Source organism: Burkholderia sp. SJZ089 (assembly GCF_007828315.1).
Lineage (GTDB): Bacteria > Pseudomonadota > Gammaproteobacteria > Burkholderiales > Burkholderiaceae > Burkholderia > Burkholderia gladioli.
Window position 1 is genome coordinate 399,211 of the sequence record NZ_VIUM01000002.1, and the last position, 48,342, is coordinate 447,552.

At 67.1% G+C, this 48,342-nt stretch carries 46 protein-coding genes, 1 pseudogene and 1 other annotated feature (1 of these 48 only partly in view); of the genes and pseudogenes, 31 read left to right on the forward strand and 16 right to left on the reverse strand.

Going from position 1 to position 48,342, the window contains the following annotated elements:
- The 3 genes in view from arsB to arsH are tightly spaced (at most 18 nt apart) and all read left to right on the forward strand, a layout consistent with a single transcriptional unit that may run on beyond the window.
- Positions 1–1,049 carry the 3' portion of an ACR3 family arsenite efflux transporter gene (gene arsB / locus FB600_RS04825; protein ID WP_046581819.1) on the forward strand. Its footprint begins 19 nt before the window's first position, so 1,049 of the gene's 1,068 nt are visible here — the last part of the coding sequence; its start codon lies beyond the left edge, outside the window; the stop codon is at positions 1,047–1,049.
- 18 nt (positions 1,050–1,067) lie between these two features.
- Positions 1,068–1,499: an arsenate reductase (glutaredoxin) gene (gene arsC / locus FB600_RS04830; protein ID WP_105821493.1), complete on the forward strand. Its 432-nt coding sequence runs from the start codon at positions 1,068–1,070 to the stop codon at positions 1,497–1,499.
- Positions 1,468–2,208: an arsenical resistance protein ArsH gene (arsH, locus tag FB600_RS04835; protein WP_227743867.1), complete on the forward strand. Its 741-nt coding sequence runs from the start codon at positions 1,468–1,470 to the stop codon at positions 2,206–2,208. Before arsC ends, arsH begins: the two co-directional genes overlap by 32 nt.
- Before the next feature lie 85 nt (positions 2,209–2,293).
- Here arsH and FB600_RS04840 read toward each other — a convergent pair whose 3' ends face one another.
- Positions 2,294–3,313: a sulfate ABC transporter substrate-binding protein gene (locus tag FB600_RS04840; RefSeq protein WP_145756318.1), complete on the reverse strand. Its 1,020-nt coding sequence runs from the start codon at positions 3,311–3,313 to the stop codon at positions 2,294–2,296.
- A gap of 462 nt (positions 3,314–3,775) precedes the next feature.
- On the opposite strand from FB600_RS04840, the gene dapA reads away from it, so the two are divergent.
- Both dapA and FB600_RS37630 read left to right on the forward strand, forming a co-directional pair.
- Positions 3,776–4,666, forward strand: a complete 891-nt coding sequence (dapA, locus tag FB600_RS04845) for a 4-hydroxy-tetrahydrodipicolinate synthase (protein ID WP_145756319.1) — start codon at positions 3,776–3,778, stop codon at positions 4,664–4,666.
- A 101-nt stretch (positions 4,667–4,767) separates the two neighbouring features.
- Positions 4,768–5,160: a hypothetical protein gene (locus FB600_RS37630; RefSeq protein WP_098153548.1), complete on the forward strand. Its 393-nt coding sequence runs from the start codon at positions 4,768–4,770 to the stop codon at positions 5,158–5,160.
- A 61-nt stretch (positions 5,161–5,221) separates the two neighbouring features.
- On the opposite strand, the gene FB600_RS04855 is transcribed toward FB600_RS37630, so the two are convergent.
- Positions 5,222–5,860, reverse strand: coding sequence for an RBBP9/YdeN family alpha/beta hydrolase (locus tag FB600_RS04855; protein WP_098181512.1), 639 nt, complete (start codon positions 5,858–5,860; stop codon positions 5,222–5,224).
- A 294-nt stretch (positions 5,861–6,154) separates the two neighbouring features.
- On the opposite strand from FB600_RS04855, the gene FB600_RS04860 reads away from it, so the two are divergent.
- The 4 genes from FB600_RS04860 to FB600_RS04875 all read left to right on the forward strand — a co-directional run bounded on the left by FB600_RS04860 (position 6,155) and on the right by FB600_RS04875 (position 8,901).
- Positions 6,155–7,111: a 2-hydroxyacid dehydrogenase gene (locus FB600_RS04860; protein WP_013699566.1), complete on the forward strand. Its 957-nt coding sequence runs from the start codon at positions 6,155–6,157 to the stop codon at positions 7,109–7,111.
- 100 nt (positions 7,112–7,211) lie between these two features.
- Positions 7,212–8,138, forward strand: a complete 927-nt coding sequence (locus FB600_RS04865; protein ID WP_060002768.1) for a hydroxymethylglutaryl-CoA lyase — start codon at positions 7,212–7,214, stop codon at positions 8,136–8,138.
- 35 nt (positions 8,139–8,173) lie between these two features.
- Entirely contained in the window at positions 8,174–8,680 is a 507-nt protein-coding gene (locus tag FB600_RS04870) for a YbaK/EbsC family protein (RefSeq protein ID WP_036037702.1), read from the forward strand.
- Positions 8,677–8,901, forward strand: a complete 225-nt coding sequence (locus tag FB600_RS04875) for a DUF1289 domain-containing protein (RefSeq protein WP_145756320.1) — start codon at positions 8,677–8,679, stop codon at positions 8,899–8,901. The genes FB600_RS04870 and FB600_RS04875 overlap by 4 nt, the downstream gene beginning before the upstream one ends.
- Before the next feature lie 117 nt (positions 8,902–9,018).
- Here FB600_RS04875 and FB600_RS04880 read toward each other — a convergent pair whose 3' ends face one another.
- Positions 9,019–9,951, reverse strand: a complete 933-nt coding sequence (locus tag FB600_RS04880; RefSeq protein ID WP_145756321.1) for a LysR family transcriptional regulator — start codon at positions 9,949–9,951, stop codon at positions 9,019–9,021.
- A gap of 160 nt (positions 9,952–10,111) precedes the next feature.
- On the opposite strand from FB600_RS04880, the gene FB600_RS04885 reads away from it, so the two are divergent.
- On the forward strand, positions 10,112–10,852 hold the full coding sequence (locus FB600_RS04885; RefSeq protein WP_046581829.1) for an SDR family oxidoreductase: 741 nt from the start codon (positions 10,112–10,114) through the stop codon (positions 10,850–10,852).
- Positions 10,853–10,905: 53 nt separating this feature from the next.
- Positions 10,906–11,805, forward strand: coding sequence for an SDR family oxidoreductase (locus tag FB600_RS04890; protein WP_096750101.1), 900 nt, complete (start codon positions 10,906–10,908; stop codon positions 11,803–11,805).
- Positions 11,806–12,058: 253 nt separating this feature from the next.
- Here FB600_RS04890 and FB600_RS04895 read toward each other — a convergent pair whose 3' ends face one another.
- Complete coding sequence (locus tag FB600_RS04895) at positions 12,059–12,958, reverse strand: alpha/beta fold hydrolase (RefSeq protein ID WP_013699573.1); 900 nt, start codon at positions 12,956–12,958, stop codon at positions 12,059–12,061.
- 275 nt (positions 12,959–13,233) lie between these two features.
- Here FB600_RS04895 and FB600_RS04900 point away from each other — a divergent pair, with 275 nt between their 5' ends.
- Positions 13,234–14,193 carry an NAD(P)H-dependent flavin oxidoreductase gene (locus FB600_RS04900; protein ID WP_098153545.1) on the forward strand — a complete coding sequence of 320 codons (960 nt, stop codon included), beginning with the start codon at positions 13,234–13,236 and terminating at the stop codon, positions 14,191–14,193.
- Between the two features lie 107 nt (positions 14,194–14,300).
- Here the strand turns inward: FB600_RS04900 and FB600_RS04905 are convergent, their stop codons facing one another.
- From FB600_RS04905 to FB600_RS04915, 3 genes are all read right to left on the reverse strand, one after another.
- Positions 14,301–15,257, reverse strand: a complete 957-nt coding sequence (locus tag FB600_RS04905) for a LysR family transcriptional regulator (protein ID WP_013699575.1) — start codon at positions 15,255–15,257, stop codon at positions 14,301–14,303.
- Between the two features lie 189 nt (positions 15,258–15,446).
- Positions 15,447–16,523, reverse strand: coding sequence for a porin (locus FB600_RS04910; RefSeq protein WP_145756322.1), 1,077 nt, complete (start codon positions 16,521–16,523; stop codon positions 15,447–15,449).
- A 471-nt stretch (positions 16,524–16,994) separates the two neighbouring features.
- A complete protein-coding gene (locus FB600_RS04915; RefSeq protein WP_025098670.1) occupies positions 16,995–17,486 on the reverse strand; it encodes a hypothetical protein in 492 nt (163 codons plus the stop codon).
- Positions 17,487–17,963: 477 nt separating this feature from the next.
- Here FB600_RS04915 and FB600_RS04920 point away from each other — a divergent pair, with 477 nt between their 5' ends.
- The 6 genes from FB600_RS04920 to FB600_RS04945 all read left to right on the forward strand — a co-directional run bounded on the left by FB600_RS04920 (position 17,964) and on the right by FB600_RS04945 (position 25,252).
- Positions 17,964–18,989, forward strand: coding sequence for a bile acid:sodium symporter family protein (locus FB600_RS04920; protein ID WP_105821501.1), 1,026 nt, complete (start codon positions 17,964–17,966; stop codon positions 18,987–18,989).
- Positions 18,990–19,216: 227 nt separating this feature from the next.
- Entirely contained in the window at positions 19,217–21,079 is a 1,863-nt protein-coding gene (locus FB600_RS04925; protein WP_145756323.1) for an EAL domain-containing protein, read from the forward strand.
- 315 nt (positions 21,080–21,394) lie between these two features.
- Positions 21,395–22,414 (forward strand): LacI family DNA-binding transcriptional regulator, encoded by a 1,020-nt coding sequence (locus FB600_RS04930; RefSeq protein ID WP_096750097.1) that lies wholly within the window; start codon positions 21,395–21,397, stop codon positions 22,412–22,414.
- On the forward strand, positions 22,411–23,697 hold the full coding sequence (locus tag FB600_RS04935) for an AGE family epimerase/isomerase (RefSeq protein WP_098153543.1): 1,287 nt from the start codon (positions 22,411–22,413) through the stop codon (positions 23,695–23,697). Before FB600_RS04930 ends, FB600_RS04935 begins: the two co-directional genes overlap by 4 nt.
- Entirely contained in the window at positions 23,694–24,605 is a 912-nt protein-coding gene (locus tag FB600_RS04940; RefSeq protein WP_047836599.1) for a carbohydrate kinase family protein, read from the forward strand. The genes FB600_RS04935 and FB600_RS04940 overlap by 4 nt, the downstream gene beginning before the upstream one ends.
- A 425-nt stretch (positions 24,606–25,030) precedes the next feature.
- Entirely contained in the window at positions 25,031–25,252 is a 222-nt protein-coding gene (locus FB600_RS04945; protein WP_013699583.1) for a hypothetical protein, read from the forward strand.
- A gap of 63 nt (positions 25,253–25,315) precedes the next feature.
- On the opposite strand, the gene FB600_RS04950 is transcribed toward FB600_RS04945, so the two are convergent.
- Both FB600_RS04950 and FB600_RS04955 read right to left on the reverse strand, forming a co-directional pair.
- Positions 25,316–25,510 carry a DUF2905 domain-containing protein gene (locus tag FB600_RS04950; protein ID WP_047836597.1) on the reverse strand — a complete coding sequence of 65 codons (195 nt, stop codon included), beginning with the start codon at positions 25,508–25,510 and terminating at the stop codon, positions 25,316–25,318.
- Between the two features lie 14 nt (positions 25,511–25,524).
- Positions 25,525–26,736, reverse strand: a complete 1,212-nt coding sequence (locus tag FB600_RS04955; protein ID WP_145756324.1) for a class I SAM-dependent methyltransferase — start codon at positions 26,734–26,736, stop codon at positions 25,525–25,527.
- A 13-nt stretch (positions 26,737–26,749) separates the two neighbouring features.
- Between FB600_RS04955 and FB600_RS04960 the strand changes: the two genes are divergently transcribed.
- From FB600_RS04960 to FB600_RS05010, 11 genes are all read left to right on the forward strand, one after another.
- Positions 26,750–27,514 (forward strand): SDR family NAD(P)-dependent oxidoreductase, encoded by a 765-nt coding sequence (locus tag FB600_RS04960; RefSeq protein WP_145756325.1) that lies wholly within the window; start codon positions 26,750–26,752, stop codon positions 27,512–27,514.
- A gap of 60 nt (positions 27,515–27,574) precedes the next feature.
- On the forward strand, positions 27,575–27,979 hold the full coding sequence (locus FB600_RS04965) for a dihydroneopterin aldolase (RefSeq protein WP_145756326.1): 405 nt from the start codon (positions 27,575–27,577) through the stop codon (positions 27,977–27,979).
- Entirely contained in the window at positions 27,976–28,965 is a 990-nt protein-coding gene (ttcA, locus tag FB600_RS04970; protein WP_013699588.1) for a tRNA 2-thiocytidine(32) synthetase TtcA, read from the forward strand. Before FB600_RS04965 ends, ttcA begins: the two co-directional genes overlap by 4 nt.
- A 133-nt stretch (positions 28,966–29,098) precedes the next feature.
- A complete protein-coding gene (gene glmU / locus FB600_RS04975; RefSeq protein WP_096750093.1) occupies positions 29,099–30,460 on the forward strand; it encodes a bifunctional UDP-N-acetylglucosamine diphosphorylase/glucosamine-1-phosphate N-acetyltransferase GlmU in 1,362 nt (453 codons plus the stop codon).
- A gap of 101 nt (positions 30,461–30,561) precedes the next feature.
- Positions 30,562–32,379 carry a glutamine--fructose-6-phosphate transaminase (isomerizing) gene (gene glmS, locus FB600_RS04980; protein ID WP_096750092.1) on the forward strand — a complete coding sequence of 606 codons (1,818 nt, stop codon included), beginning with the start codon at positions 30,562–30,564 and terminating at the stop codon, positions 32,377–32,379.
- Between the two features lie 376 nt (positions 32,380–32,755).
- Positions 32,756–33,259, forward strand: a complete 504-nt coding sequence (locus tag FB600_RS04985) for a hypothetical protein (RefSeq protein WP_145756327.1) — start codon at positions 32,756–32,758, stop codon at positions 33,257–33,259.
- Between the two features lie 388 nt (positions 33,260–33,647).
- Entirely contained in the window at positions 33,648–37,106 is a 3,459-nt protein-coding gene (locus FB600_RS04990) for a type VI secretion system Vgr family protein (protein WP_315898283.1), read from the forward strand.
- A complete protein-coding gene (locus FB600_RS04995; protein ID WP_145756328.1) occupies positions 37,042–37,521 on the forward strand; it encodes a hypothetical protein in 480 nt (159 codons plus the stop codon). The genes FB600_RS04990 and FB600_RS04995 overlap by 65 nt, the downstream gene beginning before the upstream one ends.
- 47 nt (positions 37,522–37,568) lie before the next feature.
- Complete coding sequence (locus FB600_RS05000; RefSeq protein WP_145756329.1) at positions 37,569–38,972, forward strand: N-acetylmuramidase domain-containing protein; 1,404 nt, start codon at positions 37,569–37,571, stop codon at positions 38,970–38,972.
- On the forward strand, positions 38,969–39,607 hold the full coding sequence (locus FB600_RS05005) for a hypothetical protein (protein ID WP_127841002.1): 639 nt from the start codon (positions 38,969–38,971) through the stop codon (positions 39,605–39,607). The genes FB600_RS05000 and FB600_RS05005 overlap by 4 nt, the downstream gene beginning before the upstream one ends.
- Positions 39,608–39,724: 117 nt before the next feature.
- Positions 39,725–39,840: a sequence feature (AL1L pseudoknot), on the forward strand.
- A 363-nt stretch (positions 39,841–40,203) separates the two neighbouring features.
- Positions 40,204–41,040 carry an alpha/beta fold hydrolase gene (locus FB600_RS05010; RefSeq protein WP_017919115.1) on the forward strand — a complete coding sequence of 279 codons (837 nt, stop codon included), beginning with the start codon at positions 40,204–40,206 and terminating at the stop codon, positions 41,038–41,040.
- 88 nt (positions 41,041–41,128) lie between these two features.
- On the opposite strand, the gene FB600_RS05015 is transcribed toward FB600_RS05010, so the two are convergent.
- Positions 41,129–41,695 (reverse strand): GNAT family N-acetyltransferase, encoded by a 567-nt coding sequence (locus tag FB600_RS05015; RefSeq protein WP_013699595.1) that lies wholly within the window; start codon positions 41,693–41,695, stop codon positions 41,129–41,131.
- Positions 41,696–41,753: 58 nt separating this feature from the next.
- Between FB600_RS05015 and FB600_RS05020 the strand changes: the two genes are divergently transcribed.
- On the forward strand, positions 41,754–42,197 hold the full coding sequence (locus FB600_RS05020; RefSeq protein ID WP_145756330.1) for a hypothetical protein: 444 nt from the start codon (positions 41,754–41,756) through the stop codon (positions 42,195–42,197).
- 4 nt (positions 42,198–42,201) lie between these two features.
- Here FB600_RS05020 and FB600_RS05025 read toward each other — a convergent pair whose 3' ends face one another.
- A complete protein-coding gene (locus FB600_RS05025; RefSeq protein WP_145756331.1) occupies positions 42,202–42,714 on the reverse strand; it encodes an IclR family transcriptional regulator C-terminal domain-containing protein in 513 nt (170 codons plus the stop codon).
- 65 nt (positions 42,715–42,779) lie between these two features.
- On the opposite strand from FB600_RS05025, the gene FB600_RS05030 reads away from it, so the two are divergent.
- Positions 42,780–43,265, forward strand: coding sequence for a GNAT family N-acetyltransferase (locus FB600_RS05030; protein WP_046581947.1), 486 nt, complete (start codon positions 42,780–42,782; stop codon positions 43,263–43,265).
- Positions 43,266–43,354: 89 nt separating this feature from the next.
- Here the strand turns inward: FB600_RS05030 and FB600_RS05035 are convergent, their stop codons facing one another.
- The 5 genes and pseudogenes from FB600_RS05035 to FB600_RS37480 form a co-directional block, all read right to left on the reverse strand.
- The gene (locus FB600_RS05035) at positions 43,355–45,358 is read right to left on the reverse strand and encodes a hypothetical protein (protein WP_127841000.1); all 2,004 of its coding nucleotides are present in this window, start codon (positions 45,356–45,358) and stop codon (positions 43,355–43,357) included.
- A gap of 189 nt (positions 45,359–45,547) precedes the next feature.
- Positions 45,548–45,883, reverse strand: a complete 336-nt coding sequence (locus FB600_RS05040; protein ID WP_013699603.1) for a ribbon-helix-helix domain-containing protein — start codon at positions 45,881–45,883, stop codon at positions 45,548–45,550.
- A 33-nt stretch (positions 45,884–45,916) separates the two neighbouring features.
- Positions 45,917–47,503: a GMC family oxidoreductase gene (locus FB600_RS05045; RefSeq protein ID WP_013699604.1), complete on the reverse strand. Its 1,587-nt coding sequence runs from the start codon at positions 47,501–47,503 to the stop codon at positions 45,917–45,919.
- Positions 47,504–47,520: 17 nt separating this feature from the next.
- Positions 47,521–48,132, reverse strand: coding sequence for a twin-arginine translocation signal domain-containing protein (locus FB600_RS05050; RefSeq protein ID WP_046581859.1), 612 nt, complete (start codon positions 48,130–48,132; stop codon positions 47,521–47,523).
- A pseudogene (locus tag FB600_RS37480) lies at positions 48,129–48,342 on the reverse strand (hypothetical protein); the annotation flags it as partial. The pseudogene FB600_RS37480 and the gene FB600_RS05050, both read right to left, overlap by 4 nt.

Sequence of the window (48,342 nt, forward strand, 5' to 3'; positions counted from 1 at the left end):
CGGGGCGCGGCCCCGCCGCCGCGCCCGCCATCGGCCGCTTCGAACGCTACCTGAGCCTCTGGGTCGTGCTCTGCATCCTGGCCGGCATCGCGCTCGGCCGCCTGCTGCCCGGGCTGTTCGGGGCCGTTGGCGGCATGGAGCTGGCCCACGTCAACCTGCCGGTCGGCCTGCTGATCTGGGTGATGATCGTGCCGATGCTGATCAAGGTCGATTTCGGCGCCTTGTCGGGGCTGCGGCGCCACGCGCGCGGCATCGGCGTCACGCTGGCGGTCAACTGGCTGGTCAAGCCGTTCTCGATGGCCCTGCTGGGCTGGCTGTTCCTGCGGCAGTGCTTCGCCGCCTGGCTGCCCGCCGGGCAGCTCGACAGCTACCTGGCCGGCCTGATCCTGCTGGCCGCCGCGCCCTGCACCGCGATGGTGTTCGTGTGGAGCCGGCTGACCGGCGGCGACCCGCTGTTCACGCTGTCCCAGGTCGCGCTCAACGACGCGATCATGGTGTTCGCCTTCGCGCCGCTGGTGGGCCTGCTGCTCGGCGCGAGCGCGATCGCGGTGCCCTGGGCGACGCTGGGCGCCTCGGTGCTGCTCTACATCGTGCTGCCGGTGCTGCTGGCCCAGTTCGCCAGGAAGCGGCTGCTGGCGCGCGGCCCGGCGCGCTTCGAGGCGGCCCTGGCCGCGCTGGGGCCCTGGTCGATCGCCGCCCTGCTGGCCACCCTGGTGCTGCTGTTCGGCTTCCAGGGCGAGGCGATCCTGCGCCAGCCGCTGGTGATCGCGCTGCTCGCCGTGCCGATCCTGGTGCAGGTGCTGTTCAACGCGGGCCTCGCCTACTGGCTGAACCGCGCGCTCGGCGAGCGGCACGAGATCGCCGGCCCCTCGGCGCTGATCGGCGCCTCCAATTTCTTCGAACTGGCGGTCGCCACCGCCATCGGCCTGTTCGGCCTGCAATCGGGCGCCGCGCTCGCCACCGTGGTGGGCGTGCTGATCGAGGTGCCGGTGATGCTGCTGGTGGTGCGCGTCGTCAACCGCTCGCGCGCCTGGTACGAGCGCGCCTGACTTCCCAAGGAGAGCCTCATGAGCGAGGTCACCATCTATCACAACCCCGATTGCGGGACCTCGCGCAACACGCTCGCGATGATCCGCCACGCCGGCATCGAGCCGCGTATCGTCCACTACCTGCTCACGCCGCCCGATCGCGACACGCTGCTCGGGTTGATCGCGGCGATGGGCATCGCCCCTCGCGAATTGCTCCGCCGCAAGGACACGCCCTACGAGGCGCTCGGGCTCGATGATCCGGCCTGGCGCGACGAGCAGTTGATCGACTTCATGCTCGCGCATCCGATCCTGATCAACCGGCCGATCGTGGTCACGCCGCGCGGCACGCGGCTCTGCCGTCCTTCCGAGACGGTGCTCGAGCTGTTGCCGGCGGGCCCGCGAGGACCGTTCGCGAAGGAGGACGGCGAAGTGGTGATCGATGCGGAGGGCCGACGTGTCCGCCCCGCTTGATACCCTGCTGCCGCAATTGGACGCCGCCGCGTTTCGCGTGCCGGCGCTCGCCGAGCTGCTCGGCAAACCCGCGCCCGATCACGCGCCGCGTTTCCTGCTGCTGCACGGCTCATTGCGCGAACGCTCCTACAGCCGCCTGCTCGCGCAGGAAGCGGCGCGCCTGCTGAGCGCGATGGGCGGCGAGGTGCGGCTCTACGATCCGCATGGCCTGCCGCTGCCCGACGACGCGCCGGAAACGCATCCGAAGGTGGTCGAGCTGCGCGAGCTCGCGCAATGGTCGGAAGGCATGGTGTGGTGCTCGCCCGAGCGTCACGGCGCGATGACCGGCATCATGAAATCGCAGATCGACTGGATCCCCCTCGCGAGCGGCGCGATCCGCCCGACCCAGGGCAAGACGCTGGCGCTGATGCAGGTCAGCGGCGGCTCGCAGTCGTTCAATGCGCTCAATCAGATGCGCGTGCTCGGCCGCTGGATGCGCATGCTGACGATCCCGAACCAGTCCTCGGTGGCCAAGGCCTATCAGGAGTTCGACGAGGACGGCCGGATGAAGCCGTCTGCCTATTTCGACCGGGTGGTCGACGTGATGGAGGAGCTGATGAAGTTCACCCTGCTCACGCGCGGCGCCGGCAGCTATCTGGTGGATCGCTACAGCGAACGGCGCGAGCAGGCCGAGGCGCTGTCCAGGCGCATGAACCAGGCCAGCCTCTGAGCGATATTCCGGTCTGCCAACGAAAAAAGCGGGAACGCCTTCGCGTTCCCGCTTTTCCTTCGCGCGCCAGTCGCGAGCGCTGCGCTTACTTCCGGTCGACCACGATCCGGTCGAAGGTGCCGCCGTCGGCGAAATGCGTCTTCTGCACCTGGTCCCAGCTGCCGAACACCTGCTCGACGCTGAAGGTCTTGAGCGGCTTGAACTCGGCCGCGTGCTGCTTGAGCACGGCCGGATCGCGCGGGCGCAGGTGGTGCTGCGCGATGATCTCCTGCCCGGCCGGCGAATACAGGTAGTCGAGATAGGCCTGCGCCACCTTGCGCGTGCCCTTCTTGTCGACCACCTTGTCGACCAGCGCCACGGGCGGCTCGGCCAGGATGCTGCTGGACGGATAGACCGCGTCGAACTGCTGGCCCGAGCTGCCGCTGTCCATCAGCGCGACCTCGTTCTCGAAGGTCACCAGCACGTCGCCGATCTCGCGCTGCGTGAAGGTGGTGGTGGCGCCGCGCCCGCCCGCGTCGAGCACCGGCACGTTGCGGAAGATCGCCTTCTCGAACGCGAGCGCCTGCTCGTCGCTGGCGCCCTTGAGCTTCTGGTAGCCCCAGGCGGCCAGGTAGGCGTAGCGGCCGTTGCCCGAGGTCTTCGGGTTGGCGATCACCACCTGCACGCCGGACTTGGCCAGGTCGCTCCAATCGCGGATCTGCTTGGGATTGCCGTGGCGCACCAGGAACACCATGGTGGTCGAGTAGGGCGAGCTGTTGTCGGGCAGGCGCTTGCGCCAGTCCTTGGGCAGCAGCTGGCCACGCTCGGCGAGCAGGTCGATGTCGTTGGGCTGGTTCATGGTGACCACGTCGGCCTGCAGGCCTTGCAGCACCGACAGCGCCTGCGCGCTGGAGGCGCCGTGCGACTGGCGGATCGAGACGGTCTCGCCGGTCTTCTGCTTCCAGGCGGCGGCGAAACCGGCGTCGATATCCTTGTAGAGCTCGCGCGTCACGTCGTAGGACACGTTCAGCAACGCGGTGTCCGCGTGCGCGGCCGGCGCCGCAGCGACGATCGCCGCCGCCGCGCTCGCGATCAGCCAGCGGCCGATCCCTTGCTTCTGGTTCATCGAAACCCCTGTGTGGTTGGTCTGGTCGGCCTGTCAGCCGTTGGTAAACCTGATCGGCGATTGTAGCGAGGCGCATCGCGCGGCCCTAAGATTCAATCGTCCTTAGGTCACAACCAAAAGTCATTTGAAGGCGCGCTCGCCGCCGCGCGGGGCTGGCCGCCGGGCGCGGCGCGATGCTAAGATGGCCGCTCGTTTCCTCACGGTCCCGCCATGTCGCCCTTCGCGATTTCGCTCCTGTCGCCCTGCCAGCTTCGCGCCGCCTCGTCCGGGTCGGCCGCCGTGGCCGCGCGCGCAGCCGTGCTGAAACTGAAAAAACGACTTCTCGACTGACGGGGAGTCGCGTCCCGTCAGGCGTGAAGCCGGACGGGAATCCACCTGGGTCGCTCGACCCTGCCACTCCCCGGTCCGGCGCCCGCCGGCGGAACGTTCCCTCCATCACCACGTTCCCGACCGAGGTTTTGCATGTCCATCGATTTTTCCGGTATCTGGCTGCCGATCGTCACGCCCTTCGCGGGCGAGGCCGTCGATCACGACGCGCTCGCGCGGCTCGCCCGGCATTACGGCCAGGCCGGCATCGCCGGCTTCGTCGCCTGCGCGACCACCGGCGAGGGCGCCCTGCTCGACGCCGACGAGCAGGGCGCCGTGTTCGCCACGCTGCGCGCCGCCGTGCCGGCCGCGCCGATCGTGCTGGGGCTCTCGCACAGCGCGACGCGCGGCGCGGTGCAACGCGCGCGCGAGCTGGCCGCGCTCGCGCCCGACGGCCTGCTGGTCACGCCGCCCACCTATGTGCGGCCGACCCAGGACGGCATCCGCCGCCACTTCGAGGCGCTCGCGCAAGCCGCCGACCTGCCGCTGCTGGTCTACAACATCCCGTATCGCACCGGGGTGAACGTCGAGCTCGATACCTTGAAGGCACTGGCCGAGGACGCGCGGATCGCCGGCATCAAGGAATGCGGCGGCTCGATCGACCGGATGATGCGGCTCGTGCACGAGACGCCGCTGCGCGTGTTCTCCGGCGACGACAACCAGAACTTCGCGGCGCATTGCGTGGGCGCGCACGGCGCGATCGCGAGCTCGGCGCACCTGTTCCCGGCCCTGCACGTACGGGTGCGCGAGCGGATCCTGGCCGGCGAGCTGGCCGAGGCGCGGCGGCTCGCGGTGGCGCTGCAGCCGCTGGTGCAGGTGCTGTTCGAGGAACCGAACCCGGCGCCGGTGAAGGCCGCGCTGGCCGACGAGGGCTGGTGCGCGAACGCCTTGCGGCTGCCCTTCGTGCCGGCCGGCGAGGCGCGGGTGGAGAAGATGCGGCGCGTGATCGAGACGGTTCGGCGGACCGAGGCGGCGTTGACGGCCTGAGCCAGGCGGCGCGGCACGCTCGCGCCGGGCTTCACGCGCGCGTCGCACCGGCGGGCGATACTATGGCCCGCCCTCAACCGCCCGCGCCAAGGAGATCCGAGATGTTCCGAGCGGCTGCCCTGTCCGTCCTGTCGATCACGCTGATGCTGGCCGCCTGCAGCGACGATTCGCACCCGGCCCCGCCCGCCGATGCGGCCTCGTCGCCCTCGGCGAGCGGCGGCGAGGCCAGCGCGTTCAACGGCGGCGCCGCCTCCTCCGCGCCGGTACCGGCCTCGGGGCAACCGCCGCTGGCGCCGCCGGTGGTCCACTACCCGCCCGCGCAAGGCGCCTCGGAGGCCGAACCGCCACCCGGCGGCCCCGGCAACCCAGGCTCGGCGGTGCCGCCCGGCGGCGCGCCGAACGGCGATGCAAACGGCGACGCCGGCCCGCCCTCGGGCATCCCGCCCAGCCGCCTGCCCGATTCGGGCGCGGGCAATACGCGCTCGCGCGGCTGAAGCGCGCGAGGCACTTCGGGAATCGGCGGAACCGGCGTGTGACGGGCGGCGCGCGCGCCGCTCAGATCGCGAAGGCCGGCGCGCGCTGCGGCAGGCTCGGCGCGCGACGCTCGAGCCGCCCGCCTTCCTCGTCCTCGCGAAAGCGCTGCGGCGCCGCGCAATGGACCAGCGTATCGATGAAGTACTTGGCACGCGGCCAGGGCCCGAAGCCCGCCGCGGTATTGATATGGCCCGCGTCGCCGAGATTGACGAAGGCGCTGCCCAGATGGCGCGCCAGCTCGCGCGCGTCGGCCAGCGCCATCCAGGGATCGGTCTCGCTGCCGATCAGGATCGAGGGCACCGACAGGCGGCGCGCCTCGAAGCTGCCGGCGAAGGCGAACTTGGCCGGGCTGGCGGGCGCCACGAACAGCACGCCGGCCACGTCCGCGGCCAGGTCGCCGCGCAGCAGCGCGTGGGCCGCGGCCAGGCAGCCGAAGCTGTGCGCGGCCAGCACGAAGGGCCCGCGTTCGCGCGCCAGCGTATCGCGCACCGCATTGGCCCAGCGCGCCAGATGCGGTGCCTCCCAGTCGTCCTGCTCGATGCGCAGCGTGCGCGCGAACTGACGCTCCAGCCAGGACTGCCAGTGGGCGCCCTCGCTGCCATGCAGGCCGGGCACGGTCACGACACGCGGCGGCCACGCCGATTTGCTGCAGTTGGACATCGCATCTCCCTCGCTAGCGGTCGAACCCGGATCGATTGTCGGCCGCGTGCCGGGCCCGGCGAACCAATTTTTCCTGCTTAGCAATTTCGACGCTGCGGCGCCAGATCGCACGACGCCGTAGAATGGCCGTTTCCGCGCGACGGGGCCGGATTCCGATGTGGAATCCGATGTCGATTCCCGGCCACATGTGCGCGCGACACAAGACCGGGACGATCCCGGCGCCAGCCAGACAGCAGCCCCTTACCGTTTCGCGCGCCCGCCGCACCGGCGCGCCACGCAAGCCCGACGACGATCATGCAGATCCTGTTCCACTACATCAACGGTGATTTCGACGAATGGCAGCGCGAGCTGCGCGCGCGGCTGCCCGAAGCGACGCTGCGCGCCTGGCAGCCCGGCGACACGGCGCGCGCCGACTACGCGCTGGTGTGGCGCCCGCCCGCCGAGATGCTGGCGCCGCGCGAGGGCCTGAAGGCGGTGTTCAACCTCGGCGCCGGCGTCGACGCGCTGCTGGCCCTGGAGCGCGAGCGCCCCGGCACGCTGCCGGCCGGCGTGCCGCTGGTGCGGCTCGAGGACAGCGGCATGGCGCAGCAGATGATCGAGTACATCGCCTATGGCGCGCTGCGCTACCTGCGCCGCTTCGACGACTACGCCGCGCTGCAGCGCGAGCATCGCTGGCAGCGGCTCGACGCGCATGCGCGCCGCGACTTCGCGGTCGGCGTGCTCGGGCTCGGCGCGCTCGGCACCCCGGTGGCGCGCGCGCTGGCCGGGCTGGGCCTGACGGTGCGCGGCTTCAGCCGCGGCGCGAAATCGATCGAGGGCATCGCCTGCTTCCACGGCACGCCGCGCGCCGGCGATGCCGGCTTCGAGGCCTTCGCCGACGGCCTCAAGCTGCTGGTCAACCTGCTGCCGAGCACGCCCGATACCGAGGGCGTGCTCAACGCCGAGACCTTCCGGCGCCTCGCCCCGCACGCCTACCTGATCAACGTGGCGCGCGGCGCGCACCTGGTCGAGGCCGACCTGCTGGAGGCGCTCGCCGCCGGCCGCATCGAGGCGGCCCTGCTCGACGTGCTGCGCGAGGAACCGCTGCCGGCCGGCCATCCGTTCTGGAGCCATCCGCGCATCAGCATCACGCCGCACATCTCGGCCGATACCGAACGCGACAGCGCGCTCGCGCAGATCGCCGCGAAGATCCGCGCCTTCGAGCGCGGCGAACCGGTCGGCGGCATCGTCGACCTGGCGCGCGGCTACTGAGGGCCCGCCGAGCGCCCCGCATCACGATCCCCTGGTGCGCCACCGCCACCACCCCGCAACAAGGCGCCTACCCGCGCGCCGATGAACGATGGAGACAGCCATGACCTACCCCGCAGCCGTGAAGATCGTCGAGGTCGGACCGCGCGACGGCCTGCAGAACGAAAAGAGCTTCGTGCCGACCGAGACCAAGATCGCCCTGGTCGACCGGCTCTCGAAGGCCGGCTTCCGCAACGTCGAGGCGGCGTCCTTCGTCTCGCCGAAATGGGTGCCGCAGATGGCCGACGGCGCCGAGCTGATGGCCGGCATCGCGCGCCGCCCCGGCACGATCTACTCGGTGCTCACGCCCAACCTGAAGGGCCTGGAGAACGCGCTGGCCGCGCGCGCCGACGAGGTGGTGATCTTCGGCGCGGCCAGCGAGGCCTTCTCGCAGAAGAACATCAACTGCAGCATCGCCGAGAGCATCGCGCGCTTCGAGCCGGTGGCGCGCGCCGCCAAGGATGCCGGCGTGCGGCTGCGCGGCAGCATCTCCTGCTCGCTGGGCTGCCCCTACCAGGGCGAGGTGCCGGTGGCGGCGGTGATCGACGTGGTGGAGCGCTTCGCCGCGCTCGGCTGCGACGAGATCGACATCGCCGACACCATCGGTGTGGGCACCGCCGCGCGGACGCGCGCGCTGATGGCCGAGGTGGCGCGGGTGTTCCCGCGCGAGCGCCTGTCGGGCCACTTCCACGACACCTACGGGCAGGCGCTGGCCAACATCCACGCGGCCCTGCTCGAAGGCATCGAGATCTTCCACGCCTCGGTGGCGGGGCTCGGCGGCTGCCCCTATGCCAAGGGCGCGACCGGCAACGTCGCCACCGAGGACGTGCTGTACCTGATGCAGGGGCTCGGCATCGAGACCGGCATCGACCTGGGCGAGGTGGTCGAGGCGGGCGATTTCATCTCGCGCGCGATCGGCCGCGAGAACGCCTCGCGCGCGGGCCGCGCCCTGCTCGTCAAGCGCCGCGACGCGCAAGCGGCCTGCGCCTGAGCGCCGGCCATCCCATCCATTCACGCCGAACCGACATGCCTACCCCGACTCCGATCGACCAGCTTCCCGATTCCGCGCGCCGCGTCGCGCTGCTGCTGCGCGAGCGCGGCCACGAACACGGCGTGGTGATCCTCGACGAGACCGGCCGCACCTCGGCCGAAGCCGCCGCCGGCCTGGGCTGCCAAGTCGCGCAGATCGCCAAGTCGATCCTGTTTCGCCGCGCGAGCGACGGCGCGCCGGTGCTGGTGATCGCCAGCGGCGCGAACCGCGTCGACGAACGCAAGGTGGCCGCGCACGTGGGCGAGATCGGCCGCGCCGACGCCAAGTTCGTGCGCGACCACACCGGCTACGCGATCGGCGGCGTCTGCCCGATCGGCCATCTGGTCGAGCCGGTGACGCTGATCGACAAGGACCTGCTGGCCTTCGACAGCCTGTGGGCCGCGGCCGGTCATCCGCATGCGGTGTTCGAGCTGTCGCCGGAGGAGCTGGTGTCGCTCACGCGCGCGCCGGTGGTCGACGTCGCGCAACGCGGCGCCGCGTGAGCCTGCCTGCCGGGGCGACGGGCACGGCGGCGGCCGGCGTCGCCTCGCCCTGCACCGCGATCTGCCGGATCGAGCCCGCCACCGGCTGGTGCGCGGGCTGCGGGCGCACGCTGGAGGAGATCGCCGCCTGGCGCGATCTGGACGACGCGGGCAGGCGTGCGATCCTGGCGCGCATCGCGGCGAGCGGATTCGAGGGGCCGCCGGCCGACGCGCAGGGCTGAACGCCGCCTGGGTTCGCCGGCTGGCATCGCGTCCGAACCGCGTTTGAATTCCACCTGAATGTCGAGCGAACCCGCCCGGGTTCGCGGGGGCGCCCGTCACACTGCGCCCCGCCCCCCTCACATCCCCGGATCGCCGTCGAGCGCCGCCGCATCGCGCTGGCGGCGCGTGAACTCGTTCGCGGCCCAGTCGAGGAAGGCACGCACGCGCGGCGACAACTGCCGCCGATGCGGATAGAGCAGCCAGACCGGCATCGACGGCGGCGGCGTGCTCTCCAGCAGGGTGACGAGGCGGCCGCTGGCGAGATCGGCCTCGATATGGAAGCGCGGCATCTGCGAGATGCCGAGCCCGAGCAGGGTGCTGTCGAGATAGCTCTCGGGGCCCGTCACCGACAGCGTGTCGGGCAGCACCACGTGCCGCAGGTCCCCCTCGCTGACGAACTCCAGCGGCGTGATGCGCCCGGTCGACAAGGTGCGGATCCCCACCATCCGATGCGTGCCGGTCTCCAGCGCCTCGATGCTGTCGGGCCGCCCATGCGCCTCCAGGTAAGCCGGCGCGGCCACCGTCAGCCGCTCCAGCGTGGCGACCTTGCGCGCCACCAGTTCGGTGTCCTGCACGACGCCGTAGCGCAGCACGCAATCCACGCCCTCCTCGACCAGGTTGATGAAGCGGTCGCTCTCGCTCATCGTGATCTGCAGCTCGGGGAAACGCCTGAAGAATTCCGGCAGCGCCGGCAGCAGGAAGTGGCGCGCCAGCGTGCCCTGCACGTCGACCCTCAGCATGCCGCGCGGCTGCTTGCCGCCGAGCGCGGCCTCGGCCTCGTGCAGGTCGTCGAGGATCGACATGCAGCTGCGGTAATAGGCTTCGCCGTCCAGCGTGGGCGTGACGGTGCGCGTGGTTCGCTGCAGCAGCCGCACGCCGAGCCGGTCCTCCATCTGGCGGATCACCTGGGTCGCCGTCGAACGCGGGATGTCGGTGTCGTTGGCGGCGGCCGTGAAGCTGCGCCGCTCGACGATCCGCACGAAGAGCCGCATGGCATCGATGCTGTCCAAATCTGTCCCCGCTTGTCCGGTTCGATAGGTCGATCGCGCCGATCGATTGTTCGTGTTGATGGAATGGTGCGAGCGATTCTAACCGGATGATCAACGCGGCGCCGACGTCCATCATTCACTCAACGCCAGACACGGCGCAAACCCAACCAGGAGAAGGATCATGAGTGAATCGAACCGCAAAGTGGCCATCGTGACGGGCGCCTCGCGCGGCATCGGCGCGGCCATCGCCGAACGCCTCGCCCGCGACGGCGTCACCGTGCTCGTCAACTACCAGGGCAACGTCTCGGCCGCCGAGGCGCTGGTGCAGAAGATCACCCAGGCCGGCGGCCACGCCGTCACCGCGCAGGCCGACGTCAGCAACGCGGCGGCCGTCGCGCAGATGTTCCAGGCCGCCGAGACCGCCTTCGGCGGCGTCGACATCGTGGTCAACAACGCCGGGATCATGAAGCTCGCCAGCTTCGCCGACGCCGACGACGCGCTGTTCGACCAGACCATCGCGATCAACCTCAAGGGCGCCTTCAACACGCTGCGCGAGGCCGCGCGCCGGCTGCGCGACGGCGGGCGGATCGTCAACCTGTCGTCGAGCGTGGTCGGCCTGTACCAGCCGAACTACGGCGTCTACGCGGCCAGCAAGGCCGGCGTCGAGGCGATGACCCACGTGCTGGTCAAGGAACTGCGCGGGCGCAACATCACCGTCAACACCGTCGCGCCGGGGCCGACCGCCACCCGGTTGTTCCTCGACGGCAAGCCGCAGGAGCTGGTCGACCGGATCGCCGCGGCGGCTCCCCTCGAACGCCTGGGCACGCCGGAGGACATCGCCAACGCGGTGGCCATGCTGACCGGCCAGGACGGCGCCTGGATCAACGGTCAGACCATCCGCGTCAACGGCGGGATCATCTGAGCCCCCGCGCCTTCCATCGACGACGAACCCTCTCGCACGAACAGGACATCATCATGAACAAGACCATCCTCATCACCGGCGCCTCCAGCGGTTTCGGGCGCCTCGCCGCCGAGGCGATGGCCGCCTCGGGCCACACCGTCTATGCCTCGATGCGCGACATCGCCGGGCGCAACGCGCCGCAGGTGGCCAGCCTCGCCGAGCATGCGAAACGGCACGGCGTCGACCTGCGCAGCGTCGAGCTCGACGTGCAGTCGCAGGAATCGGTGGATCGCGCCGTCGAGCAGGTGATCGCCGAGACGGGCCGCATCGACGTGATCGTGCACAACGCCGGCCACATGGCCTTCGGCCCCGCCGAGGCCTTCACGCCGGAGCAGTACGCGCACCTGTACGACGTCAACGTGCTGAGCACGCAGCGCGTGAACCGGGCGGTGCTGCCGCATCTGCGCCGCCAGCGCGAGGGCCTGGTGATGTGGGTGTCGAGCAGCAGCGTGACGGGCGGCACGCCGCCCTACCTGTCGCCCTACTTCGCCGCCAAGGCCGCGATGGACACGGTGGCGGTGCTCTATGCGCGCGAGCTGAGCCGCTGGGGCATCGAGACCTCGATCATCGTGCCGGGCGCCTTCACCGCCGGCACCAACCACTTCGCGCATTCGGGGGTGCCGGCCGACAAGGCGGTCGAGGCCGAATACGAGGCCGGCCCCTATGCCGGCTACGGCGAGAAGATCCAGCAGGCCTTCGCCGCGATCGTGCCGGCCGACGCCGACGCGGGCCTGGTCGCCCGCGCGATGGCCGAGGTGGTCGACCTGCCCTTCGGCAAGCGCCCGTTCCGCGTGCATATCGACCCGAGCGAGGACGGCGCGGATGTCGGCTTCGCGGTGATCGACCGGCTGCGCAACGAGATGCTGCATCGGGTCGGGATGGGCGACCTGCTGGTGCCGCGGGCGCGTGCGTGAGGACGCATCGCGGACAAAATCGCGAACAAAAAAAAGCCGTTCAACCAAGAGTGTTGAACGGCGCTCAGAGTGGAATCCCGTTGACGTGATCAACGTTAAGCGCATCATACGAGCGCGCATTTTGCGTCGCATCGGGAGTTTCCCTACAGATCGAAATCTGCGCGGAAAACCCCGTTCGAGCATCGCCTTCCCGGCTTTTCGAAACGGCCGACACGTCACGAAAAGTCACGAAAACGACATCTCGCGAGCCGCCTCAGGCCGCCATCTCCCCCGCCTCGAAGAACGACAGGATCTCGTCGAGCAGCGCCTCGGGCGCCTCCTCCGGAATATAGTGCCCGCAGTCGAGCGCGCGGCCGCTGACGTCGCGCGCCACCGCCCGCCATTCCTCCAGCGGATCGAAGCAGCGCGCCACCACGCCCTCGGCGCCCCACAGCACGCGCAGCGGGCAGGCCAGCTTGGTGCCGCGCTCGAGATCGGCGCGGTCGTGCTCGAGATCGATGGTGGCCGAGGCGCGGTAGTCCTCGCACATCGCGTGCACCGCGCCGGGCTGGCGCAGCGCATGGCGATAGGCCTCGAGCGCCTCGGGCGCGAACGGCGCGAGGCCCGCCGAGCGGCCGCCCATCACGCGCTCGACATAGACGTCGGGATTCGCGCCGATCAGCGTCTCGGGCAGCGGCGCCGGCTGGATCAGGAAGAACCAGTGGAAGTAGGCGGTGGCGAAGGCGCGGTCGGTCTTCTCGTACATCGCCAGGGTGGGGGCGATGTCGAGCAGCATCATGCGCTCGACCGCGTCGCCGTGATCGAGCGCCAGCCGATGCGCGACGCGCGCGCCGCGATCGTGCGCGCAGACGCAGAAGCGCTCGTGGCCGAAGTGGCGCATCACGGCCAACTGGTCGGCGGCCATCGCGCGTTTCGAATAATTGGCGTGATCGGGCTCGCCCGGCGGCTTGGCCGAGGCGCCGTAGCCGCGCAGGTCGGTGGCGATCACGCTGAAGTGCCGCGCCAAGGCGCCTGCCACGCGATGCCAGATGCGGTGGGTCTGGGGATGGCCGTGCAGCAGCAGCAGCGGCGGTCCCGCGCCTCCCTTGACGCCGAAGATCTCGACGTCCTGCGCTGTCGTCACGGAGAACGGCACGAACTCGTCTAGCGACATGGCGATGTCTCACTGGTGGAATAGTTGTAGCCGCCATTGTAGGAGCCGGCCCCGCGCCGCCAAGCCGTGACGGGGCGCAAACCCTAGAAGCGAGGATTCATTCGATACGAACGTTCGGCTCGTGGTTCTACAATCGCACGACCGTTCGTATTAATATGCGACGACTGGCCCGCGCCGTCCCGGCCGGTCCGCGACGCGCGCGGCGCGCCGCCTCGCTACACTCATGTGGCCGCCCGCGCCTCGCGCGGGCCCAGACAGATCCAGGAGACTTCGCCATGGCCTTGCCCGCCGTCCTTCAGCGCCTGTCGCTGCCCGTCATCGCCTCGCCGATGTTCATCGTCAGTTACCCCGAGCTGGTGCTCGCGCAGTGCAAGGCGGGCATCGTCGGCTCGTTCCCGGCGCTCAACGCGCGCCCCGCCGAGCTGCTCGACAGTTGGCTCACGCAGATCGAGGACGAGCTGGCCGCGCATCGCGAACGGCATCCGGAGGCGGTGGTCGGCCCGATCGCGGTAAACCAGATCGTCCACCAGTCGAACGTGCGGCTCGAGCACGACGTGCGCGTGTGCGTCGAGCACAAGGTGCCGATCTTCATCACCAGCCTGCGCGCGCCGGCGCCCGAGATCGTGCAGGCGGTGCACGGCTACGGCGGCATCGTGCTGCACGACGTGATCAACCTGCGCCATGCCGAGAAGGCCCTGGAGGCCGGCGTGGACGGCCTGATCCTGGTGGCGGCCGGCGCCGGCGGCCATGCCGGCACCACCTCGCCGTTCGCGCTGGTGGGCGAGGTGCGCAAGCGTTTCGACGGCCCGATCGTGCTGTCGGGCTCGATCGCCAACGGCGGCTCGATCCTGGCCGCGCAGGCGATGGGCGCCGACCTGGCCTACATGGGCACGCGCTTCATCGCCACCCGCGAGGCGCACGCGGTGGAGAGCTACAAGCAGGCGATCGTCAACGCGAAATCGGCCGACATCATCTACACCAACCTGTTTACCGGCGTGCACGGCAACTACATCCGCGAGAGCATCGTCAACGCGGGGCTCGACCCGGACGCGCTGCCCGAGGCCGACAAGTCGAAGATGAACTTCGGCTCCGACAAGGCCAAGGCCTGGAAGGACATCTGGGGCGCGGGCCAGGGCGTAGGCCTGATGGACGACGTGCCGAGCGTGGCCGAGCTGGTGGCACGCCTCACGCGTGAATACGACGAGGCGCGCGCGCGGCTCGGGATCCGCGCCTGAGCGTGCGAGCATCGCGGCGCGCCGCATCGCGCGGCGCGGCCCTGCAGGCACCCAACGAAAACGCCGACGCGAGGTCGGCGTTTTTCATGGTCGAGCGCAAACGCGCTTCAGCGCATCGCGAGGCGCTTCACCTTCGGCGCGGCCGCCTCCTTCACCCAGGCGTCGATCGAAGGACACAGCGCCTGGCCGGAGAAGCGGTCGGCGAGGAAGTCGACGAACGAGCGCACCTTGGCCGAGACGTGGCGGCGGCTCGCGTAGACGGCATAGATCGGCAGTTCGCGCGGCGGCATCACGTCGAGCAGCAGCGGCACCAGGCGGCCGGCCTCGATGTCGTCGCCCACCACCTCGGTGCCGAGCATGGCGATGCCGCTGCCGCTCAGCACGGCCACGCGCAGCGCCTCCAGATGGTTGACGATCAGGTTGCCCGACAGCGTCACGCGCGAATCGAAGGCCTGCGCGTCGATCGAGCTCGAGCCCGCGTCGCGGCGCAGGTAGTTGTGCTGCTCGAGATCGGCCAGCGTGGCCGGCGTGCCGTGTTCCTCGAGGTAGGCGGGCGAGGCGACCAGCAGGATATGCGCGGTCGCGATCTGGCGCGCCACCAGCGAGGAGGACTTCAGCCCGAACGGCGCGGCGCGCACCGCCACGTCGTAACCCTCGTCGATCAGCTCGACCACGCGGTCCGACAGCGTGATCTCGACGGTCACGTCGGCGTAGCGCGCCGCGTAGTCGGTGACGGCGTTCATCACGTGCCGCAGCCCGAAGGCCGACAGCGAGGTGACCCGCAGGCGCCCCTGCGGCACGATGCTGGCCGCGCCGACGGCCTGGCCCGCCTCGTCGAGTTCGGTCAGCGCCTGCACCAGGCGCTCGTAGTATTCGCGTCCCGCCTCGGTGGGCGCGACCCGACGCGTGGTCCGATGCAGCAGCCGCGCGCCGAGCGTCTGCTCGAGGTGCATCACATGCTTGCTCGCCATCGCCGCGGACATCTGCATGCGCTCCGCCGCGCCGACGAAGCTGCCGACTTCGACGACATAGCGGAACACATTCATGCTGACGAGGGTATCCATGCCAAACGCTCGCGTTTCAGTTTCAGTTGATCAGTCGATTGCACAATTGCAAAGAACTGTAACAAAGGCTGCGAAACCAAAACGTCAACAAAGGCAAAACGTCGGTTTTTCATCGATATTCGGCGCGGATCAGCCGGTAAACAACATGCATTTCAAGATGCGTGTTGCGTACGCTCATATGACATGCGATCAGAATTTCACGCGCATGCCACCGCCTGCCGTGTAGCCGCTCGATTGGTTCGACAGGTGATCGTACATGTAGGCGACGTAGAGATCGGTGCGCTTGGACAGCGGATAGTCGTAGCCGAGCGCCCAGGTCTGATGCGTCTGGTCGAGGCCGCCGGCATCGCGCGAATAGGCGTAGGAGGCCATCGCGCTGCCCGCGCCGAGCGGCACCGACATGCCGCCCTGGGCGGTGTTGATGTGCCAGCTGCCGCTTTGCGCGTCGTTCCTCGTGTACATGTACTGGCCGTAGAGCTTCAGGAAACGCAGGTCGTAGCTGATGCCGAACTGCGCCACGCCCTGGCTCTTCATGCCGGCCACCAGGCTGCCGAGATCGCCCGGATCGTTGTTGAAGTTCACGTATTGATAGACGGCGGTGGCGGCCAGCGGGCCGTGGAAATACTGCATCTGGCCACTCCACTTCTTCGCGCCGTTGCCGCCCGACTGGTTGCCGAGCGCGTACATCGCGCTGGCGCTGAAGCCGTTGAAATCGGGCGTGGTATACGACACCGCGTTGTTCCAGCCCGAATCGCCCACCACGCCCTGGTCCGTCGTGTAGGTGGGGAAGGTGCCCAGGCCGAGGAACACGTGATAGACCATCGGCGAGAATTCATACGAGTCGATCAGCGGATTGAACAGGATCGTCGAGATGAACAGATGCGTGGTCAGGCGCCCCGCCAGCACCGTGCCGTAGGGCGTCTCGAGCCCGACGTAGGAATTGCGCGCGAAGAAGGTGTCGCCGTCGAAGCGGCCGAACTTGCCGCTTTGCGGACGGAAGAAGTCCTCGACCGTGAACAGCGCGCGGTAGCCGCCGCCCAGGTCCTCGGTGCCGCGCAAGCCCCAGTACGAGGTCGACATGCCGCCGCCCTGCACGCCGACCGCGGTCTGGTTGCCGGGGAATTTCTGCGCGCCGATCCAGGCGTCGACCTGGCCGTAGAGCTGCAGGCTCGATTGCGCGTGAACGGGCGTCGTGGCGACGGCGCAGGCCGCGAACGCGGCGCAGGCGAAAGCACCGGAGCTGGCCCGGCGAGCAAAAGACTTCATGAGATCTCCGAATCAATTCGTTGGGAATCGACGCGCTTGTGGTTGTTCGGGCTGCGCGCGCACGAGTGGGACCCGTCCATCTTCATGGACCGATAAGCTGGTCAAAATTGGGAGCACTTATGTTCGGTATAGCGGCGCCGTGATTCGAGGGCCGCGGGCCCGGGGCCCGGCCGGCGCGCGGCATGGCTTGCCGCCGCGCGCCGGGCACGGCGCCGGTACTGGCGCCGGCCCGCCCCCCCGAGCGAGCCGGCACGCCGGCGAGGCGCGAAAGATAGCGCAAGCGTCGTGGCGATAAAAGCGGGCCGGGATAAAAAGGCGGGGACTGTGGCAAATCCGCGTCACAGGATGCGAGGGGAAGCGTCGCAGGATACCTGGAACGGGTGATGTCGCGAGGCGCGCGCGCTCATGCGCCGGATGGACGAACGGCGCCGCGGGCGGTGAAGCCGGCGGCGCCGAAGCAGCGAACGGAAATCAGTTGTTGCGGTAGAACGAGGAGAAGAAGGTACTGCGTCCGCCGCCGTTGTCCTGCATGCGCGGCTGCGGTTGCGGGCGGCCACCGCCGCGTTCCTCGTTGTAGCGCGCCACGTCGGCGCGAATCGAGCCGCTGCGCACCGCGCCGTCCGACTGGCCCGGGCGTTGCATGCCGCCCGAGTTCGCGCTGATCGAGCGATACGGGCTGTTGCCGGGATAACGGCCGTATTGCCCGCCGCCGTATTGCGGCGTGCCGGCATATTGGGGATGGCCGCTGTAAGGCGTGCCATAGGTCGGCGTCGACATCGGCCGCAAGCCCCAGCGCGGGCCGCCGCCGTTCATGCCGCGATTGACGCCGCCGAAGCGCGGCTGCGCCGCGCGCGCCTCGCCGTGCCAGCCGGAACCGGGGCCGGGACGGCCGCCGAAGCCGCCGCCGTGCGGCGGATGGGCGAACGCGAGCGAGGCCAGCAGCGCAGCAGCCGCGCCCACCATGCATCGTCCGATTATCCGTTTTGCCCGTTCCACTTTGATCACCCGGTTTGCCGCTCGCCGATCGCCCGGGGGTCGCCTTGTCGACCCCGATTCGGGACGCGAGCTTTCAGCAGTAATTTATGGGCGCGGCCATTTGATGTCGAGCCGAAAAGTGTTAGACCGTCGGCACCGATGTAACACCGTGTTACTCCAGGGCTTTTCAGGATTTTCCATAAGTTTTTAAACGAATTTGAAGCCGCTTTCGGCGATGTTTAGCGATGGTTTTTCGTCGCTGATTTTGTGCTGGGAAAGGGGGACGCAGCGGGAAAAGCATATCGCCCAGGCTGATGTTCCATACAAAGCTTTCATCAATCGATGCGTGAAATGAATTTGCCTCTTGAATGGGCTTGACCGGACAATACGCGCTGACTCGCGGCGGCCGGCCGTGTTCCGCCGTCGCCGCCTTCCCGCCTCCCGACCCGCAAGCCCGAGATTCCGATGGCCCGACCCCGTTTCCTTCCCGACAATTTCACGCTGGCCCTGGTCGGCACCGTGGTGCTGGCCAGCCTGCTGCCCGCGCGCGGCGAGTTCGCCGTGGGCGCCAACTGGGCCACCGATATCGCGATCGGCCTGCTGTTCTTCCTGCACGGCGCGAAACTCTCGCGCGAGGCCGTGATCGCAGGCGCCACCCACTGGCGCCTGCACATCGTGGTGCTGCTGAGCACCTTCGCGCTGTTCCCGCTGCTGGGCCTGGCGCTCAAGCCGCTGCTCACGCCGCTGGTCACGCCGGCGCTCTACACCGGCGTGCTGTTCCTCTGCACCCTGCCGTCCACCGTGCAGTCCTCGATCGCCTTCACCTCGATCGCCAAGGGCAACGTGCCGGCCGCGGTCTGCGCGGCCTCGGCCTCGAGCCTGCTGGGCATCTTCATCACGCCTGCCCTGGTGGGCGTGATGCTGAGCGCGAGCGCCAGCTCGGGCGCCTCGGGCTGGAGCACGGTGGGCAGCATCGTGATGCAGCTGCTGGTGCCCTTCCTGGCCGGCCAGTTGCTGCGCCCGCTGATCGGCAAGTGGATCGAGCGCAACCGCGGCGTGCTGAAGTTCGTCGACCAGGGCTCGATCCTGCTGGTGGTCTATGTGGCCTTCAGCGAGGCGGTCAACCAGGGCCTCTGGCACCAGATCCCGCCGCTCGCGCTGGGCGGCCTGCTGGTGGTCTGCGTGGTGCTGCTGGCGCTGGCGCTCGGCGTGACGGCCCTGGTGGGCAAGCGGCTCGGCTTCAATCGCGCGGACTGCATCACCATCATCTTCTGCGGCTCGAAGAAGAGCCTCGCCTCCGGCATCCCGATGGCCAAGGTGATCTTCGCCGCGCACGCGGTGGGCGCGATCGTGCTGCCGCTGATGCTGTTCCACCAGATCCAGCTGATGGTCTGCGCCGCGCTCGCGCAGCGCTGGGGCGCCCGCGATCTCAGCCTGGACGACGCCCGCGAAGCGCAGGGCAAGCCCGCCCTGAACGCCGGCAAGCGCTGACGCGGCGGGCCGCGCCAAGCGGCCCGCAATCCTCCTACGATCCACTGCTCTTCATAGTCAAAATATGACTAAAAATAAAATGACCATGAAGAATTTGATGCCCGCGCGTCGATCGCACTGAAGCCGGCGGCCGGCAGCCCGGCGCTTCGTGACCGTCACAAAAAATTCACTGCCGTGACGCGGCGGCCGGTGGTTACATTGGCCGTTCCGTCGCCCGCTCGCACTACATGCCTCCGCCCGTTCCCGTCGCCGCCGCAGCGCTCGTGCGCGTCGCCGATCTGCTCGCCGCCGGCGCGCTGAGCGCGCAATTCCAGCCGATCGTGGCGATCGCGGGCGGCGCGATCATCGGGTACGAGGGGCTGGTGCGCGGCCCGGCCGGCTCGGCCGTCGAGATGCCCGGCCCGCTGTTCGCGCAGGCCGCCCGCGAAGGCTGCTCGCTCGACCTGGAACTAGCCGCCGCCGCCACCTGCGAGAAGGCCTTCGCCGCCTCGGGCGCCGACGGCCAGCTATTCGTGAACTTCAGCGCGCACGCCATCGTGCAACTGGCGCGGCAGCGCGAGCGCGTGCTCGCGGCGCTGCCGGCCAGCCGCATCGTGATCGAGCTGACCGAGCAGCATCCGGCCAGCGACCTGCCCGGCCTGCCCGCGGCACTGGCCGAGCTGCGCGGCTCGGGCATCGCCTTCGCGCTCGACGACTACGGCACCGCCAATGCCAGCATGAGCGCCTGGGTGCGACTGCGCCCCGACATCGTCAAGATCGACCGCTTCTTCATCGACGGCATCGCCAGCGACCCGCGCAAGTTCGAGGCGGTCAAGGCGATGCAGCATTTCGCGCTGGCCACCGGCAGCCGGCTGATCGCCGAGGGCATCGAATGCGCGGCCGACCTGATCGTGGTGCGCGACCTCGGCATCGACTGCGGCCAGGGTTTCTTCCTCGGCCGCCCCGCGACGGTGCCGGCCCCGCGCACCGCCGCGCCGGCCCACGACGCGCTGCGCGCGCCGCATATCGCGGTATTTCCCGGCGTGACGCGCACCGCCACCATCACGCGCCCCAATGCGACGGTGACCGACAAGATGCGGGTGCCGGCGCCCGCCCTGCCCAGCCACGCCACCAACAACCAGGTGCTCGAGCTGTTCCGGCGGCGGCCCGACCTGCACGCGGTGGCGGTAGTCGAGGGCGAGCGGCCGATCGCGCTGATCAACCGGCGCGGCTTCATGGATCGTTATGCCCTGCCCTATCACCGCGAGGTGTTCGGCAAGCGCGCCTGCCTGCAGTTGGCCAACGACACGCCGCTGATCGTCGACAATGCCACCACCGTCGAGCAGCTCACCGCGCTGCTGGCGAACCACGACCAGCGCTACCTCACCGAAGGCTTCATCATCACCGACCATGGCCGCTACGCCGGGCTGGGCACCGGCGAGAGCCTGGTGCGCGCGGTCACCGAGGTGCGCGTGGAGGCGGCCCGCTACGCCAACCCGCTGACCTTCCTGCCCGGCAACATCCCGATCAGTTCGCACATCGCGCGCCTGGTCGGCAACGACGCGGCCTTCCACGCCTGCTACGTCGACCTGAACCAGTTCAAGCCCTTCAACGACCAATACGGCTACTGGCAGGGCGACGAGGTGCTCAAGTTCGCCGCCGCGGTGCTGGCCGACGTCTGCGACCCGATGCGCGACTTCCTCGGCCACGTGGGCGGCGACGATTTCCTGGTGCTGTTCCAGAGCGACGACTGGCGCTCGCGCGCGCAACGCGCGATCGACCGCTTCGACGAGGGCGCGCAGCGCTTCTACGCGCATGCGGACCGGCTTGCGGGCGGCATCCGCGGCGAGGACCGGCGCGGCAACCCGGCCTTCTTCGGCTTCGTGACAATGGCGATCGGCTGCGTGCGCGTGCCGGGCACGCGCCGCTACCGCAGCGACGAGATCGCCTCGGTGGCCGCGCTGGCCAAGCGGCGCGCCAAGCAGCAGCCGGGGCACCTGTATTTGATCGACGTCGACGAGGGCCGCGCCTGGTTGCGCGCCCACGGCGAGCAATCGAACGCGCCCGACGTGCCGGACGCCGCCGCCGCCGCGCCGCGCGCGAACGACTAAACACGCCGCCGCCGCTCCACGTCGAGAGCGCTGGCGCCGCGTCTTCTCCCGGCCCGCTCGCCGCCCTGCGCGGAAGGGCGCTCCATGCCTTACCCCTTCCACTCGCCCGCCTTGCGCGACGCCGACGCTGCGGCGAGCGCGTTCAGCTCACCCCAATCTGTTTAGAGAACAAAATAAACAAGTCGATCCGCATGAATCAGGAATTACCCCGAAATTACGGGTATTTCCCGACGTTCCCTTGCCCGTGCCGCCGGATTTCCTCGAAAGTTTTTACTATACAATCCGCATTACCCTAAACACTCAGGCTCGACCAGCATGGGTACCACCATTCGCGATGTCGCCCAGGCGGCAAACGTATCGATCGGCACCGTCTCGCGCGCGCTGAAGAACCAGCCCGGCCTGTCCGAAGCCACCCGCGAGCGCATCGTCGCGGTCGCCGCGCAGCTCGGCTACGACCCGGCGCAACTGCGCCCGCGCATCCGCCGCCTCACCTTCCTGCTGCACCGCCAGCACAACAACTTCGCCGCCACGCCGTTCTTCTCGCACGTGCTGCACGGCGTCGAGGAGGCCTGCCGCGACCGCGGCATCGTGCCGGCGCTGCTGACGGTGGGCCCGACCGACGACGTGCTGCGCCAGATGCGCCCGCACGCGCCCGACGCGATCGCGGTGGCCGGCTTCATGGAGCCCGAGACGATCGACGCGCTGGCCGCCACCGGCCGCCCGCTGGTGCTGATCGACATGTGGGCGCCGGGGCTGCGCTCGGTGAACATCGACAACATCGCCGGCGCCTCGCAGGCAATGCGGCACCTGTTCGAGAGCGGCCGCAAGCGCATCGCCTTCATCGGCGGGTCGCTGGCACACCACAGCATCGCGCAGCGCGCGCTCGGCTTTCGCCGTGCCTTCTTCGAGGCGGGGCTGCTGTTCGATCCCTCCCTGGAAGTGACCATCGACGCCGGCCTCGACCCCGATACCGGCGCCGCGCGCGCGATGGAGCGCATGCTCGACGCGGGCGGCCCGCGCCCCGACGCGGTGTTCGCCTTCAACGACGCGGCCGCGCTGGCGGCGATGCGCGTGTGCCTGGCGCGCGGGCTGCGAGTGCCCGAGGACGTGGCCTTCGTCGGCTTCGACGACATCCTCGGCGCGGCGCACGCGGCGCCGCCGCTGACCACCCTGGCCGTCGACAAGGAAGCGCTGGGCCGCCGCGGCGTCGAGTTGCTGCTGGCCGACGCGCCCGACCAGACAGAAATTCGCCTGCCCGTGCGGTTGATCGAGCGCGCGAGCAGTTCCGTGGCGGCGCTCGCGCCGCGCCCCCTCACCCCGGTAATCGCATCATGACGAACCCTGCCTCGCCGACCGCGCCGGACCTGCCGGCGCCGCCCGTCGCGAACTTTCGCGACGCCGATTTCCTGCTTTCCCACGTGCGGCACACGCTGCACTTCTACGCGCCGACGGTCTACGATCCGACGGGCGGCTTCTTCCATTTCTTCCGCGACGACGGTTCGATCTACGAGCGCGACACGCGCCACCTAGTCAGCAGTTGCCGCTTCGTCTTCAACTACGCGATGGCCTATCGCCAGTTCGGCGATGCCCGGCATCTCGACTACGTGCGCCACGGCCTGCGCTTCCTGCGCGAGGCGCATTGGGACCCGGTGCTCGAGGGCTACGACTGGGAGCTGGAATGGCGTGACGGCCGCAAGGTCGCCACCCGCGACGGCACCCGCCACTGCTACGGCCTGGCCTTCGTGCTGCTGGCCGGCGCGCATGCGGCGATGGCCGGCGTCGAGGAAGGGCGCGAGCTGGTCGAGCACACCTTCGCGTTGATGGAAAAGCATTTCTGGGATGCCGAGGGCGGCCTGTACAAGGACGACGCGACCGCCGACTGGCAGGTCTCGGGCTATCGCGGCCAGAACGCCAACATGCACACCACCGAGGCGCTGCTGGCCGCCTACGAGGCCACCGGCGAGGTACGCTACCTCGACCGCGCCGAGCTGGTGGCGACCAACATCACGCGGCGCCAGGCGGCGCTGTCGCAGAACCTGGTGTGGGAGCACTACCACGCCGACTGGTCGATCGATTGGGAATACAACAAGGAAGACAGCACCAACATCTTCCGCCCCTGGGGCTTCCAGCCCGGGCACCAGACCGAATGGGCCAAGCTGCTGCTGATCCTGGAGCGGCACCGCCCGCTCGACTGGCTGCTGCCGCGCGCGATCGAGCTGTTCGACGCCGCCTTCGCGCATGCCTGGGACAGCGAGCACGGCGGCCTGGTCTACGGCTTCGGCCCCGACTACACGGTGTGCGACCACGACAAGTATTTCTGGGTGCAGGCCGAGACCTTCGCGGCCGCCGCCCTGCTCGGCGCGCGCACCGGCAGCGAGCGCTTCTGGGACTGCTACGACGAGATCTGGCGCTATAGCTGGCAGCACTTCGTCGACCATCGCCATGGCGCCTGGTATCGCATCCTGACCTGCGACAACCGCAAGTACAGCGACGAGAAGAGCCCCGCCGGCAAGACCGACTATCACACCATGGGGGCCTGCTACGAAGTGCTCAACGCGCTGCCCGGCGCCGACGGCACGCTCGGCCAGGCGGTCCCGCATCGCAAGGAACACGCATGACCAGCAGCGCCAACTTCCCGCATTTCGTGTCGGCCGGCGACATCCTGACCGACATGGTCCGCCACGGCGCCGCGCAATGGACCTCGGTGCCCGGCGGCGCCGGCTGGAACGTGGCGCGCGCGGTGGCGCGCCTGGGCGTGCCCAGCGCCGCGGTCGGCGCGCTCGGCCAGGACTGCTTCTCCGAGGTGCTGTGGCGCGAGAGCGAGGCGGCCGGCCTCGACATGCGCTTCCTGCAGCGCGTCGATCGCCCGCCGCTGCTGGCCATCGTCCACGAGACGCAGCCGCCCTCCTACTTCTTCATCGGCGAGAACAGCGCGGACCTGGCCTTCGATCCGGCCGCGCTGCCCGCCGGCTGGGAAGCGCCGCTGCAATGGGCGCACTTCGGCTGCATCAGCCTGGTGCGCGAGCCGCTGGCCGGCACCCTGATCGCGCTGGCCGCCAGCCTGCGCGAGCGCGGCGTGAAGATCAGCTTCGACCCGAACTACCGCAACCTGATGACGGCGGCCTATCGCCCGACGCTGGAGAAGATGGTGAAGCTCGCCGACCTGGTGAAGGTGTCGGACGAGGACCTGCGCCACCTGTTCGCCGGCGGCGAGGCCGAGGCGATCGCCGAGCTGCGCGCGCTGAATCCGGCCGCCACGCTGCTGGTCACGCGCGGCTCGGATGCCGCCACGCTGTATGCCGGGGACGCGACGTTCGAGGCGCGCCCGCCGCGCGTCGAGGTGGCCGACACGGTGGGCGCGGGCGACGCCTCGATCGGCGGCCTGCTGGTCAGCCTGATGACCGAGCCGCAGCGTGCCTGGCCCGAACACCTGGCCTTCGCGCTGGCCTCCGGCGCCGCCGCCTGCCGCCATACCGGCGCGCATGCGCCGACGCTCGAGGAAGTGAACGCGCTGCTGGCCGGCTGAACCGGCGCACCTGCCTGATCGCGGGAACGGCCGGAACCGTGAGGTTCCGGCCCCGCTCGTCGCCTCTCCCGGTTTCGCCGGTTTCGCCGGTTTCGCCGGTTTCGCCGGTTTCGCCGGTTTCGCCGGTTTCGCCGGTTTCGCCGGTTTCGCCGGTTTCGCCGGTTTCGCCTGCTTGCCGCTTTCCCGGCTTCCCGGGCATCTTTCCGGCCCGCGCCGACGCGTTCACAGCGCCACGCCCACCTGTCTTCCGGCCCTTTCCAAAGCTCGCCCCGCCGCCCCGGATCCCTTGCCCGGCGAGCACTTTCACCGATCGCCCAAGTCCGCCCGGCAAGTCGTCGCCGGCACGTTCGCCCCCCAATCCCGCGGTTCGGCAGCGCCGCGCGCGCGATGCTAGGATGAAGCGTCCCACTTTCCGGGAGACCTGCATGAACGGCATCCGCATGACGTCCCGCGGCTATACGGCGAACGCCTATACGCGCGCGGCGGAAGGGGGCCGCTTCCGCGGCTACGTGATCCTGTCCCGCTCGGACGGCGACTCACCCGACAACACCGAGTACGAGGCGGACAGCGTCCGCGCGAGCGAGCGCGAGGCGCTCGACGACGCGGAAGCGCTGGTCAGGCGCATCGTCGGCGAGCTATCGCATTGATCGAAGGGAGGATGGGCCGCGCGCCGCGACGGCGCGCGGCGCGGGTTCGATCGACGCATCACGTCACCAGAGCTTCGCGATCACCGAGATGATCGCCATCAGCACCAGCGTCGACATGAAGGGGAACGGATAGGCGCGCGAGCCGATCCGGATCGTCACGTCGCCGGGCAGGCGCCCGACGCCGAGCCTGGACAGCCAGGGCCAGCTGCGCGCCAGCACCATCACCGCCACGAAGGACACCAGCAACCAGCGGAACATGAGCGCCTGGTCTCCTAGAGCGCGTGCGAGCGTTCGCCGCGCGCGAAGGCCGCGAGGCGGCCGTCGATGCCGCGCCCGAACGCGATCACCTTGAACAGCTCCCCCATCTCCGATTCCGCGATCAGCTTCTGCACCGCGTTGGCGGCCGGCAGGAAGCGCGCGCCGTCGGCCGGGTCGATGTCGGCCAGCACCTCGGTGATGCCGGCATTGAGCAGGAAGCGCCCTTGCGAGGTATAGCCGAGCAGCTCGGCGCCGGCCGCCACGGCCGCCTCGTGGATGCCGGAGAACTCGACGTGCGCGGTGATGTCCTGCAGCCCCGGCCAGACGAAGGGATCGCCATGCGCGCGATGCCGGTAGTGGCACATCAGGGTGCCCTCGGCGCGTTGCGGGTGGTAGTACTCGCCGGCCGGGAAGCCGTAGTCGATGAAGAAGGCCGCGCCGCGCGCGAGCATGCGGCAGACAGTGCCCGTGAAGGCGCGCGCGGCTTCGTGGATTTCGGTCAGATAGCCTTCCGGCAGTTCGAGCGCGTCGAGCGCCGCCAGCGCCGCCAACGCCGATATTCCGGCGGACTCCGGCAGGGGCCGATCCTCGAACACGAAGGCGCGCGCCGCGTCGACCGCCACGCCGCGCTCGCGCCAGCCCGTCTCGCCGCGCAGCACCAGCCGCACCGGCATCGCGTCGAGCACCTCGTTGCCGACCACCACGCCCTCGAAGCGCCCAGGCAGCGCGTCGAGCCAGTGCACGCGGCTCGCCAGCGGCGCCGGCAGCTCGGCCGCCAGCGTGGCACGCTGGCGCTCGCGCAGCTCGCCCGACAGCTCGACGATCTCGTAGCGCTCGGGTGCCGCGCCCAGCGCGTCGAGCGCCGCCAGCAGCCCGGCCGCCAGCTTGCCGGTGCCGGCGCCGAATTCCATCAGGCGCCGCGTGCCGCTGGCCTCGAGCGCCTCGGCCAGCGGCCGCGCCAGGGTCTGCGCGAACAGCGGCGAGAGCTCGGGGGCCGTGACAAAATCGCTGCCGTCGTCGCCGCGCCGGCCGAACTTGCGCGCGCCGCCGCTGTAGTAGCCCAGGCCCGGCGCGTAGAGCGCGCGTTCCATGAAGCGCGAAAACGGCACCCACCCGCCCGAGGCCGCGATCTCGGCGCGCAGCGAGGCGGACAGCGTTTCCGACTGCGCGAGCGCGTCCGGGCCGGGAACGGGTAAACTAGCGGGTTCGTGAGCTTTCGGGTTCATCCCGGCATTGTAAATGAGCGATTCCGCCGCAAGGCCTGTCGGCAGCACCGTCCGCCCGGACCGCGGCGCGCGCGTCGCGCTGATCACGGGCGCCGCCCGCGCCGACGGCCCAGGCGAGATCGGCCGCGCGCTGGCGCTCGCCTTCGCCCGCCGCGGCTGGCAGGTGGCGCTGGCCGTCGACCACGAGGCGGACCGCCCGGCCGCCCAGGCGCTGGCCGCCGAGGTCGAGGCGCTGGGCCGCCGCGCCGCCGTGCTGGTGGCCGACCTGTCGAGCGAGCGCGGCGCCGCCGCCCTGGTGCCGGCCTGCAGCGCGGCGCTCGGCCGGCCCGGCTGCGTGGTCTGCCACGGCGATCCGGCCCCGGCCGACGACGCCACCAGCGCCGGCTACGCCTCGCTGCTGGCCTCGGTGGCCCGCCACGTGGCCGCGCCGGTGGTGCTGGGCCGCACGCTGGCCGAGGCGACGCCCGAGGCCGCGCGCGAGGACGAGACGCAACGCGCGGTGCTGATCCACCTGCTCGACGACGCGTTGTACCATCCCGCGCCCGAGCGGCTCTCGCATGCACTGGCGCAGGCCGCGCTGCATCGCGCGACGGCCGCCCAGGCGCTGGCGCTGGCGCCGAAGGTGCGAGTCGCGGCGCTGGTGCGCGGGCGCGCCCCGCATGCCGACGAACTGGCGGCGGCCGCCTGCTACCTGGCCGATGCGCCGGGCGTGACGGGCGCCACGCTGAGCGTGGACGGCGGCGAGCATCTCGCCCCGCCCGCGGCCGGCCAAGCCTGAGGACCGGCGCGCCGAGCGCGCCATTTCGCGTGTTAGCACGCCTATTTGACTGGAACGACCATGTTTTCCGCCCTCCTGCACCCCAGGCTCGCCGACTGCCGCAGGCTCTACCTGCGTGACCACGAGGTCTCCATGCGTATCGGCGCGTTCGAGCACGAGAAGCGTGGCGAACAGCGTGTCGTGATCAACATCGACGTGTTCGTGCCGCTCGCCCTGACCACCCCGCTCAAGGACAAGCTGCGCGAGGTGATCGACTACGATCTGATGAAGCAGGCCGTCGCGCATTGCATCGCGAGCGGCCATATCCACCTGCAGGAAACGCTGGTCGACTCGATCGCCGCGCACCTGCTTGCGCACCAGGCGGTGCGCGCGGTGCGCGTCTCCACCGAGAAACCGGACGCCTACCCCGATTGCGACGCAGTGGGCGTCGAGGTCTTTCGCATCAAGGACGAGGAGCGAGCATGAATGCGCCCCATACCCCCGCACAACACGAAGCCGTGGAGGCCGTCGAGGCCGAGGTGGAAGCCGGCCGCCGCGCGCTGACGCGCCGCGAGCAGAAGGAAGCCTACGAGAACAACAAGCTGTTCAAGCGCATCGTGCGCCAGGTCGGCCAGGCGATCGGCGACTACAACATGATCGAGCAGGGCGACAAGGTGATGGTCTGCCTGTCGGGCGGCAAGGACAGCTACGCGATGCTCGACGTGCTGCTGCGCCTGCGCGAGCGCGCCCCGATCGACTTCGAGATCGTCGCCGTCAACCTCGACCAGAAGCAGCCGGGCTTCCCCGAGCACGTGCTGCCCGAGTACCTGCGGCAGGTGGGCGTGCCCTTCCATATCGAGAACCAGGACACCTACAGCATCGTCAAGCGGCTGGTGCCCGAGGGCAAGACCACCTGCTCGCTGTGCTCGCGGCTGCGCCGCGGCATCCTCTACCGCGTGGCGGGCGAGCTCGGCGCGACCAAGATCGCGCTCGGCCACCATCGCGACGACATCGTGCAGACCCTGCTGCTCAACATGTTCTACGGCGGCAAGCTCAAGGGCATGCCGCCCAAGCTGCAGTCCGACGACGGCCGCAACGTGGTGATCCGCCCGCTCGCCTACGTGAAGGAGACGGACCTCGAGAAGTACGCCGAGCTGCGTGAATTCCCGATCATCCCCTGCAACCTCTGCGGCAGCCAGCCGAACCTGAAGCGCGCCGAGATGAAGGCGCTGATCCGCGACTGGGACAAGCGCTTCCCGGGCCGGGTCGACAACATGTTCAACGCGCTCTCGGCGGTGGTGCCCTCGCACCTGATGGACACCACGCTGTTCCCGTTCAAGGACCTGCGCGCCACCGGCGTGGCCGATCCGGCCGGCGACATCGCCTTCGACGAAGACCCTTGCGGCACCGATGCAGGTGCCGGCAAGGGCGAGGGGCAAGCGATCTCGATCGTCCAGTTCGACGACCTGTAACAAGCGCTCACAAGTTCGTGGAAGGCCCGCCCCGCGGGCCTTCCCACGGAAAATCGGAGTGTCGGGGGCGCCGCCTGCCACTGCCCTGCATGCTAGAATCCGCAACTCCGAACTCTCCCGACACGCTGGCGCCATGAATATCGTGATTTTGGCGGCAGGCACCGGCAAGCGCATGCGTTCCGCGCTGCCGAAAGTGCTCCATCCCCTGGCCGGCAAGCCGCTCCTCTCCCACGTCATCGATACCGCCCGCTCGCTCGCGCCCTCGCGCCTGGTGGTGGTGGTCGGCCATGGCGCCGAGGCAGTGCAGGCCGCGGTGGCCGCCCCCGACGTGCAGTTCGCGCTGCAGGAACAGCAGCTCGGCACCGGCCACGCGGTGCGCCAGGCACTGCCCTTGCTCGACCCCGCCCAACCGACCCTGGTGCTGTACGGCGACGTGCCGCTCACGCGCGCGAGCACGCTCAAGCGCCTGACCGAGGCCGCCACCGACGCCCGCTACGGGATCCTGACCGTCACGCTCGACGACCCGAGCGGCTACGGCCGCATCGTGCGCGATGCCGCCGGCAGCGTGACGCGCATCGTCGAGCAGAAGGACGCCTCGCACGAGCAGCTCAAGATCGCCGAGATCAACACCGGCATCGTCGTCACGCCCACCGCGCAACTGGCGATGTGGCTCGGCGCGCTCGGCAACGACAACGCCCAGGGCGAGTACTACCTGACCGACGTGGTCGAGCAGGCCATCGAGGCCGGTTTCGAGGTGGTCACCACCCAACCCGACGAGGAATGGGAAACGCTCGGCGTGAACAGCAAGGCGCAGCTCGCCGAGCTCGAGCGGATCCACCAGCGCAACCAGGCCGAGGCCCTGCTGGTCGGCGGCGTGACGCTGGCCGATCCGGCGCGCATCGACATCCGCGGCTCGCTCGCCTGCGGCCGCGACGTCTCGATCGACGTGAACTGCGTGTTCGAGGGCGAGGTGGTGCTGGCCGACGGCGTGACGATCGGCGCGAACTGCGTGATCCGCAACGCCCGCGTGGGCGAAGGCGCGCGCATCGACGCGTTCTCGCACCTGGACGGCGCCCAGGTCGGCGCGCAGGCCGTGGTGGGCCCCTATGCGCGACTGCGCCCCGGCGCCTCGCTCGGCGACGAAGCCCATGTGGGCAACTTCGTCGAGGTCAAGAACGCGGTGCTCGGCCACGGCTCGAAGGCCAACCATCTCACCTATATCGGCGACGCCGACATCGGCGCGCGCGTGAACATCGGCGCCGGCACCATCACCTGCAACTACGACGGCGCGAACAAGTTCCGCACCGTGATCGAGGACGACGTGTTCGTCGGCTCCGATACGCAGCTGGTCGCGCCGGTGCGGGTGGGCAAGGGCGTGACGATCGCGGCCGGCACCACCGTCTGGAAGGACGTGACCGACGGCAAGCTGGTGCTCAACGACAAGACGCAGACGGAGAAATCCGGCTACGTGCGCCCGACCAGGAAGAAGGGCTGAGGAAGCGGGCCGTTGCAGCGGCTGCAGCGGCCCCGACGGGTTAGAACAGTTTCGAAGGCGCACACGGGTTGCGCCTTCCTCATTTCGGAGGATCGATCGCCATGTGCGGCATTGTCGGCGCAGTTGCGCAACGTAACATCGTTCCGGTGCTGATCGAAGGTCTGCGCCGGCTGGAATACCGCGGCTACGACTCGTGCGGCGTGGCCGTGCTCGAGAACGGCGCGCCCAAGCGCGCGCGCAGCGTGGCCCGCGTGGCCGACCTCGACGCCCAGGTGCGCGAGACGCAGCTCGAGGGCGTGACCGGCATCTCGCATACGCGCTGGGCCACGCACGGCGCGCCGGTCACCCACAATGCGCACCCGATCTTCTCCTCGGACGCGGTGGCCCTGGTGCACAACGGCATCATCGAGAACTACGAGGCGCTGCGCGAAGGGCTGCGCGCCAAGGGTTACCAATTCGTCACGCAGACCGATACCGAGGTGATCGCCCACCTGGTGCACAGCCTCTATCGCGGCGACCTGTTCGCCGCCGTGCGCGAGGCCGTCGCGCAACTGCACGGCGCCTACGCGATCGCGGTGATCCACAAGGACCAGCCGAACACGGTGGTGGGCGCGCGCCAGGGTTCGCCGCTGGTGGTGGGCTTCGGCGAGGGCGAGAACTTCCTCGCCTCCGACGCGCTCGCGCTGGCCGGCAGCACCGATCGCTACACCTTCCTCGAGGAAGGCGACGTCTGCGAGCTGTCGCTGGACGGCGTGAAGATCGTCGACCGCAACGGCGCGCGCGCCGAGCGCGAGATCCGCGTGGTGAGCGCCTATGGCGGCGCGGTCGAGCTGGGCCCGTATCGCCACTTCATGCAGAAGGAAATCTTCGAGCAGCCGCGCGCGATCGGCGACACCATCCCGCCGGTGGAGGCCTTCGAGCCCTCGCTGTTCGGCGACGATGCCGCGGCCACCTTCAAGGAGATCGACAGCCTGCTGATCCTCGCCTGCGGCACGAGCTACTACTCGGGCATGACGGCGAAGTACTGGCTCGAATCGATCGCGAAGATCCCCACCCAGGTGGAGATCGCCAGCGAGTATCGCTATCGCGACTCGGTGCCGAACCCGCGCGCGCTGGTGGTGGTGATCTCGCAATCGGGCGAGACCGCCGACACGCTGGCCGCGCTCAAGCATGCGCAGACGCTGGGCCACCAGCACACGCTGGCGGTGTGCAACGTCGCCACCAGCGCGATGGTGCGCCAGACCGCGCTGCAGTTCCTGACGCGCGCCGGCACCGAGATCGGGGTGGCCTCGACCAAGGCCTTCACCACGCAGCTGGTGGCGCTGTTCCTGCTGGCCGCGACGCTGGGCAAGGTGCGCGGGCATGTGGATGCGACGCGCGAGGCCGACTACATCCGCCAGTTGCGGCACCTGCCGGCGGCGCTGAACAGCGTGCTGGCGCTGGAGCCGCAGATCATCGCGTGGTCGGAGGAGTTCTCGCGCAAGGAGAATGCGCTGTTCCTCGGGCGCGGGCTGCATTACCCGATCGCGCTGGAAGGCGCGCTGAAGCTGAAGGAGATTTCGTATATCCACGCGGAAGCGTATCCGGCCGGGGAGTTGAAGCACGGGCCGCTGGCGCTGGTGACGGAGGCGATGCCGGTGGTGACGGTGGCGCCGAATGACACGCTGCTGGAGAAGCTGAAGTCGAACATGCAGGAAGTGCGGGCGCGAGGGGGCGAGCTTTATGTGTTCGCCGATGCGGATACGCATATCGTCAATGACGACGGGCTGCATGTGATCCGGATGCCGGAGCATTATGGGCCCTTGTCGCCGATTCTGCATGTGGTGCCGTTGCAGTTGCTGGCTTATCACACGGCCTGTGCGCGGGGAACGGATGTGGATAAGCCGCGGAATCTGGCGAAGTCGGTGACGGTGGAGTGAGGGGGTAAGTGGGGGTTGGTTGCCGGCATCGCAGGTGCCGGCAACGTGCCTCCTCCGCGTGGCCATGACGCGACAAGGTCACGAGAAAATCATGTGACGGCAAGGTATTTCAGAAGTAGATTGCTCGTTGTATTCGGTTCGCCAGCAGCAGAAACAAAATCCTAAATAGCTTGGCTGATCGTCAGCAACCCGACGAGATAGCAGATCCCGCAACGGGTGGAGACGCGGCAGCATCGCCCAGGTGTCTTAACTGCAAGTGCTTGACGTCGCGGAACAGGTGTTCGAGTGGTCGAGCGACCGCGAATCGAGACATCGCACACGCAGGACATCAGCGTCCGGCCCTCTTACTCAACTCCCATATCGGCAAAAGATTTCGATGAAAACCAACGCCAGGATATTTCCGTTGCTGTCCAGCATCGCCCTGCTGGCAAGTTGCGCACCGCCGCCGCCCCCCTGCGATCAGCTTTGCCAAAACATCAACATGGACAGGATGTCGGTATCGGCCGGCATGCTGGATCCACGGTTCCTACAATATGACCTGGCGGAACAAAAAGCCAGGCAAGACCTGAAGCAGGCTACCGCCGCTCACGATACGCACCGTGCACAGGTGCTGCAGGCGGTGATCGATGACATCACGAAGAAACGCAATGCGCTCGATATCGCGCAGCGCCCTCAGGCTCAGCGCCAGCTTCAGGAGCAACGGCAAAGGCTCATCGAGACCATGCATAACGCGCCGCCCATGTCGAACGTGGATCCGGGGGCGTATGCGCGTTCGCGAGCGCCGGTGCAAGGCTGGGACGATAGCGAGGAAATCAAGCGACGCGCCCTGGAGCAGCAGCAACAGTTCGATGACATGGTGCGGCGGGAACATGGGCAGTGAGCTGCCCTGACCAGATCGACGGAACAAATGGCATCGACCGTCGGACTCCATGGGTCACCATTACGGTGTCCCCTGTCGCAGGCGTATCGGCAGTTACAAGTCAAAAAAACGACTCGGATATGGCGACGCACATGGATTATGAATGATTGCTTCCTGCGTCAAGTACGCGAGCATCGAAGCTATCCCGGCGACAGCACATGAGAGGATGGACGCAAGTTTTCCGAGATTCCGCCATCAAGCCGACATCGCTCAATTCCTTCAAATTCATTTCACCCCAAAATTCTCACGAAGCGTCGATACCGTTAGAATCCTCTGACAAGTTGGAATCGAGGAGCCGTCCTCGCGAGAGATCAGGCCGCGGCAAGGCCGACAACAAGATGGGTAACGAATGAACCTGACCGATTTGACTCAAGCCCTCCAGGGCGGCCTGATTCAGCAAGACCGTCTCATCAAAGCTGACATTCCGTCGTTGCCAGCCAACACGATGGTGCCGTGTCGAGTCCTAACTGATGCGAAACTCGGGCGCGACTTCAGCGTGACGCTCGACATGATCTCGACGGCAAGCGACGTCGAACTCAAAGCGGTGATCGCCCAGCCGATGACGCTATGGATTCAGCAGGCAGACAAATCCTACCTTCCGACCAACGGCTACATTCATACCGCGCGCCGACTCGGTGCCGACGGCAGCTTCACTGCCTATCAGTTGGTGTTCGCCTCGTGGATGCACTTCCTGCGATTCCGCAGCGACATGCGGTACTGGCAGAATCAATCAATCGACGCGATCATCACCGATGTATTCAATCAGCATCCACAGGCTCAGGGGCATTTCCAGTTCGCGTTGTCGAAGCCATTGCCGTCGCGGTCGTATTGCCGCCAGAGCGAATCCGACTGGAACTTCGTGCATCGATTGATGGAAGAGGAGGGGCTGTTCGGCTTCTGGCGGCAGAGCAAGGATGGTAAATCGCATACATTGGTCGTGACCGACGACGTTCATTCACTCGACGACATATCGATCAACCCCATTGAGTTTTACAGATCTGGCGCGGGCAGTGAAGTAGATGCGTTCACGCAGTGGATGGGTTCGCGCACCTTGCAGAGCTCAATGCATACGACACGCACATTTGACTACAAGGCCCCATCGTCCTCTGCCAACCCGAAAGGCACCACCCTACCTACCATGGCGGGACAGGGCAATCTGCCGGAGCAGGCGGAAATCTACGAATACACGGGCGCCTACACCTATGGCCGCCAGGATCGCGGCGAATATCTCTCCAAAATTCGGCTGGAAGAATGGGAGTCGCGCGCGAAGCGTTTTTTTGCAGCAGGCGGCGTACGCAGTATCGACGCGGGTTTGCGGTTCGAATTGAACGGTCACCCGGAGCACGATCGCGATCCTACCGCTCAGCGCGAGTTTGCGGCGATCAAAGTGCGGCGCTACGTCGAGAACAACCTGCCGTTGTCAAAGCAGGAGGCACACTTCCCGCACAGCCTACAAATGGCGCTGAGGCACGCCAAGTCTGGATATGCGGGCATTGCCATCAATCACGATGACGGATCGGCGGGCTTCTATCTTGCAGAAGTTGAAGCGCAACGCATTACGGTGCCTTACCGCAGCCCGTTCGAACACAAGAAACCAGAAATGCATCTGGAGACGGCCATCGTCGTTGGCCCGAGCGGCGAGGAGGTTTATACGGATGAACTCAATCGCGTCAAGGTACGCTTCATCTGGGATCGCCTGAACGACGGCGATGAGCGTGCGTCATGCTGGGTGCGCGTCGCGCAGTCCGATACCGGTGGAGGTTACGGCGGTGTGCATATGCCCCGCGTCGGCGAGGAGGTAATCGTTGGTTACGTCGGTGGCGATTGTGACCGGCCGATTGTATTGCACCGCATCTACAACGGCGCGGTGAAGCCCCAGTGGCACAGCAACGGCATCCTATCGGGCCACCGCTCAAAGGAATATGGCGGCAACGGATACAACCAGATGGTAATGGACGATGCCACGGGTCAGAATCGCGTGCAACTGATGAGCAGTAGCGCAAATAGCCTGCTTCATCTCGGGTACCTGATTGACCAGAGCGGTAACTCGCGCGGCGCCTACCTTGGCAACGGCTTCGACCTGCGGACCGACGACTACGGCGCGGTGCGCGCCAGCCGGGGCCTCTACATCACCACACATCCGAAGTCGCCCAACAGTCAGCCGTTGGACGTGAGAGAAACGCAGCAGCAACTCGTTAATGCCGAGAGTATCGTCGAGTCGTTGTCTCAGATCAGCGAGCAACATCAGGCCGAAAGCCTTCAAGGCGCCCAGGACACAATGCGCGCACTGACCAACGCGACCCAGAACAGCGTGAACGGAGCTATGGGGGGCGGAGGCAACACGGCGGGCGGCGGTACAGGTAATGCCAATGTGTTCCAGCAGCCGGTGATGGTATTCGGCAGCCCAGCCGCGATTGGCTTGTCTTCGCAACAATCAATCCATAGCGCCGCCACCGAGCACATCAACCTAGTAAGCGGGCAGAGCACGCACATCGCTGCCGGGAAATCACTGATCGCCAGTATTGGCGAAAAATTGAGCCTGTTCGTACAGAATGCAGGAATGAAGCTGTTTTCCGCCAAGGGCAAGATTGAAATCCAGGCACACGCGGACAACATCGAAATGACGGCCCAGAAAGCGGTCAAGGTCTTGTCGGCAACACAAAACATCGAAGTCGCCGGCAAGCAGGAGATTTTGATCACGTCTGGGGGCGCCTACATACGCCTCAAGGACGGCAACATCGAGATCCATGCACCAGGAAAGATTGATATTAAAGGTGCTCAGCATATTTTCAATGGCCCCGCGCAGCAATCGTATCCATTGCCTGCCCTGCCGATTCCAAGCGACATGAAGCGCTTCAGCAATCGACTCGACATGTCCGGCCTGGACGCGATTGCCGCATCGGACGGAACCACGCACGCTTGGGCCAATGCGCCGTATTACGTTGCTACGGCAAGCGGAACCATCATAGCGAGCGGCACGACCGATGCATTCGGTAATGGCGAACGCTTTTTCACACGCGAGCAAGAGCCGGTTGATATCTGGATGGAAAAGGATGAATGGCTCGCGACCGAAGAAATACAATCGCCGACTCCCTCGCCTCAGTCGACTACACCCGATTGCTCGTATCTTGACGGTACGAAAGGCCGTATCGACGCACCCGCCGATTTCTACAGCAAAAAAAACACTGTGACGTTGTCCAAGGGTAGCGACACAAAGTTTACCTTTCCGGGTGGCAGGCAGCAGGACGCAACACTGTACAACGCGAAGGTGAACGATCACCCCGTGGATATTTATGTGCCTAAGAGTAGCGCCCCGACCGGTACCGCCGTGCCAGATCAGCAAGCTATTGCCAAGGCGCTAGAATCGGCGCCCCCTCAACAGCTCGAGCAATTGAGCAAGGTCTCAATTAATCCTGGCCCGAATCCGCAGGATGCGGTCTGGCAAAAGATCTACAACAAGCCTGATTTCTATTCAGCAGCAACGGCCAGCGTCGCGCAAGGTGTGGCGTTCTACCCGTGGAAAGACTGGACGTCCATTCCACAGCAATATATCGACAGCACGATGATCCACGAGACGGGCCATCTGTGGAGCGAGACTCTCTGGAAGGACCCAGCGCTGAAAAAGGGCTATCTGGATGCGATCAAGAAGGACGGTCAGGTACCATCTGCCTATGCTGGTAGCAACCCTAACGAAGACTTTGCTGAATCGGCGAACATGTATTGGTCGAGCAAAGGCACGCCGTGTGAACAAGAAGGACGAAAGCGCTATCCTGCCCGCTATGAATACTTTGACCAAATCGCCGATTAAACGCCACCTGCTGGCCGCAACACTGATGACCGCACTACTGACGTGCGGCTGCACAACGAATGTATTGGGAGCCAACGCGATGTCCAAACCACTTCCAGCGGGAGCTCAGGCCCCCAACACACCGCATCCGGGCACGATTGTCGTGAAGTACGCCTGGAACCATTCGAAGGAAGTGATGCCTGCCAGCGGGTTGCCCGAGTCGTTCATATTCCGCTGCTCGGATGCCGACGGCAACCCGACTGAGCGCAGTGCCGCTGCCTGGTGTATCCCCGTCGTCGAAATCGAGACCGTTTCGACCGACGCAAGCGGCCATCCCATCGCCCCTAAAGATGCCGCCTCGATTACAACTTCCGTGTATGGTCCCGACCACACGTTTATCGAGCACGTAGTATCCGGAACGCCGCCGGCAAAATAAATCTCGGCGGGGATACCTCACCAGCATGCAATAAGGGAATTCTCACCATGACTGATGACGCGTCGACATATACCGTAAAACCGAACGATACGTTGAGTGGAATCGCCAAGACGAAGGGCGTGCCCTGGACCGAAATCGCGAAACTCAACGATATTCACGACCCTCGTGCGCTACGCGTTGGCACACGGCTGCGCATGCCTGCCAAAAGCGGCAAGATCAATGCGAATACACTCGACGCTGAGCATAACCCGCTGCCTGATGCCGCCTATAAGATCCGCTGCGGAGAACGGGAAATTTGCGGACGCACATCGAAAGCCGGCCAGTTGGCCGAATTCGTGCCTGACTTCGCAGGACAGACTGTAGAAATATTCTTCCAGAAGCTAAGCGGCGAGTGGAAGAAGGTCTACGAAACAGTGTCTGAGGATGTGAACAAGCTCGTGACGCTCGTAAGCCCACGATTGAAGATCAAAACGCAAACCGAAGCCCACCCACAAGACGACAAGGCTCAGCATGCGCCCCCTCAGCCACGCCCCAAGGCGCCAGCAGCAGGTGACCAGACCGACTCGTCGTTTGGTCCCGGCAAGGGCGTAAAAAAACAGCAAACCAATGACGCGGGCGGCGCCACAAATACGAAAGTCACGAGTGACGACGCATCGCTTGACGAATTCCTCGACAAGTACACGGGAGATCCGATCACTGAGGCTGATTTCGCCGACGCTGCAAAGCAACTTGGCTGCAAGGTGAACGTGATCAAGGCAGTTCACGAAACTGAGGTTCGAGGTGGCAGCTTCACAACGGTCGATGGACGCAAGGTGCCAACGATCCTCTACGAGCGTCACTATTTCTACAGGCTCACGGGCGGCAAGTACTGGGATACGAATCCTGACCTCTCCTACCCGGTCGGCTACTATCAAGCTAAGACCAAGTACATCAAGAAAAAGATGTCTCTCAAGGGAGAGGATGGCAAGCAGCACGACGTCGATGTCTGGGTGCATTTCAGCAAAAAGAAAGACAAGGGGCATGAGGATGAGGCTGAAACCGCGACAGAACTGGTCGACGATGGTGTGCTGACAAAGGAACGTGACATGTATGGGACATTTAGCTATCGGCGCCTGCGCAAAGCCTATCGGCTTGACTCTTCAGCTGCACTGAAGTCATGCTCATGGGGCGCATTTCAGATCATGGGCGCAAACTACTCGATGGTAGGCTACGGCAGTGTCGAGGAGATGGTTCGAGAGATGTCGAAATCCGAGCGAGCACACTTGAAGGCCTTTGTCGCGTTCGTAAAGGCAAGCCCGGCTCTCGTAAAAGCGGTCAAGGATGAGGATTTCACAGCTTTTGCCAAAGGCTACAACGGCTCGGGCTACAAAGATAATAAATACGACAGCAAGATGAAGAGCAATTTCGACAAGTTCGAAAAATTTGATGCAGCGAAGAAAGGAACGAAATGAAACGAATCGGTTTGGCAATGGTCGCTGTGCTTGCAGTTACGTCGTCGATCCATACGACAGTATCCGCGGATGAGCTTCGATCAGGTGTCTACGCCTTGCGTAGCATCCCCGGCGCACAATTGGATTATCGAACGCTTTACCTCGTGGTCAACAATGGCAACGTTACGGGTTTCTTCGACAACCCTTCCACCGCACCGGCTGCCAATAATCCGGACCGGGATCCGACTTGCCGCTTCTTGCTGAGGAGTACATCCGTGACTCGAAACGAAGTCGATTTCGCCACGCAATTCAGCGGAGATCGAGGCGAACCGATTTCGGTGGCAGCAAGCGCGAAAGGTGTGTGGTCGGTACGCGTGAATGGCGACCTGCCAAATTGCGATGTCCCAACGATTTCCACAGGAGATTCGTTAACGTTCAGTGCAGCGCGCAGTTGGATTGGATTTGCCTCCATTACTAGCCGACGGGCTCGTTTGTATTCGAAACCTGAAGACTCAGCGATCACTAAGGCTTATCTAGTCAAGGACGACGTTGCCGCAGTGCTCGTACGCAACGGCGATTGGGTGCAAATCGACTACTTCGCCAGCGGTACTGACCTCGTACGCTGGATCAAGCGCGCCGATTTGCAGATGGATTGAACAGATTCCTCGCAGCAAGCCATCGACGCGTCGTTCCTGTGCAATGCACGGTTACAAGACTTTGGAGCGTGAGACCAAGGAATTGCACCGGACCGACGAAACTCTCAAACTGGCGAGCGCATTTTCTCTCAGATGGAGTTCGACCGCCGCTTCAAGTCCTGAAGGCCTCTATTAACCAGCATCGCGACACCTTCGGGTTCCAGTTGATCTGCTAGGCCTTGAGGATTATCCCTTCGGCCTACCGACGCCATGCAGCGCAACCGTCCGCCCCGTCACCGCCGTATCGTGCGCTCCTGACAGACATCACCAACCAACCCTGCAAACAAAGCGCGTAAGCGTGTACTGTTCTATCCGGGTGACGACGGACACAAACGCGAAACCGTAAGCGGGCATGCTGGCTTCTGCTGCGCCGGGACCTGATTCGCTGGCCATCGAAGCACGCGTAACGCAGCCCCACGCGCTCCGCGACCAACCCCAGTTCTCACGCAGCCCAGCCGAGCACCGTCGCCCCGTTCCACCCGCACCACCACCAACCCCGCGCCGAGCCCCGCTCGGCCCGGCCCCTGCTCCAAATCTTTCTCAGAGTGAGGATTACCATGCCATTCGTCACCACCAAAGATCAGGTCGAGATTTTCTACAAAGACTGGGGCCCCAAGGACGCGCAGCCCATCGTCTTCCATCATGGCTGGCCCCTGTCCTCGGACGACTGGGACGCGCAACTGCTGTTCTTCGTGCAGAAGGGCTATCGCGTGATCGCTCACGATCGTCGCGGGCATGGCCGCTCGTCGCAGGTATCGGACGGGCACGACATGGACCATTACGCGGCCGACGCCTTCGCCGTGGTCGAGGCGCTCGACCTGAAGAACGCCGTCCACATCGGCCACTCGACCGGCGGCGGTGAAGTCGCCCGCTATGTCGCCAAGCATGGCGAGCCGGCCGGGCGCGTCGCGAAGGCGGTGCTGGTCAGCGCGGTGCCGCCGCTCATGCTGAAGACCGATGCCAACCCCGAAGGCCTGCCCATCGAAGTGTTCGACGGCTTCCGCAAGGCACTGGCCGACAACCGCGCGCAGTTCTTCCTCGACGTGCCGAGCGGCCCGTTCTATGGCTTCAATCGCCCGGGCGCGACGGTTCATCAGGGCGTGATCCAGAACTGGTGGCGCCAAGGCATGATCGGCAGCGCGAAGGCGCATTACGAGGGCATCAAGGCCTTCTCGGAAACCGACCAGACCGAGGACCTCAAGGCGATTTCCGTGCCGACCCTGGTGCTGCACGGCGAGGACGACCAGATCGTGCCGATCGCCGACGCCGCGCTGAAGTCCATCAAGCTGCTGAAGAACGGCACGCTGAAGACCTACCCCGGCTTCTCGCACGGCATGCTGACGGTCAATGCCGACGTGCTCAACGCCGACCTGCTCGCCTTCATCCAGTCGTGACGCGGTAATGGAAAAGCGAGTCCGCGAACGCGTGACTCGCTTTTCTCGATACGAATTGATTTTCCGCAGCCTGGCCCGATCGCATCAATCAGGCAGGCTCGCCGCCACGCTCCGCTTCCGCGCAGACAAACTCCATCTCGACCAGCGGAAACCTGACATCCCCCGGCAACAGGAAGTCGAGCCGCTCGCGCGCCTGGAAACCGTATTTCGCGTAGAAGTGCTGCCCAGTCAGCGTCGCCGTCAGTTGCAGTCGCGTGAAGCCACGTTCCCGCGCCGCCGTTTCGCTTGTCTTCATCAGCAGCGTGGCGATGCCCAGCCGGGCGAATTGCGGATGCACATAAAACGCCCGAATATGCGCCGCCTCGGTAGCCGGGTCGAGACAACCCGCTTCCCGATTCGCGACCGCCTCGCCGCCGAAGGCCTTGCGCCGAAAACTCCAGCCGCCGCAACCGGCAATCACGCCGTCCGACTCGACCACGAAGTAGGTCCGATCCTCGATCAGTTTCCGGTCCACGCCGAACAGCGCGCCGATCGAGAGCCTGCGCTGCTCGTCGGAATACTCGCGCATCATCAGCTCGGTGACGGAATATTCGATCAGCGCCTCGATCGAGGGAATATCCGAGAGTTCGGCATGGCGTGTTTGAAGCTGATTCATCGCGTCTCCTTCGATACTGCGCTATAGCGTAAAAAACGAAAACGCTATCCTGACCGTCATGAATATCTCGACCAGCACTCCCATCCACCATCGCCTGTTGATCTCGACATGGATGTCCGCGGTCCTGGCGTGTGGCTGCACCACGAACGTATCGGGGGGAATCGCGACATCCAAGCCCTTTCCACCTGGTGCCCAGGCGCCGAAGCTGCCGCCCCCGGGCACGATAGCCGTGAAATACGCCTGGAATCACTCGGAAGCGCTGATGCCGGCAAGCGAGCTGCCCGAGTCGTTCATCTTCCACTGCGCGGACGCGAACGGCAATCCGGCGAAGCGCGATTCCGCGGCCTGGTGCATTCCGGTGGTCGAGATCGACACCGTCTCGACCGATGCAGGCGGCCATCCCATCGCCCCCAACGACGCAGCTTCGATCACGACCTCGACATACGGCCCTGGCCACACCTTCATCGAGCACGTCGTGTCCGGCGCACCGCCCGCGAAGTGAAGCGTCACCCCACCCGAAACCCCGCCGCCCCCGCCGCCGCCAGGCTCGCCTCGAACCTGCCGCCATCCCCGCCCAAGGCCACCGTGGCCCGCTTCGCGCCCGCCAGCAAGGCCCTCACCGCCTCGGCCAGGATCGGCGGCAGATCGAAGCGCCCCTTCGGTCCCGACATCGTCAGCGCGCCCACCAGCTCGCCGCTGGACCCGAACACCGGCGCCGACACCGAAGCCGTTTCCGGATCCCGCTCGCCGCGCGACACCGCCAAAGCTGCTCGCGAACCTCGGCCAGCTTCGGCTGGTGCTCCGTGAAGGCCCGCAGCACCTTCCTCGACGCGATACAGCACCAGGCGCTTGTCGTCCTGCCACACGTAGAACGAGGCCGTCTCGGCCAGATCCTGGCTCAGGTGCCGCAGGATCGTGCTCTTGTGACCGCGGATGCCGGCGCCGACCACCGCGCGGCGCTGTTCCGCGGCACCGCGGCGAAGGTCTATCGACTGGGCTGAGCCGCTTCGTGGCTCCATGATTCCGGCACCGCGTGGCGCTCAACAAGCGCCACGCGCGCTCCTATACTGGCCGCAATCCCCTCATGCCGAACCCAGGAGCCCTTGCCGTGAAAGACACGCTCGTCGTCCGTTACGTCACCCCCGCCGATTTCAACGCCTGGCTGCCGCTCTGGAACGGCTACAACGCGTTCTACGGCCGCGTGGGCGAGACGGCGCTGCCCAGGGACATCACCGAGCTGACCTGGCGCCGCTTCTTCGACGGCTACGAGCCGATGCACGCGATGGTGGCGGAATCGGCGGGCGAGATCGTCGGGCTGGTCCACTTCCTCTATCACCGCCACACCACGCTGGCCGGCCCGATCTGCTACCTGCAGGATCTCTATACGCTGGCCTCGGCGCGCGGCAAGGGCGTCGGACGCGCGCTGATCGAGGCTGTCTATCGCGAGGCGAGGCAGGACGGCGCCGAACGCGTCTACTGGCAGACGCACGAAACCAACCAGACGGCGATGAAGCTTTACGACCAGCTCGCCAGCAAGTCGGGCTTCCTGGTGTATCGCCACGCGCTCTGAGCGCGCACGCGAGCGAACGCGCCGCAATCCACCGGCGCGCGCTCGATGCGGGGCGAGCCGAGCCTTGCGCGCCGCCCGCCCCGCCCGGCTCACACGTTGTTGGCGCTGCCGGCGCTGCTGCCGCTCGCCCGGGCCTTGCGCATCAAGGTCATCACGAACGGCAGGCACAGCGCCGTCACCAACGCGCCGCCCACGGCGTTGTTGGCCATCGACGCGTGGAAGTCGCTGTAGCCGTCGGCCGCAATCGCCGCGCCGGCCGCCGCCGAGGTGCCGATCACCGAGCCGAACAGCGACATCCGCGAGATGGTCTTCTCGGCGGCATCGCCCCATTCCGAGCCGGTCGGCCAGTGCAGCTCGTCGTGACCGATCTGCAACTGCGCGGCACCGCTCCAGCCGAGCTTGCCCACCGCCTGCTCGAACACGCTGCCGGCGATCTTGTCGAAGAACTCGCCGCCGGTATTCGCGCCGACATAGGCGAACAACTGCAGCGGCGCCTCCTTGGCGAGCTGCAGCGAAGCTTCGTCGGCCTCGGTCTTGTTGCTCATCTGCGAAATTTCGTGGAGCCTGTCGGCGAAGCCCGCGCCCGACATGCCGCGCGCACCCTGCCCCCAGTTCACGAAGAACTGGTTGAAACCGTAAGGCACGGTGTTCGCCAACTGCGCCACCAAGGGGTTACCCTCGCCGTCGGGGGTGCTCTTGTAGGGCTTCACGGCGTTCACGGTGTCGCGCAATCCGGCATAGACGAAGGTACGCGCGAGCGCGGGCAACTGGTCGCGCAACTGGCCGGTTTCCTTCGCGCTGAGCGCGCTGCTGATCAGCCCGGCGATCTGCAGGCCGTTGCCGATATCGGCAATGTTGGAATTGGTGCCGCGTGCGCGGCGCGACACCATCGCCAGCAGGTTGCCCAGGCCCATCAGCGCGATCAACGCGCCGGCCGCCGCCTCCTGCGCCTTCTCGGTGCCGGGCGCGTTGTTCTGCGCCGCCCGCACCAGACCGCTCACCACCTCGCGGATCGCCGTGGTCAGGCCGACCGCCACCGCCTCGTGGCCGGCGACATGCCCGATATTGGAAGCCCAGCCCTTCAGGTTGGCCACCAGTTGCGCGTTGCCGCCCAGCTCCGAACTGCTCGAGCTTTCCGTGCTGGCGCTCGAGGGCGAGGCTTCGGCTTCATTGGTGGTGGTGTTGCGGGTCCGCAGCGGGATATCGCCTTCGCGCTCGGGCACGTCCTCGGTCTCGATCTGCAGCGAGGGGCGCTGGCTGGACGTCAGGCGCGTGCGCGGCGGCGGCAGCCGCCCCGAGGTGCCGCTGGCCGACGAAGCCGGGCGGCGCAGTGAGGAGTCGCTACTGTCGGGCAGCGGCGGCACGTGCAGGCTCGAAGTCGAGCCGTTGCCCTGCAGCGGCAGATGCAGGCTTTCGCTCGACACACTGCTGCGCAGCGAGGAGTCGCTGCTGTCGGGTAACGGCGGCACGTGCAGGCTCTCGCTCGACACGCTGCTGCGCAGCGAGGAGTCGCTGCTGTCCGGCAACGGCGGCACATGCAGGCTCGAGGACGACGGCGAAGGCGGCTCGGCATGCGGCTGTAGCGCCGCCACCAGCGAGGCCATGAACTCGATCGCCTCGTCGGCGTTCCTCACTGCTTCGTTGAGTTGGGCCTCGGCCTGCGCGGGCGTGGCTGCCGGGGCCGACGGCGGGAGGTGCGGATCGTCGAGCGCGAGCGAGCTGATCGAGCTGGTGGGGCTCGACTCGCCCGAGCCGTTGATCTGTTCCTCCACCGCGTGCTGGACGTGCTGCGCCATCCTGGCCTGCAGCGGCGACAGGTTCGCCGGCGGCGATTCGACCATGCCGTGACGCGCGGCCAGCGCGCTGTCGGAGGCGCTGCGCGCGAGCGACGACGCGCCCGTCTGCACCGGCGTGCCACCATTCAGCGAGCTCGGTCGCTGGCGGCGGCGCTGCATGGCCAGGGCCGGGTTGTTCTGCTGCTGCGTGGCCCGGGCCGGCTCGTTGATGACGGGCGTGGTGCCGTGCTGCGACGACGGCTCGGCAGTTGTCGGGACCGGGCTGGTGCGCCCGCTGATCAGGGGAGACGGAGGCATGACGGAACTCGCTGACGCGTTGTAAGTGCCGTCACTATAGGAATTCGGCGCGGCCGTCACGGCGGCGACACGAAGTGCGTCACCGGGATGCGAACGCAGCGAGACAGGCTGGTCACGCCCGAAGCAAAGGGCAGGATCCCGGGAGCCGCGCATCGCGCAGCCCCCCGGGCCTGCCGCGGGGCGCTGCCCCTATCGCCCGGCCTCCACCACCTTCAGCCGGGCCGCGCCGGGCGGCGCGTCGCCGGCGGCCTGGTTGCGCGCGCTGCTCACCGACAGGTAGCGCATGCAGCACACGCGCAGGAACGAGGCGAAGTTGAGCGGCTCCTCGCCGCGCAGCGCCACCAGCTCGTCATGCAGCTTGGCGGCGAACTGGCTGGTGGTCATGTCCTCGCGATTGGCGATCTCCTGCAGCACGTCCCAGAACAGGTTCTCCAGGCGCACCGTGGTGACCACCCCGTGTATCCGGATCGCGCGCGTGCGCGATTCGTAGAGGATGGGATCCGCGTTGATGTAGACACTGCACATGCGAACAGTCTCCTTGAGAGGGGCCCGCGCCGCTCACAGCTCGCGCCGTTTGATGCGCCCGGCGATATGGTCGGCCTGGCGGATCGCCAGCGTGACGATGGTCAGGGTCGGATTCTCCGCCGCGCCGGTGGTGAACTGGCTGCCGTCCGAGATGAACAGGTTGGCGATGTCGTGGGTCTGCCCGAAACCGTTGCAGACCCCGTCTTCCGCGCGCGCGCTCATGCGGGCCGTGCCGAGATTATGCGTCGAAGGATAGGGCGGCACACGATAGACCGTCTTCGCGCCCGCCGCCTCGTAGACGGCGCTGCCCTGCCGGAAACCGTGCTCGCGCATCGCCTCGTCGTTGGGGTGATCGTCGAAATGCACGTTCGCCACCGGCAGGCCGTATTGGTCCTTCACCGCGTGATTGAGCGTGATGCGGTTCGAGGCGCGCGGCATGTCCTCGCCGACGATCCACATGCCGGCCGTGTACGGATAGGCATCCATGGCCTGGGTGAAATCGCTGCCCCAGGCGCCCGGGTTCAGGAAGGCGGCGTAGAAGGGCAGGCCCAGCGAGATGGTCTCCATGTGATAGCCGCCGGCGAAGCCGCGCTTGGTATCGAACCGCGCCTCGTCCTCGATGATGCCGGCCATGGTGGTGCCCTTGTACATCTCCACCTTCTTGTCGAACACCGCGTAGACCGAGCCGGTGGTATGGCGCATGTAGTTGCGCCCCACCTGCCCCGAGGAATTGGCGAGCCCGTCCGGGTAGCGGCTCGAGGCCGAGGCCAGCAGCAGCCGCGGCGTCTCGATCGAGTTGCCGGCCACCGCCACCACGCGCGCCTTCTGGCGCTGCAGGCGGCCCTTCGCGTCGTAGTAGAGCACGGCGCTCGCCTTGCCGTGCGCGTCGTGCTCGATGCGCGCCACGTGCGAGTTCGGCCGCAGCTCCATGTGGCCGGTGGCCTGCGCCCTCGGGATCTCGGTATAGAGCGTCGACCACTTCGCCCCGAAGCGGCAGCCCTGGAAGCAGAAGCCGCGCTGATAGCAGTGGCTGCGATCGTCGCGATTGGTGCTGTTGATCGCCATGTGACCGGTATTGCACTCGCGATAGCCGAGCTTGCTCGCGCCGGCGTGCATCACCTTGAAGTTGTTGTTGCCGGGCAGGCCCGGCCAGCCATTTGTACGCGTCACGCCCATCTTCTTCTCGGCGCGGTCGTAGTAGGGATCGAGTTCCTCGCGCGTGACCGGCCAGTCGAGCAGCGAGGCGCCCTCGATCGCGCCGTAGTGGGTGCGCGCCTTGAACTCGTGCGGCTGGATCCGCAGGCTCGCGCCGGCCCAGTGCGTGGTGGTGCCGCCCACCGTCTTGCAGATCCATGCCGGCAGCGTGGGGAAGTCTCGCGCCACGCGCCAGGAGCCCGAGGTGGTGCGCGGGTCGAGCCAGGACAGCAGGTGGAAGGCGTCCCATTCCTCGGTCTTGAAATCGGCCTGGGTGTTCAGCGAGCCGGCCTCCAGCACCACCACGTCGATACCCTGCTGCGCCAGCTCGTTGGCGAGCGTGCCGCCGCCCGCGCCGGAGCCGATGATCACCACCACGTTGCCGTCGTCATGCGAAAAGCGCTTGCCAGCTTGTTGCGTTGCCATGTCGGTTCTCCCAGGGGTCAGGCTGCCGGAACGGGGCCGCTGTCCTGCGGCGCGGGATCGGGCAGCCAGCTCAGGTCGTCGAAGCCCTTGAACAGGTAACCCCCGTCGCCCTCGGCGGCGCCGTAGCCGAAGTGCTTGTAGGCCAGGCCGTTGCTGTAGAGCGAGACCACCGCCGTGCTGCGCACCGTCTCGAAGAACGGCGTGCCGGCGAGCGCGGCGGTGTCCTTGGCCTGCGCGGCGCCGTCCTGTTTGGTCCAGTCGCCGTCGGCCGCCTTCGCGTCGAGTTGCCTGACGCCCTCGGCGAGTTGCCGGCGCGTGGCGGCATCCTTGCGCGCCTTGGCGTCGAGATCCTTCACCACCAGCGCGTAGACGGCATCGTCGAGCGTCGGGTGCGGATAGATCTGCCGCGTCAGCGCCAGCAGCACCGCGCCCTGGTGCGTGTCCAGGCCCTGCAGCTCCAGGGCCCAGACCCGGCTCGGCGCCAGCGCCGCCAGCGACGAGGACAGCGCCAGCGTGCCGATCAGCACGCCGCTTCCCTTGAGCAGCTCGCGGCGCGTGAGCGCGATACGCCGCGGGCCTTCCGCTTCGGCCGGCCCCTGGCGGGCGATGCCGATGGTTTTGCCTTTCATGTGCGTCTCCTTGATTGCGGGCACGGTGTTGCTTGTTGTTGGTCTTGTTCTGATGCGGTGATGCGGTGATGCGGTGATGCAGTGATGCGGTGATGCAGTGATGCGGTGATGCAGTGATGCGGTGATGCAGTGATGCGGTGATGCAGTGATGCGGTGATGCAGTGATGCGGTGATGCAGTGATGCGGTGATGCAGTGATGCGGTGATGCAG

Coding starts and splice junctions, on each gene's coding strand:
- FB600_RS04870 (WP_036037702.1), top strand. CDS start 8,174: ATGCCTACCCCGACTCCGATCGACCAGCTTCCCGATTCCGCGCGCCGC.
- FB600_RS04840 (WP_145756318.1), bottom strand. CDS start 3,313: ATGAACCAGAAGCAAGGGATCGGCCGCTGGCTGATCGCGAGCGCGGCG.
- FB600_RS37630 (WP_098153548.1), top strand. CDS start 4,768: ATGTTCCGAGCGGCTGCCCTGTCCGTCCTGTCGATCACGCTGATGCTG.
- FB600_RS04920 (WP_105821501.1), top strand. CDS start 17,964: ATGGCCCGACCCCGTTTCCTTCCCGACAATTTCACGCTGGCCCTGGTC.
- FB600_RS05000 (WP_145756329.1), top strand. CDS start 37,569: ATGACTGATGACGCGTCGACATATACCGTAAAACCGAACGATACGTTG.
- FB600_RS04885 (WP_046581829.1), top strand. CDS start 10,112: ATGAGTGAATCGAACCGCAAAGTGGCCATCGTGACGGGCGCCTCGCGC.
- FB600_RS04895 (WP_013699573.1), bottom strand. CDS start 12,958: ATGTCGCTAGACGAGTTCGTGCCGTTCTCCGTGACGACAGCGCAGGAC.
- FB600_RS04915 (WP_025098670.1), bottom strand. CDS start 17,486: ATGGTGGGCGCGGCTGCTGCGCTGCTGGCCTCGCTCGCGTTCGCCCAT.
- FB600_RS04855 (WP_098181512.1), bottom strand. CDS start 5,860: ATGTCCAACTGCAGCAAATCGGCGTGGCCGCCGCGTGTCGTGACCGTG.
- FB600_RS04900 (WP_098153545.1), top strand. CDS start 13,234: ATGGCCTTGCCCGCCGTCCTTCAGCGCCTGTCGCTGCCCGTCATCGCC.
- FB600_RS04930 (WP_096750097.1), top strand. CDS start 21,395: ATGGGTACCACCATTCGCGATGTCGCCCAGGCGGCAAACGTATCGATC.
- FB600_RS05050 (WP_046581859.1), bottom strand. CDS start 48,132: ATGAAAGGCAAAACCATCGGCATCGCCCGCCAGGGGCCGGCCGAAGCG.
- FB600_RS04985 (WP_145756327.1), top strand. CDS start 32,756: ATGAAAACCAACGCCAGGATATTTCCGTTGCTGTCCAGCATCGCCCTG.
- FB600_RS04960 (WP_145756325.1), top strand. CDS start 26,750: ATGAGCGATTCCGCCGCAAGGCCTGTCGGCAGCACCGTCCGCCCGGAC.
- FB600_RS05015 (WP_013699595.1), bottom strand. CDS start 41,695: ATGAATCAGCTTCAAACACGCCATGCCGAACTCTCGGATATTCCCTCG.
- FB600_RS04935 (WP_098153543.1), top strand. CDS start 22,411: ATGACGAACCCTGCCTCGCCGACCGCGCCGGACCTGCCGGCGCCGCCC.
- FB600_RS04925 (WP_145756323.1), top strand. CDS start 19,217: ATGCCTCCGCCCGTTCCCGTCGCCGCCGCAGCGCTCGTGCGCGTCGCC.
- dapA (WP_145756319.1), top strand. CDS start 3,776: ATGTCCATCGATTTTTCCGGTATCTGGCTGCCGATCGTCACGCCCTTC.
- FB600_RS04950 (WP_047836597.1), bottom strand. CDS start 25,510: ATGTTCCGCTGGTTGCTGGTGTCCTTCGTGGCGGTGATGGTGCTGGCG.
- FB600_RS04910 (WP_145756322.1), bottom strand. CDS start 16,523: ATGAAGTCTTTTGCTCGCCGGGCCAGCTCCGGTGCTTTCGCCTGCGCC.
- FB600_RS04990 (WP_315898283.1), top strand. CDS start 33,648: ATGAACCTGACCGATTTGACTCAAGCCCTCCAGGGCGGCCTGATTCAG.
- FB600_RS04860 (WP_013699566.1), top strand. CDS start 6,155: ATGCAGATCCTGTTCCACTACATCAACGGTGATTTCGACGAATGGCAG.
- FB600_RS04940 (WP_047836599.1), top strand. CDS start 23,694: ATGACCAGCAGCGCCAACTTCCCGCATTTCGTGTCGGCCGGCGACATC.
- FB600_RS05035 (WP_127841000.1), bottom strand. CDS start 45,358: ATGCCTCCGTCTCCCCTGATCAGCGGGCGCACCAGCCCGGTCCCGACA.
- glmS (WP_096750092.1), top strand. CDS start 30,562: ATGTGCGGCATTGTCGGCGCAGTTGCGCAACGTAACATCGTTCCGGTG.
- FB600_RS05025 (WP_145756331.1), bottom strand. CDS start 42,714: ATGGAGCCACGAAGCGGCTCAGCCCAGTCGATAGACCTTCGCCGCGGT.
- FB600_RS04955 (WP_145756324.1), bottom strand. CDS start 26,736: ATGAACCCGAAAGCTCACGAACCCGCTAGTTTACCCGTTCCCGGCCCG.
- FB600_RS05020 (WP_145756330.1), top strand. CDS start 41,754: ATGAATATCTCGACCAGCACTCCCATCCACCATCGCCTGTTGATCTCG.
- FB600_RS05030 (WP_046581947.1), top strand. CDS start 42,780: ATGCCGAACCCAGGAGCCCTTGCCGTGAAAGACACGCTCGTCGTCCGT.
- ttcA (WP_013699588.1), top strand. CDS start 27,976: ATGAATGCGCCCCATACCCCCGCACAACACGAAGCCGTGGAGGCCGTC.
- FB600_RS04865 (WP_060002768.1), top strand. CDS start 7,212: ATGACCTACCCCGCAGCCGTGAAGATCGTCGAGGTCGGACCGCGCGAC.
- glmU (WP_096750093.1), top strand. CDS start 29,099: ATGAATATCGTGATTTTGGCGGCAGGCACCGGCAAGCGCATGCGTTCC.
- FB600_RS05045 (WP_013699604.1), bottom strand. CDS start 47,503: ATGGCAACGCAACAAGCTGGCAAGCGCTTTTCGCATGACGACGGCAAC.
- arsC (WP_105821493.1), top strand. CDS start 1,068: ATGAGCGAGGTCACCATCTATCACAACCCCGATTGCGGGACCTCGCGC.
- FB600_RS04890 (WP_096750101.1), top strand. CDS start 10,906: ATGAACAAGACCATCCTCATCACCGGCGCCTCCAGCGGTTTCGGGCGC.
- FB600_RS04965 (WP_145756326.1), top strand. CDS start 27,575: ATGTTTTCCGCCCTCCTGCACCCCAGGCTCGCCGACTGCCGCAGGCTC.
- FB600_RS05005 (WP_127841002.1), top strand. CDS start 38,969: ATGAAACGAATCGGTTTGGCAATGGTCGCTGTGCTTGCAGTTACGTCG.
- FB600_RS05040 (WP_013699603.1), bottom strand. CDS start 45,883: ATGTGCAGTGTCTACATCAACGCGGATCCCATCCTCTACGAATCGCGC.
- FB600_RS05010 (WP_017919115.1), top strand. CDS start 40,204: ATGCCATTCGTCACCACCAAAGATCAGGTCGAGATTTTCTACAAAGAC.
- FB600_RS04945 (WP_013699583.1), top strand. CDS start 25,031: ATGAACGGCATCCGCATGACGTCCCGCGGCTATACGGCGAACGCCTAT.
- FB600_RS04905 (WP_013699575.1), bottom strand. CDS start 15,257: ATGGATACCCTCGTCAGCATGAATGTGTTCCGCTATGTCGTCGAAGTC.
- arsH (WP_227743867.1), top strand. CDS start 1,468: ATGCGGAGGGCCGACGTGTCCGCCCCGCTTGATACCCTGCTGCCGCAA.